Raw genomic sequence first — 45,638 nt, forward strand, 5'->3', positions numbered from 1 at the left:
GGCCGGCCGGGGCCGCGGCGCGGGGCGGGCGTGTCGGCGGGCGGGGCGGGCGTCTGTCCGGCGTCGAAGTCCATGACCGCAACCTAAAGGTAAATGCGAACAGCGGTCAAAAAAAGCGGCGCATCCTGGGGAGGATGCGCCGCGAAAACGCGCGATCCTGGGAAGGCTGTCCGCGCGAGGTCCGGGTCGCCGTCAGAACTTGCCTCGCGGCCCGGTGAGGGAGTCAGCGAGGTAAGGTCTCTGCGTCGATGTGGTCATACCTTAATTTGGCAATGAGGTAAGGCCAATAGTTGGCGTGGTCGACCAGGTGGCGAGCAGCGGCTTGCGCGATATTGTTGATATCGATATCAGTTTGCCGGTCCCGGTTTGGTCGCGGTGCGGCCGGCCGGGCTGTGAACGATAATCGACCGCCCGCGCGCCGATGCGCCGCCAGGGCGGAAGGGGAGGAGGCGACGCGATGAAGCCCACACGCCGCGACCTGGTCGCGCTGGCCGCGATGTCCGCCGCCGCCACGACCGCCCACGCGGGCGAGACCGCCCGGCGCCACCAGATCGCCTCGCCCGACGGCCGGCTGAAGGCGGTGGTCGATGTCTCGGGCGCCGTTCCCCGCTGGAGCGCCACCTATGACGGCAAGCCGCTGCTGCTGCCGTCGGATCTCGGGCTATGGCTCGCCGAGGGGCGGCTGCTGGGCGAGGGCGCGAAGCCGGCCGGCGTCACGCCCCAGACCTTCGAAGGCGACTGGTCGCCGCCGTTCGGGCAGTCGGCCCGCTACGACCAGTCGGGCCGCCAGGTCACCCTGCACATGGTCGATCCCAAGGCGGGGATCCGGTTCGACATCGTCCTGCGGGTGCTGAACGGGGCCGTGGCGGTGCGCTACGTGCTGACGGGCCTGGCCAAGGGCGAGAGCCTGGCGCTGATGGGCGAGCGGACGGGCTTCCGTTTTCCCGAGACGGCGCGGCTCTACGCCAGCCGCGACGAGGGCGACATCCACGTCTCCACCCAGGCCGGCCTCGCGCCGCTGGAGCATCCGGACCTGACCGGCTCGTCCGACAAGGGGCCCTATGCCGACCTGCCGATCACGGTGGACGTCGGCAACGGCGTCTACGGCTTCATCGCCGAGTCCGACCGGCTGCACTATCCGCGCTGCATGGCCCGGGCGCACGACAAGGGCGGGCTGGTCACCTACCTGATGCGCTATCCTGGCCGGGCGACCGGCTGGGGCGGTCAGGACGACACGCCGGAAGAGGCGACCTTCGAGATCGCCGTCGGCCAGAAGACGCCGTGGCGCGTGCTGCTGGCGGCCGACAGCGCCAAGGGGCTGATCGAGCGCCACCACGTGGTCCCGACCCTGGCGACGCCGAACCAGCTGGGCGACGTCTCGTGGGTGCGGCCTGGCCACGCCTTCCGGATCATGAAGCCCTATTCCACCGAGGCCTCGCTGAAGGCGGTCGACTTCGCCCAGAAGCGCAACATCGCCTACGTGCTGTTCGACGCTCACTGGTACGGCGACGGGACGGACGCCTCTGACCCCACCGCCCCGATCGCGGCCTTGGACCTGCAAAGGGTGATCGACTACGCCAAGGCTCGGAACATCGGCGTGCTCGTCTATATCGACCGGGTGGCGGTGACCAAGGCGCTGACCGACATGTGCCGGCTCTACCAGCGCTGGGGCCTGGCGGGGGTGAAGCTGGGCTTCATGTGGGAGGGCCGGCAGTCCGACGTCGACTTCATCACCAAGGTGGTGCGGGCGTTCGGCGAGCACGGCATGGTCGTGAACCTGCACGACAACCTGCGGCCGGCGGGCCTCGAGCGCACCCTGCCCAACTACCTGACCCTGGAGGGCGTAAAGGGCAACGAGCAGTTCCCGGCCCCGCGCCACCACGTGAACCTGGCCTTCACCCGGCCGATCGCCGGGCCGATCGACTATACGATCTGCTACGCCCAGGAGCGCAACCAGACCACCAACGCCCACCAGCTGGCCCTGGCGGTCACCTGCTACAGCCCGCTGACCCTGCTCTACTGGTACGACAAGCCCGAGAAGTACGAGGGCCAGCCCTGGCCGGAGCTGGAGTGGTTCGACGCCTGCCCGACCACCTGGGACGAGACCCGGGCCATCGCCGGCGAGCTTGGGGAATACGTCGTCATCGCCCGCCGCAAGGGCCGGACTTGGTTCCTCGGCGCCCTGACCAACGAGATGGAGCGGCGGCTGGACCTGGATCTGGCCTTCCTGGGCGCGGGGCGATGGACGGCCGTGCGCTACCAGGACGGCGATCTGGCCCGGCCGGCCAACCGCACCAAGGTCGTGATCGAGCGGCAGGCCGTGGAGGCAGGGACGCGTCTGCGCCTGCAACTGAACGCGGCGGGCGGGCAGGCGATACGGTTCGAGCCGCTGGGGTAGGGCGAGCGGCTTTTCAGAGCCCTTGGCCATCTTCACCGAGCATCCCCGCCTTCGCGGGGAACTGACGGACTGGAGGGCAGTCGGGGGCTGAGGGCAAAAAAACGGGGCGCCGGGCAGACGGCGCCCCTTGGTCTTGGAAGTCGGGAGGAACTTGCGTCCAAGAAGTGAGCGCCGCAGGGTGGCGCTGCAAGATTTGATATCGATACCAATTTATGAGGCCGCTGTCAATCGGCGTTCGATGAGGAGGCTCCTTCTCTCCCGTCATCCCGGCCGGAGCGCGCAGCGCGCAGAGCCGGGACCCAGGGGCCGCCGCACCGCGCCGGCCGTCGCCGGGGCGCTTGATCGATCCGCGGAGCCTGGTCCCCTGGGTCCCGGATAACGGCTTCGCCGTTTCCGGGATGACGAGAAGGATAGGGCTACCGCGTCACCCAGAACCCGTCGAAATCCGTCCAGCCGATCCGCGTCGCGGTGTTGGCCGGGGTCCCTGCCGGGGCCTGGGCGAAGACGCCGACCTGGCTGCCGACCCAGCGTCCTGGGCGGCTGACGAAGGGCGCGCCGACGGGGGTGAAGGCCTGGCCGTCGAGGCTGTAGCTGAGGGTCACCCTGGCGTGCAGCGAGCGCAGCATCGAGGGCCAGTAGGGCGAGAACTCCGGCGGCGGGTCGGCGACGACCACAGGCTCGGCGGTCATCCGCAGCCAGACGGCGGTCGGGGCCTTGGCCTGGATCACCTCGACCCGCTCGGGCTGGAACTTGTCGGCCCTCAGGCGGTCGACGCGGACCAGGGCGGGGCCGGCGGCGGTGTTCTGCAGGCCGATCCAGGCGTAGTCGGACCCGAACATCACGAGGCCCGCCCGCTCGCCGACCGCCTTGGGCGCGAAGTCGAGTTTCGTGGTCACGGTGAAGCGCTCGGCCGGCAGCTTCTGGGTCAGCAGGGCGCCGGTCTCCCAGAGGTTCTCAGGGGACGAGATCGCCTTCAGCCGCAGGCGGCCGGGCGCGGCCTTGAGGTCGGCCCAGTCGTCGTTCGGATTGGCGTTCCATTGCCAGGCCAGGGACAGGGCGCCGTCGAAATCGTCGCTGTCCTGCGGGGCGAGCCGCGGGGAGAGGGTCTTGGTCGCCGGCTTGCGGTGGTTCAGCACCGGCTGGCCGATGCCGTCGCCGCCGGGATCCTCGCCGATGACCGGCCAGCCGTCCTTCCAGGCCATGGGTTGCAGCCACACCCGGCGGCCGTAGGAGTCTGCGTCCTGGAAGTGCAGGAACCAGTCCTCGCCGGTCGGGGTGGTCACCCAGGCGCCCTGGTGGGGGCCGTTGATCTGGGTCGGGCCCTGGTCGAGCACGTCGCGGCCCTCGTAGGGGCCGGCCAGCTTGCGCGAGCGGAATACGCCCTGCCAGCCGCCCTTCACGCTGCCGCTGGGGACGAACAGGTAGTACCAGCCATCCCGCTTGTAGAGCTTGGGGCCTTCGGTGGTCATCCACGGGAACGGGCCGCGCGATGTCATGACCTTGGGCTGCTTGTCGCCCTCGACCAGGGTGATCGCCTCGCCGACCGCGCGGTCGCCGGCCTTGTTGAGGCGGCGGGCGGTGACGACGTTGGCGAAGCCGGCGCGGCTGCGGGCGAAGGCGGTGACCAGCCAGCCCTGGCCGTCGTCGTCCCAGAAGGGGGCCGGATCGATGACGCCGCGGCGGTCGTCGACCAGCACGGGCTTGGACCACGGTCCGGCCGGATCCTTGGCCTTGACCAGGAACACGCCGAAGTCGGGGTCCGGATAGTAGATCAGGAACTCGCCGTTGCGGTGGCGGATGGCCGGGGCCCAGACCCCGCCGCCGCGACGCGGCGTGGCGTGGTGGGCCGCAGGCGTGATCTGGGGCAGGGCGTGGCCGATGATCGTCCAGTTGACCAGATCGGTCGACTTCAGGATCGGCAGGCCGGGCGCGTTGGTGAACGACGACGAGACCAGGTAATAGGCGTCGCCCACCCGGACGGCGTCGGGGTCGGAATAGTCGCCGGCCAGGACCGGGTTCCTGTAGGTCCCGTCGCCCAGGTCGGGCAGCCAGGCGCGCTCGGTCTTGACGGGTTCGCCCGCCGAGGCGGGAAGCGCGGCCAGCGCCGCCGCGAGCACAATCCACCCGCCGAATGCTCGACCCAAGCCCGCCATCACGCCTCCCAACGCTCTTGTTATGATATCGTTACCAATATCAGGGCGCGGGGCTTTGGCAAGACCGCCTTCAGCGCGGCGGGGCGGCGGTCGAGGCGCGTTCGATCAGCTGCAGTTCGCCCTGCACATGGACGCCGGGCTCGCCGCCCGGACGGGCCAGGTCCATGGCCAGCTTGACGGCCGAGGCGGCCATGTCGGCGATCGGCTGGCGGATGGTGGTCAGCTCGGGCCAGACGGTGGTGGCCACCGAAGTGTCGTCGAAGCCGGCGATGCTGAGATCGGCCGGGATCGACAGGCCAAGGCCGTGGGCGACGGCGCTGACGGCGGCGGCCATGTCGTCGTTGGCGGCGAAGATCGCCGAGGGACGGCGGCGCAGGTTGAGCAGATGCCGGGCCGCCTCCAGGCCGCCGCGATAGCTGAAGCCGCCGTCGGCGACATAGGCGTCGTTCACCGTCAGGCCCGCCTGCGCCATCGTCTCGCGGAAGCCCTGCTCGCGGCGCTGGGCCGTGGAGTGGGCCGGGTCGCCGCGCACGAAGGCGATGTCGACATGGCCAAGGTCGATCAGGTGGCGGGTCATCATCCGCGCGCCTGCGAAATCGTCGATGAACACGGCCGGCGCGCCCTCGCGCGGGAAGGCGGTGGCGAAGCTGACGGCGCCGACGCCGGCCTTCTCCAGCGACTCCAGGATCGCGGCGTCGTCGCACAGCGGCGGGGGCAGGATCACCGAGCCGACGCCGGCGTCGACCAGCTTCTGGACGGCCTGGGCCGGTGTCGGATGGGCCTGGCTGGGCTCGATCAGCAGCTGGCAGCCGCTCTGGCTGGCCTGGCGAAAGGCGCCCATCAGGTAGTTCGACAGGTTCGACGAGCTGGCGTTCGAATACAGCATGCCGATCAGCGAGACGCCGGTGCGGGTGGCGCGGGCCAGGGAGTTGGGCCGGTAGCCCAGGGTCTTGATGGCTTCCTCGACCTTGTCGCGCACGGCCTGGCGCACGTGCGGATAGCCGTTGACGACGCGAGAGGCGGTCATGGAGGAGACGCCCGCGGCCTGCGCCACGTCGTGGATGGTCGGCGCCTGTCGCCTCTGCGTGCTCAAGGAGTCCTCGCCCAAACTGCGACTCTCTACGGGTCGCGGCGCAGTCTAGCGAACACCGCACCGATAAGTCCAAGCGAGAGAAGGAGAAGCGCCCGGCAGGCGAACGCGCGTTTTTGCGCTGGCGTGCGCGACTGGCGCCGCTAGGATGAATTGTTATCGTGAACAATCGCGATGCGTTCCGAGGATGGTGCGTTGGTGAAGAGTCCCCGCAAGGCCAGGCCGGCGTCCGGCGCGGAAGCGACGACCGTGACCGCGCGCCCGGCCCCGCCCCGGACCTCCACCATCCACGACGTCGCCCGCCACGCCGGGGTCGGCTCGATGACCGTCTCGCGGGTGATCCGGGGCACGGCCAATGTCAGCCCGGCCATGCGCGAGCGGGTCGAGGCCTCGGTGCGGGCCCTGAACTACCAGGTCAATGTCGCCGCCCGGGCCACGCGCTCGCGCGCCTCGGCCGCCCGGGTCGGCATCCTCTACAGCAACCCCAGCGCCTCCTATCTCAGCGACATCATGATGGGCGGGCTGGAGCAGAGCTCGAAGCTGGCCAGCCACCTGATCCTCGAGCGCTGCGAGGGCCTGGCCGGCCAGAAGCAGGCGGTGAAGCGACTGCTGGCGGCGGGGGTGGACGGGGTGATCCTGCCGCCGCCGCTGTGCGACTCGCGCCAGACCATCGCCATGCTGCGGGCCGAGGGGGTGACGGTGCTGGCCCTGGCGACCGCGCGGCCGATGGTCGACGTCTCCAGCGTGCGCATCGACGACTTCGAGGGCGCGCTGGCCATGACCCGTCACCTGATCGCGCTTGGCCATCGCGACATCGCCTTCATCAAGGGCGACCCGCAGCACACCCCGACGCAGCTGCGCTACGAAGGCTTTCTGGCGGGGATGGCCGAGGCGGGGCTGGACGTGCGGCCCGAATGGGTGGCCCAGGGGCTCTTCACCTACCGCTCGGGCCTGGCGGCGGCCGAAAAGCTGTTCGAGGCTCGCCTGCGGCCCAGCGCCATCTTCGCCAGCAACGACGACATGGCCGCCGCCGCCCTGGCCGTGGCGCACGGCCGCCAGATCGCCGTGCCGCGCGACCTGACCGTCTGCGGCTTCGACGACACCGCTGTGGCCACCACCGTCTGGCCCGAGCTGACCACGATCCACCAGCCGATCGCCGAGATGGGTCGGGCGGCGGTCAGCCTGATCGTCGAGGAGATCCGCGCCCGCAAGCTGGGCGGCGATCCGGCGCCGGTGCATCACCTGCTGCCCTTCACCCTGATGGACCGCGCCTCGTCCGACGCCGCGCCGCCCTAAATCTCGCTGGTGATGTCGGCGCCGACAGGCTTCGATCGTCGTTCCGGGCGAGAGGTCGGCGTGGCCGGTCTCACGGCGTTTGGCCCAGGCGAGGAGACGAGCGATGCGAGTGATGGTGCTGGTCAAGGCCACCGAGGACAGCGAGCAGGGTTTCGTCCGCTCGCCCGAGACCATGGCGATGATGGAGGCCATGGGCCGCTTCAACGACGAACTGGCGGCGGCCGGGATCCTGGTGACGGCCGACGGCCTCAAGCCCTCGTCGGCGGGCAAGCGGGTGGCGTTCGACGGCGCGGCCCGCACGGTGATCGACGGCCCCTTCGCCCAGCCTCGCGAATTGGTCGCCGGCTTCTGGCTGTGGGAGGTCAAGGACCTGGATGAGGCGGTCGCCTGGGTGAAGCGCTGCCCCAACCCGATGCCCGGCCCCAGCGAGATCGAGATCCGGCCGGTCTATGAGCTGGCGGATCTGATGGGGGAGGGCTGAGGACGCGCGGAGATATTTCCGCTCGTCATCCCGGAAAGCCCGCAGGGCTTATCCGGGACCCAGGGGACTGGGCTCTGCGGATCGATCAAACACCCAAGCAGCAGCCGGCGCAGTGCGGCGACCCCTGGGTCCCGGGTCTGCGGTCCGCTGCGCGGCCCTCCGCCCGGGATGACGACGAAGGGGGAGGGCCTATCTGGCCTAAGCCACCTGCTCGCTCAGCAGCTGGCGGGCTTCCTCCAGGCTCCACAGCCGCGCGGCGCCGCGCACGCCGGAGGCGTCGCCCCAGACGGCGGGCTTGATGCGGGTGCTCCAGCGGTCGGCGAACACGCGGCCGGCGACCAGGCCCGGCAGGCGCTGGCAGACCTCGGGCACGTTCGACAGGCCGCCGCCGACGACGATGGCGTCGGGGTCGAGGATGTTGCACAGCACCGCCACCGATCGACCCAGGCGGTCCATCAGCCGGTCGAAGGCGGCGGTGGCGGCGGCGTCGCCGGCTCGCCAGGCGGCGATGATCTCCTCGCCGCTCCAGGCCTTGGTCGTGGCCTCCTGGAAGTCGCGACGCAGGCCCGTGCCCGACACCCACATCTCCAGGCAGCCGTTCTGGCCGCACCAGCAGCGGGGGCCTTCGCGCTCTTCCGCCGTCGGCCAGGGCAGGGGCATGTGGCCCCATTCGCCGGCGATGCCGTTCTCGCCCTCGATCAGCTTGCCGTCGACGACCATGCCGCCGCCGCAGCCGGTGCCCAGGATGATGGCGAACACCACCCGCGCGCCCGCGCCGGCGCCGTCGACGGCTTCCGATAGGGCCAGGCAGTTGGCGTCGTTGGCCAGCCGCACCGGTCGGTTCAGCGCCTGGGACAGGTCCTCGCGGAAGCGGCGGCCGTTCAGGTACAGCGAGTTGGCGTTGCGCATCACGCCTGTGGCCGGCGAGATCGAGCCGGGCGCGCCGATCCCCAGGGTGCCGCGCGCGCCGAGCTTCTGCTCCAGCTCGCCGACCAGGTCGCGGACGACGCCCAGGGCCTTGTCGTAGTCGCCCGGATTGGGAACGCGGGCCTTGGCCAGCACCTTGCCGCTGGCGTCCAGGGCGGCGGCCTCCACCTTGGTGCCGCCGAAATCCACGCCGATCTGAATCACCAGTAGGGCTCCCAAACCCGGGTGAGGCGGACCAGCGCCTCGAGGAAGAAGTAGTCGCCCCACAGGCAGGCCTCGTCGACGCCGACGCGGTTGGGCATGTGGTAGACGCCGTGGGCCAGGATGCCGGTCCCCGGCTCGCCCAGCGGCAGCAGGTAGCGCTCGCCCAGGGTCTCGACCATGGCCAGGGCCGCGGCCTCGTAGGTCTCGCGGTCGGGATCGGCCAGCGGCAGGGCGCGGGCCAGCTCCAGCAGGCCGCAGGCGGCGATGGCGGCGGCCGAACTGTCGCGCTCGGCGTCGGTGAACACCAGGTCCCAGCAGCAGATCAGGTCGCCTGGCAGGCGGTTGAGGAAGTAGTTGGCCAGCCGCGCCGCCAGGGCGATCAGGGCCGGATCGGCCTTGTAGCGATGCACCAGCGGGAAGCCCGACACGCCCCAGGCCTGGCCCCGCGCCCAGCAGGAGTCGTCGCTGAAGCCCTGGTGGGTGCTGCCGCGCAGCGGCGCGCCCGATTTGGCGTCCATGTAGAAGGTGTGGAAGGTCGAGGCGTCGGGCCGCACGATGTGGCGGGCGGCCTCCTCGATGTGACGGTCGGCGGCGATGCGGAAGGTCGTATCGCCCGTCTCCTCGCTGGCCCAGTAGAGCAGGGGGAGGTTGAGGTTGCAGTCGATGATCATCCGGCCGGCCTGCTCGGGATCGGAAAGATCGCCCCAGGCCTGGATGATGCCGGCGGCCGGCAGGTAGCGGGTCATCAGCCGGCGGGCCGCCGCCAGGGCCGCCTGGCGGGCGCCGATGTTGCCGGTCAGCTTCCAGCCCGCCACGCAGGACAGCGAATAGAGGAAGCCCAGGTCGTGGTGGTCGACGTTGATCTCGCGGTCGATGCGGTCGCGGAAGCTCTCGACCTGGCGCTCGGCCGCCTGGCGGTAGCGGGGCTGGCCGCCGGCCTCGAAGGCCAGCCACAGCATCCCGGTCCAGAAGCCGTTGGTCCACTCGGTGTTGTCCATCGGCGCATAGACCCCGCCCTCGCTGGAGGGCCTGGGGAAGGCGTCGGTGAAGCGGTCGAGGCTGACGTCGATGCGGGCCAGGACGGCGGCGATGATGGCGTCGAGCCTGGCGCGGTCGGGGCGCGGACGCGCCAGGATCTCGTCGGCGCGGGCGATGGGCTCGCGGGCGGTGGTGGTGTCGGGCATGTTCAGTTGACCTTGGCCACGTCGGCGCCGCCGAGGTCGGCCTGAAGCTTGGATTGGGCCAGCGCCGGATCGGGCTCGGCGTCCTTGGCGGGCCGGTCTTGCGGCGGGGTGGGGGAGAGGGCGAACACCGAGGCGACCCAGAAGGCGGCTGCGAACAGGGCGATCAGCAGGTAGGTGCTGGGGAAGCCGATCAGGTCGTAGCTCTTGCCGACGATCGGCGACAGGATCGCCAGGCCCAGCGAGTGGCCGAAGCTGACGCCGACCAGGTAGAGCGTCGAGGCCAGGCGGCTTTCGAAGTGGAAGGCGATGTAGCGGAAGATCGACACCACCAGGATCGGCAGCTCCAGCGAGTGCAGCATCTTCATCGCCGAGATCGGCACGGGGCCGTGCACCAGGCCCGAGCCGGCGATGCGCACGATCATGATCGCCGCGGCCAGAAGCAGGCCGTTCTTGGCCCCGATCCTGTTCACGACGAAGGGCGCGACGAACAGCATGCCGGCCTCGAGGAAGATCTGGGCCGAGTTCAGGTAGCCGAACATGGCCGCGCCCTGCTTCGGGTCGGCGAAGTGCGAGGCGTAGAAGGCCGGGAACTGCTGGTCGTAGACGAGATAGAGGTTCGTCACGCCGAGGATCAGCACCATGAAGCCCCAGAACTTCGGCAGCCGGAAGATGGCCATGGCGTCGGCGGGCTTGAGGGCGTCAGAGCGCTCGCGCTCGTCGGCGCTGGGCTCGATCTTCGCGAAGGCCAGCAGCGGCAGCAGGACGAGGCCCGCGCACGAGGCCAGGGCGAAGTTGTAGAGCGGGTCCATGTTGAACAGCCGGCCCGAGAAGAAGGCGGCGGCCGCGAAGCCCAGCGACCCCCACAGGCGCGCGCGGCTGTATTCGAAGCCGTACTTGCGGCCCACCCGATCGACGAACGACTCCAGGGCGTAGCTGCCGGCGATGAAGGTGATGCCCAGATAGGCCCCGCCGGCGATCGCGCCCAGCAGCAGGTTGGTCTTCAACAGCGGGCCGTAGACGAAGGCGAAGAAGGCGCCCGACAGCACCACCAGGCCGCTGATCAGCCACAGGACATGCTTGCGCAGCCCGACCTTGTCGGAAACGAAGCCGTAGAGCGGCTGGGAGAGCATCGCGAAGATGAAGTTGGCCGCGAAGACCACGCCGGTCTGCGCGCCGGAAAGGCCCAGGGTCCGCTTCAGCCACAGGGGCAGCAGCGAGATGCTCATGGCCTGGGCGAAGAAGTAGAAGAAGAGGAAGGCGCTCAGCAGCGCGTAGTTCTTCCTGAAACCCATGCGACTCCCTCCCATCGCCGCGCCGTCCGCGCTTCATGGCGCGGTCGGTCCAGCCGTTCGGTCATAGACCAAACTGATAACGATACCAAGCGCTTTTGCGCTCTTCGCCGCCTACGAAGCCGGGGCTTGCATGGCGTGCCTGATATCGATATCAATTAGCAGCCTTCGGGCGTCCCGCAAGCGATTTCGACGCGCCGTCTCTTTCGGGGCGCTGGTCGTCCGGGCCAATCAAGACGCCGCGCCAGAGCGTCGACCAGGGGAGAGACAAGGATGCGTTCGCCTGCTCGTGGAATTCCGGCCCTGCTCGCCGCCGTCGCCCTGGGCGCGTTGGCCGCGGGCGCGGCATTGGCCGACGAAACCCCCGGCCTGACGATCCATCCGCTGCCGCCGGGCGGGCTGTTCTACACCATGCACAACGATGCGTTCACGGTGCGGGTGCGCAAGCCGGGCGGCCCTTGGCGCGACCTCTACGAATACACCGCCAAGGTCGATTCCGACGGCCCCAGCGACGTGTCGGTGGTGCAGTTCGACTTCACGGGCCCGGTCGAGATCGGCGTGCGCAAGAACAACGGCGACTTCAAGCGCGTCGAGGTGCGGCCCGCCAGCAACGCCATCAGGTCCAAGGTCGAGAAGGGGATCGTCACCTTCACCATCGACAAGCCGCAGAACCTGTCGGTCGAGTTCGACGGCGACCGGCTGCACAACCTGCTGATCTTCGCCGGCGCGCCGATCGCGCGGCCGGCGCCCGGCCCCGACGTGGTGTTCTACGAGCCTGGCCTGCACACCCCGCCCGGCGGCGGCCAGTATTTCCCGGTGAAGTCGGGCCAGACGATCTATGTCGCGGGCGGCGCCGTGCTGCAGGGGACCTTCAAGCCCGAGGGCGTCGAGAACGTGCGGATCCTCGGCCGCGGGATCATCGACCGGCCGGCCGAGCAGCTGGTGGTGCAGAACTCCAGGAACGTCACGGTCGAGGGCCTGACCTTCCTGACGCCCAAGCACGGCACGATCGCCTGCGCGTCGTCGAGCAACGTGACCTTCCGCGACTTCCGCACCCTGTCCAACGGCTCGTGGTCGGACGGCGTCAACGTCTTCGCCTGCAGCGACGTGACCGTCGAGCGGGCCTTCATCCGCACCTCGGACGACAGCGTCGCCGTCTACGCCACCCGCAAGGACGGCAAGGGCGACACCCGCCGGGTGCGGGTGCGCGACTCCATCTTCTGGCCCGACGTCGCCCACGCGGTGTTCATCGGCCTGCACGGCGACAGCGAAAAGCCCAACGTGCTGGAGGACCTGCGCTTCGAGAACATCGACATCCTGGGCCTCGATGAGGACGACCCCGAATACCAGGGCGCGCTGGCGATCAGCGCCGGCGACACCAACACGGTGCGCGACGTGGTGTTCGACGGGATCCGGGTCGATCAGATCGAGGAGGGCAAGCTCTTCAACGTGCGCACGGTGTTCAACGCCAAGTACGGCACGAGCCCGGGCCTGCTGGTCGACGGGGTGGTCTTCCGCAACATCGACTTCACCGGCGACGGCTGGCCCAGTCCCTCGACGCTCTCGGGCTACGGGCCCGACCGGCCGGTGAAGAACATCAGCTTCGAGAACGTGACCATCGGCGGCAAGCGGCTGAAGGCGGCCGATCCCTCGGTGATCGAGATCGGCCCCAATGTCGAAGGGGTGAGCTTCAAGTGACCCCCTCGCCTGGCCTCTTCTGGGCGCCGCTGAAGCGCACCGGCCGGGTGGCGCTGTATCGGCAGCTGGCCGACCGGCTGCGGGCGGCGATCCTCGACGGCGAGCGCCGCCTGCCGACCGAGCGGGAGCTGGCCAGCGGCTTCACGGTTGCCAGGATCACTGTCCGCGCCGCCCTCGACCTGCTGGCGGCCGACGACCTGATCTCGCGCCGCCCCAGGCATGGAACAGTGGTGAAGGCGTTCGACCGCGCAGGTGAAACCTCGCTTCATGCATGAAATCGGCCGGCGCGATCGAGAGTGAAGTCATCGCGTCGCATACATCCTGAAGTTTTCATCCGGCGCTGTGCTGATCGCACGTAGCGGTCGATATCGCATTGCTGATCGAAAGCTGTGGGAATTGCTGAGATGCCGCCGTCCACTGCGTGATAGCGGTGTTTGAATGTTTCCGACATGTCGGAGCCGAAACCCCGTTGACAGCGTTCAAAATGCGCTGATAACGATAACAACAAGCCGATCGGGGCGCCTGGGGCGCTCTCGAAAACGACAAGGCGGTCGGCGCGCCGGCCCCGCCGCGAGGCGAGGCCGGGCTGAAAGTCCGAAGGGGAGGATAGGATGGCTGGTTACGGCCCTAAGCGCGGATGCAACCGCGCCCTGCAGGTTTCTCACATGGTTCTGGCCCTGGCCGCCGGCGCGAGCGCGATGTCGGTCGCCGCCGCCGCGCAGGCCCAGGCGCCCGCCCAAACGCCCGCCAAGACCACGGCGGCCGAAGCGGCCAAGCCGGCGCCGGTCACGGTCGAGACCACGGCGGTCGACGAGGTGATCGTCACCGGCGTCATGGTCGGCACCGCCGCCAAGAAGGCCAATGTCTCGTTCTCGGTGCTGAACGAGGACGACATGAGCAAGTTCACGCCGATCAGCGCCGACGACATGCTGCGCGACATGCCCGGCGTGGTGGTCGAGTCCAACGACGGCGTGGCCCGCAACGAGGTCTTCACCCGCGGCATGACCATCGGCACCGGGGCCAACACCTCGGGCTACTTCTGGACGACGATCCTGGAGGACGGCCTGCCGGTCGTGCCGTTCAAGTTCAGCGGCTTCCAGGACGGCTATTTCTACCGCGCCGACATCTCGACCAGCCGGGTCGAGTCGGTGCGCGGCGGCTCGTCGGCCACGGGCGTCACCACCTCGGTGGGCGCGACCTTCAACTACATCACCGGCAAGGTGAAGCCGGGGGCGGTGATCCAGACCCGCATCGGCTTCGAGGGCGAGGACCTGCACCTGTCGTGGAAGCAGGTCGACGGCGCCTACGGCTGGGTCAATGACAAGGGCGACTTCGGCGTCGGCCTCAGCGGCTTCTACCGCAAGTCCAGCGGCCAGGTGGATCCGGGCTTCGACCTGAACCACGGCGGCCAGTTCAAGGTGAACCTCTACAAGGACTACGACACCGCCAACGGCAGCGGTTCGTTCAACCTGATCTACAAGCACCTGGACGACACCAACGCCGAGCTGACCACCTTCCAGCAGCCGACCTACGGCTACCAGGATCCGGAAGAAATCCCGGGCTTTGGCCGCGACGTGAACCTGTTCATGAACGGCGGCCAGCAGACGGTGCCGAACTACTTCAAGAGCGGCACGCACAGCCTCGATCCGTCGGACGGCTATCGCTACAAGCAGGACGCCCTGTCGCTGCGCTGGAACCACGACATCGGCGAGCGCCTGACCTTCACCGGGGCTGCGCGGATCCAGAAGTCGACCTATCGCGGCCAGTCGTACAAGCCCCAGGGCCTGGCCTCGCTGGGTTCGGCGGCGGCGACGCGCGAGCGCTTCGGCCTCAACATCAACAACCTGGACCGCACGCCGGGCTACTACGTGTTCACCAACGCGGCCGGCCAGGAAGTGGCCCGCGTGGCCAACAACGTCGCCGGCTCGCAGCTGGGGACCAACTACCGCACGGGCGTGGCCTGTCCGCGGGTGACGGCCACCACCTTCCAGACCGCCAGCCTGTGCATCGTCGGCAACACCCTGCCCAACCGCGATATCGACATGCGCGGCGGCCTGGTCACGGCCACCATCCCCAGCGCCGACGGCAGCTACAATTCCGGCACGGTGCCCACCGGCACGAGCTCTCAGGACCTGGTGCTGCTGACCCGGGCCGAGGACAACTACCGTGAATCCGTCGACTACATGGGCAACTTCACGGCCACCTATCGCGGCGACACCTGGAGCGTGAACGGCGGCCTCTACGTCTCGCGCTCGGAACAGGTGAACGACAACTGGGCCAACGGCCTGGGGGTGTCGGCCTGGGCCGACGGCCAGGTGCAGAACCTGAACGTCAAGTACGTGACCAACGGCGGCGCGAGCTACCAGCTGACCGACGCCGGCGGCTGGGGCTCATACGGCAGCGGCCTGTTCACCACCGTCTCGCAGCGCGCCCGGATCATGGAGCTGTCGCCCTATGCCGGCTTTGCCTGGTCGCCGAACAAGCACTGGGATTTTAACGCCAGCATCAAGTACCAGTACTTCCACGCCCGGACCTATTCGGAGACCTGGGACACCCGCAATTCCGGCGCCGCCTCGCTGACCAACGGCGGCCTGGATGGCGATCCGCTGACCGTCTACGACAACGTCTACATGACCAGGACGGCCTCGAAGATGATCGGCGCCGACAAGGACCTGAGCCTCGTCGATTACAGCGTCGCCATCGGCTACAACTTCACCGACAAGCACAAGATCTATTACCGCTACACCGACGCCAAGCAGCCCTCGTCGGGCGTGGTCAACCGCTACTCGACGGCGGCGACCCTGGTGCGGCCGCTGGGCCCGACGGCCTACATCAAGGGGCACGAGGCCGCCTACACCTTCGGCGACCGGCGCTTCAACGGCCAGATCACCTATTTCTACCAGAACTTCGCGGTGAACGATTATCCGACCGCGGTCGATACCGACAACGTCTCGACCTACCTGCTGCCGGAGAACTTCAACCGCTACTTCACGCGCGGGGTCGAGGCCTGGGCCAAGTGGAAGGTGACGCGGAACCTGGAATGGAACCCGTCCGTCACCTTCCTGAACGGCAAGACCACCGAGGCCTATGTCTGGCTCAACACCGGGGCCAACGGCCTGGGCGCTTCGGACGACGTGCTGCGCGTCGACGCCGGCATCCTGGCGCGTTCGCCCAAGTGGACGCTCAGCAACACGGTCTCGTACCGCTACGGCGACTTCCGCTTCAACGTCCGCCATCGCTGGATGGACGTGCGCAAGCTGAACACCAACTCGCTGGATCACCGCTACCTGCCCGAACAGGACAACCTGGACATCTCGGTCCAGTACAGCGGCCTGAAGAAGACCCAGGTCACGCTCGACGTCCGCAACGTGCTCGATAAGGACTACATCTCGGCCTACGACCCGATGATCAGCACCAACCTGCCGACCAATGTGCAGGTCTATGACGTCGTCGCGCAGCTGCCGGAGTCCGGCTACCTGATCAAGCGCAACGCCCCGCGCTCGGTGTGGCTGACCGTCCGCAAGGAGTTCTAGGCCCTCGGGTTGGAATTCCCGGTGATGCGAGGGCGCTCCTCGCCTCACCGGCCTGTCTCAACACTTCTCGGCGAGCGGCGCGCATGACCCGACATCACCTGATCCTCGGCGTCAGCGCGCTGCTCGGCCTGATCGCTTCGTCGGCCCAGGCGGCGACTCCGCTGATCGACAAGGTCACGTTCGGCGACGCGGCCTCCGAGACCGCCCACGCGGTGGACGCCAAGGCTTCGGAGCTGGTGACCGGCGGGCTCGGGATCGCGGCCCGACGCCTGCCGCCCGCGGCGCCGGGCGAGCGCTTCAGCGGCGAGCTGAAGTTCAGCCTGGCGGTCGATCCGGCGATCCAGAACTACGCGTCGATCCGGCTATGGGGCGGCGATGTCAACGACGGCAAGCTGGTGCTGTTCTGCGACGGCAGGCAGGTCGGCTACCGCCACCTCGGCGACGTCGAGATCCTCGACATCGGAACCCAGGCCCCGCCGTTCGCCGGGCGTTTCACCTACCGCACCTTTCCCCTGCCGATCACCCTGACCAAGGGCCGCCAGCGGCTGGACTGCGCCATCCGCGCCAGCGGACCGTTCGCGGTCTACACCCAGAAGTTCGAGAGCTTCCAGAAGCCGATGGCCCAGGCCTCGCGGCCGATCTACGCGCTATACGTCCACGCCGATCCGTTCCTCGACAGCGGCGATGCGGCGGGCCAGGCGCCGCCGCTCGCGGCCGCGCCGACGGTGGGGGCGGAGGTGCTGGACGAGCTGAAGGCCCGCGTGAACCGCGAGATCGAGCGCAAGCTGGCCCAGCCGGGGCCGGTGGAACTGCTCGAGGCCCAGTTCCTGGCCCGCGCCTATCGCCTGGACTGGACCAGGGCCTACAGGAACCCGGCCGTGCTGAAGAAGCTGGTGCAGGCCGGCGACGTCTATGCCGTTCGGTTCCAGGCCGATCCGACCAGCGTCTTCGTCGACGGCTCGCGCACCAATCCCGACTGGGAGGTGCTGGGGCCCTACGGCAAGGTGCTGCGCCTGCTGGGCGCCGACGTCGCGCCCTATCTGGATGCGCCGGTCGAGGGCGGGCAGGGCAGCCGCCGCGAGGCCTACGCCCGGATGCTGGACGCCGGGCTGCGCTACGCCCTGACCCATCGGCGGCTCTACACCAACCAGTCGATGATCGTGGATCTGCAGGGGATCTACTGGAGCAACGAGGGTCTGCGGGCGCTGGCCAGTCCGCTGGCGCGGCCGGAACCGCAGGTGCGCAGGTTCCTCTACGAGTCGATGGGCCTGGCGCCCTGGACCGGCAGCCTCGATGCAGCGGGCAAGCCGACCTTCTCCAGTTCCGCCGCCGACACCGGAAGCTTCCGCTCGGCCGACGGCTACAGGCTGTTCACCGACGCCGGGCTCTCCAAGGAGCTGGGCTATGTGGGCAGTTACGGCGAGATCCTCGACTGGGCGGCGGGCGTCTATTTGGCCACTGCGGCCGGGGGCGGGCAGGGCGATCCGGTGCTGCGCGAGCAACTGCTGAAGATGGTCCGGGCGCGGATGGCCTTCCGCTATCCGGGCATCGACGCCGAGGGCGCGGCGACCATGCTGCTGGAGGCGCCGATCGGCTGGCGCGATCCCGTCTATCCCGGCGCGACCACCTATGTGCAGAAGTCGGGCTGGGACAACACGCCGTTCCAGGTCGCCGTCGCCACCCGCGATCCGCAGCTGATGGCGATCGCCCGCCAGGCCCTGGACGCCGGCCAGTACTACGCCGTGCTGCGCGACCGCCTGAAGGACAGGAACCAGCGCACCACCATCGGCCTGCTCGACGCCTATGACGAATGGCTGGCGGTGAAGGCCTGGCCGAAGTCCGGCGTGAAGCTGCCGATGACGCCGGGCCAGCCCGACTTCGTGTTCGCCGATCCCGAGGACGGGGTGGTGGCGATCAAGAACGGCGACGCGGTGCTCTACGCCTCGCTCTACTGGCGGGCCAATTGCGGGGTGAACCGGCTGGCGCGCTTCCACTATCAGACCCCGACCATCGACCGCATCGCCACCATCGCCTCGCGGGTGGATTTCGAGCCCAGCGGCAAGACCTGCGTGCGCCGCGCGACGCCGCACATCTCGGCCGGCTCGATCCCGATCGTCGCCTATCCGGGCGAGGCGCCGGCGGCGCTGGAGGGCGAGGTGCTGCCGGTGGCCAATGGGCCGCCCGAGGCCCGCTACAAGGACCAGGACAACCCCTATGCCGGGCGCGGCCAGTACTACGAGGCCGCCTATGGTCCCTACCGGATCGCCATGAACGCCGGGACCAAGGCGGTGGTCGTCGACCTGCCCAAGGCCGCGGGCGAGCGGGTCGACCTGGTGAGCAAGCGCAAGCTGGCGGCGGACGCGACCAGCCTGACCCTGGCGCCGGGCGCGACGGCGGTGATCTGGTCGCCGGGGCGGTAGGACTTGGTTGTGATGAAGACCAAGAGCGCGCTCTCCTCTCCATCGTCATCCCGGCCGCAGCGAAGCGGAGAGCCGGGACCCAGGGGCGGCCGCACTGCCCGCGGCCCCTGGGTCCCGGGTCTGCGGACCGCTGCGCGGTCCTTCGCCCGGGATGACGAGAAAAGGGGGCGGGTCAGGTGTCTGGGAGCACGGCCATGACCCACGATCACGACCTGCGGCTGGTGGCGCCGTTCAGCCCGACGATCATCAAGGCGACGATCCCGCCGGCCCTGGTCGAGCGCCTGAACGCCCGCATCGACGAGATCGTCGCCAGCCGCGAAGAGGTCGCCGCCCGCGACTGGTCGGCGCATCTGGCCGGGGCGGTCAGCACCGAGATCCGCTTCACCGACGTGATCCGCGAGACGGGCGAGCTGGCCGACTTCCTCTACGACGTGGCCCGCACCTTCACCTACCGGTGCGAGAACGCCCTGATGCACTTTTCCGACTACGAGCGCACCGAGGAGCTGGAAGCGAAAAAGCTGCGCATCGAGATCAAGGAAGGCTGGATCAACGACATGGTCGCCGGCGACTACAACCCGGCCCATTTCCACCAGGGCTGCCTCTATTCCAGCGTCGGCTTTCTGCGGGTGCCGCCCGGCTACGAGGCCGAGTTCGCGGCCGACAAGGCCCGGCAGAACACCGCCGGCTGCCTGCAGTTCATCGACAGCCGCAGCGCCGTGGGGGTCAAGAACCTGTTCACGGTCAAGCCGGTGGTCGGCGACTTCTACCTGTGGCCTTCGTGGATGCTGCACTGCGTCTATCCGTTCCGCAGCCCGGGCGTGCGGCGGTCGATGGCGGTCAATCTGGCCCTGGCCTGAGGCCGCTTGCACCTTATTCTGATATCGATATCATAATCGCAAGCCGGAAGAGCTTGCGGGGAGTGTTGCGCGTGAAGAGCCTGATGAAGCCGACGGTGTCCGGTCTCGCCCTGGCGGCCTGTCTCCTGGCGGGAGCGGCCCAGGCCCAGACCCTGAAGTCGGGCCATCCCTACCTGACCTTCAGCGACGCCCACGTCGCCCAGTTCAAGGCCCGCGTCGCCGAGGATCCGAACGCCAAGGCCGCCTGGACCAAGGCGAAGGCCGACGCCGACGCGGCCCTGGCGCGCAAGCCGGCCAACGACCGCGAGCTGAACGCGGCGCTGATGGGCCTGTCTTTGACCTACCGCATGACCGGCGAGCGCAAGTACGCCGACCGCGCCAAGGCCCTGCTCGACATCTATGCCGGCCGCGCCAACTGGGTGACCGACAAGCCGCTGCTGGCCCGCGACCCGGTATGGAATTCCGACCTTGGCATGGGGACCAGCGCCTACACCTATGGACTGACGTTCGACGCCATCCACGACGCCCTGACCCCGGCCGAGCGCGACCGCCTGGCCAAGGCCCTGGTCAAGGGCGCGATCGCCCCGACCCTGAACGACTGGGTCGACGGCAAGGAACGGATCCACAGCCTCGACACCATGGGCCACAACTGGTTCAGCCACATCGTCTTCGGCGCCGGCGTGGCGGCGATCGCCATCAAGACCGACGAGCCGCAGGCCGACGCCTGGATCCGCCGCATCGACGAGGCGGCCGAAGAGTGGGCCAACTACGACGGCAGCGCCATCGAGACCAAGCCGCAGCACTTCGCCTCGAACGGGGCCTTCGTCGAGAGCGTCAACTACGCCGACTTCGCCGCCGAGGGCTATCTGCGCTTCAAGCGCGCCTGGCTGGACGCCTTCAAGGAAAAGCCGGCGGCGACGCCGCGCCTGGCGGGGCTGGGCGACTACTTCATCCAGAACCTCTACCCGACCGCCGGCGGCTTCCTGTCGACCAATTTCGGCGACGGCAATCCGACCTCCAGCGGGGCCAGCGCCATCGCCAACCTGTGGGCCACGGGCGACCAGCAGGCCCGCTATCTGTGGTACCTGAACACCGTCCGCCCCGATCCCAAGCAGGACGTCTTCGCCGAGCCCGAGAACCTGGTGCAGTGGCCTTCGCTCAAGACTTGGGCCTCGGTCGGCAAGGGGCCGGGCCTGCCGACCAGCTGGATCGACGATGACCTGGGGGCGGCGACCCTGCGCTCGTCCTGGGCGCCGGACGCCACCTTCCTGGCGCTGCGCTCGGGCTTCACCTGGAACCACAACCACGCCGACGCCGGCAGCTTCATCCTCTGGCACAAGGGCAGGCAGTTGCTGATCGACTCCGGCAACAGCAGCTACGCCCGGCCCGAATACGACGGCTATTACCGCCAGAGCCTCGCCCACAACGTCGTGACGCTGGAAGGCCAGGCCGAGCCGGAGAGCAACACCTACAACGGCTCGCACTTCGTGGGGCGGGTGGACCACCTGGTCGACGCCGGCGATCTGCGCTTCGTCTGGGCCGACGCCACGGGGCCGAACGCGGCGACCTTCGAGCGCAAGTACCGCAGCTTCCTGTGGGTGGGCGGCACGATCCTGGTCATCGACGACCTCAAGGGCTGGAAGCCCGGCCGGTTCGAATGGCTGCTGCACTATGAGGGCGAGGCCAGGCGCCAGGGCCAGGTGATCACCGTCAAGAACGGCGAGGCCGAGGTCGCCGTGCGGCCGCTGTTCCCGCAGACCCTGCCGGACGGCGGGCTGTTCAGCGACTATCCCGAACTGCTGCGGATGGCCGAGGGCAAGGGCCTGAAGGACCACGCGCCGGATGAGGTCCAGCCGTATCTGCGCCTGCAGGCGCCCGGCGTCACCGACCGGACGAAGTTCGTCGTCGCCCTGACGCCTAATGGTCCGGATCCCGCGCCGAAGATCGAGCGGGTCGAGGGCAAGGATTGGCTGATGACGCGGATCACCCAGAAGGGCGAGGTGACCGAGGTCTATCTCAACCTGCTGGCCGACGGCCGCATCCGCCACCGCAACGCCAACGCCGAGCTCGGCGGCTGGCAGACCGACGCCTATATTCTGGCCCTGACCTATCCGGAGGGCGGCTCGCCGCAGAGGCCCAGGCGGTGGTTCGTCGCCGATGGCAGCTACCTGCGCCGCGACGGCAAGGTGGAGCTGGACAGCCTGTCGAAGGCCTTCGTGGTCAAGACCCGGACGGGGCAAGGCGTCGAGGCCAGCATCCAGGGCCAGCCGACCTATGCGGTCCGCCTGGCCTGTGACGGGGTGAAAGCAATCAGGATCGACGGCGCCGCAAAGGCCTGCGAGGGCGACGTCGCCCTGGCCCGGCGCTCGCCTCCGCCGCGCTGACCAACCTCTGAGACCTATTGTCGCATTTGTCAGACAAAAGAGTTGCCAGCTAACGATGATATCGATAACAATCGCAGTGTAGCCGGTAAGGCGCGCCGTTCGAGCGCGCCGCCTGCTCGGGAGTGAAACAGGGCGCGCCAAGCGCTCGACGCCAACAGGAGAGCCCGCGCAAGCGGGACCAGACGGACCGCGCTAGCTTATCGGGCGCAGGTCTCGCAGGAGGGGAAACCATGCGAACCGAATTCCGCGCGCGGCTGCTGCTGACCGCATCGACCGCCGCCGTCGTCCTGGGCGCGGCCGGCCTGGCCCATGCCCAGACGACCACGACCACGGCCGCGCCGGCCGCCGAGGACACCGTCGAGGCGGTGGTCGTCACCGGCATCCGCCAGAGCCTGCAGTCGGCCGTGCAGGTGAAGAAGAACACGATGGAGGTCGTCGACTCCATCCGCGCCGAGGACATCGGCAAGCTGCCCGATCCCAACGTCGCCGAGACCCTGACCCGGATCCCGGGCGTGCAGGGCTATCGCTACGGCGGCGAGGGCGCCTCGCCCGTGGGCGTCGGTTCGGGCCTGACGATCCGCGGCCTGTCGGGCCAGACCGCCTCGCAGGTGGACGGCCGCTCCTACTTCACCGCCGGCGGCAGCGAGTTCAACATCGAGGGCGCCATTCCCGGCATGATCGCGGGCCTGGACGTCTACAAGAACCCCTCGGCCGAGCACATCGAGGGCGGCATCGGCGGCCTGATCGACATCAAGACCCGCCGGCCGCTCGACCTGCCCAAGATGTCGGGCAGCGTCGCGATCTCGGGCCGCTACAACGACATGGTCCAGCAGATGCAGCCGGAATATTTCGGCCTGGTCTCGCACAAGTGGGACGTGGGCGACGGCGAGATGGGCCTGCTGCTCGGCGCCAACTACCAGAAGAGCTGGAACCGCTCGGACAACGCGCCGGGCCCCGGCGGGACCAACCTGCGCCGCGTGGCGCGGGCCGACAGCGGCGACTGCAACGCGACCAATCTGGGCTCGGCCTACAACGCCAGCTACACCGGTCGCTCCGACGTCTCGTGCCTGATCGGGGTGACCGACGCCCAGGCCCTGGCCATGTCGGCGACCGACCGCGCCAACCTGGTCAACATGGCCGGGGTGCAGATCAACATCAACGAAGAGGACATCCAGCGCACCCGCAAGGGCTTCGCCGGCGCCTTCCAGTGGAAGGTGCGTCCGGGCCTCGAGTTCTATGTCGACGGCAACTACAACTCCTACCTCTACCACCAGAGCTATCGGTTCCTGAACGGCTCGGACAGCCGCTACGTCCAGGGGCTGACGACGACGGGCTTCAGCACCACCGAGGGCCTGGCCAACCGTAACAGCAACGGCGGAACCGACGAGGTGCTGGCCGGCCAGCGCTTTTCCAGCGGCACGTTCCTGGGCTCGACCTTCAGCGCGATCGGCGGCGACGAGCACCGCCTGTACGAGACCTGGATCCTGGCCGGCGGCGCCAAGTGGTCGCCGACCGACGACCTCGACCTGAAGGCCGACCTCTCCTACGTGAAGGCCGACCAGAGCCAGGACAACCGCTCGGTGACCATGACCCCGAAGGCGGGCCTGACCTGGGACGTGAAGCGCTCGATCGGCACGCCGCAGACCGTGTCGATCAGCGGTCCGGACCTGGCCAATCCGGCCAACTGGGTGCTGGTCAACTACGCCAACGGCACCAACAACGTCTATGACGACGCCGGCCTGGCCGCCCAGTTCGACGGCAAGCTGCGCATCCACGACAGCTTCATCAAGGACGTGAAGTTCGGCGCGCGCTACTACCGGAAGAAGTCGAAGTTCTACAACTACTCCTTCAGCGGCAAGAACCTGACGACCGACGGCCTGGCCCTGACCGCCACCCAGTCGAACGGCATACTGGCCTCGACCGTGCAGGACCTGGTCGAAGGCTCGCATACCAACTGGTTCGACGGCGAGGCCGGCTATTCCGGCGGCTTCCTGACCTTCTCGCCCGACGCCCTGCTGGGCGACAACGTCCGCAACCGCTTCGCCCTGGCCGGGATTCCTTCGGAGGACTCGCTGCCCGAGGTGCTGCTGTCGCGCCGCAAGGCGGTGGAAGAGACCCTGGCCGCCTACGGCGTGGTCGATTTCGCCTTCCTCGACGACCGCATCCGCGGCAACGCCGGCGTGCGGGTGGTGCGCACCAACCTCGAAGCCGAGGCCCGGGTCACCGACACCAGCGGGACGACTTCGGTCATCGTCCCCAACACCAAGAGCAACGAATATACCGACGTCCTGCCGACCCTGAACGTCACCGGCTACATCCAGGACGACCTCTTGCTGCGCTTCGGCTTCGGCAAGGGCCTGACCCGGCCCAGCGTCGGCGACATCAACCCGACGGTGTCGGTCAACCTGACAAGCGGCACGGGCAGCCAGGGCAACGCCAATCTCCAGCCGCTGCGCGCCTACAGCTACGACCTGTCGCTGGAGAAGTATTTCGGCTCGACCAGCTACGTCTCGGCCGCCGCCTTCTACAAGAAGGTCAATGGCTTCCCGATCGGGGTGGAGAGCTGCCAGACGGTGGCGACCGCTCAGCCCTATACCGGCGTGACGCCCAACAACTGCCCGACCGGCCAGTTCCGCATCACCCAGACCCAGAACGCCGATCCCGGCTTCGCCAAGGGCGTGGAGTTCGCGGCCCAGACCTTCTTCGACTACGACTTCGTGCCGGAGTTCCTGCACGACTTCGGGGTCCAGGGCTCATACACCTGGGTCAAGACCGAGCTGCCGCTCGGGGCGATGAAGGTGCGCCAGCCGTTCCAGTCTGACCAGAACTGGAGCCTGGCGGGCCTCTACGAGAACAAGAAGGTCTCCGCGCGGCTCGTCTACACCTACCGCTCGGACTACGTGCTGTTCGGGGTGTCGGCCAACCCGATCGACGGCCGCTACCTGAAGGGCTACGGCCTGCTCGACGCCTCGGTGAACCTCAATCTGCGCGAGGATCTCACTCTGTCGCTGACAGCGTCGAACCTGACCAACAAGGCCCCGATCCGCTATGTCGGCGAGCCGGACAACGGCTACGACACCGACGTCCTGCGCCAGTACTTCATGAACGGCCGGGTCTACGGGATCAGCCTGCGCTACAAGTTCGGCGGCTAGCCGCCGGACGCATCCTTTCCTCTCCCGAGGGCTGGGGCGCCGTCCGCGAGGCGGCGCCCTTTCTTTTGTCCGGAGGGCGGGGGCAGGCTCGATCGAAACGCTCCCGATACGTCCGATAGGAACCGACACGTTCCCGCTGTTCGCCGTAATCGGGCGCACATCTGGCGGACTCAAAACCAGACTGAACTGACCCCGAGGGCCGCGGTCGGCGGCCGGCGGAAGCGGTCAGCATGTCGATCTACGAAACCGTCTACAAACTGATGGTGTCCCTGCCCTCGGCCGACGGCGAGATCCATGAACCGGTCAAGGCCGCGATCCGCAGCGCCGGCGCCCGCAACCGCCAGATCCTGCTGTCCTATCCGCCCAAGGTCGGCGGCACCTTCATGCGCACGGCGCTGATCCACCTGCTGGGCAAGCACTACAAGGCGGGGCTGTCGCGCGGCTCCTACGCCAATTGCGACCACTCCCGCGACCCGTACTTTCCGCTGCTGCTGAACCAGCACCTGGTCAAGGGCGAGCGCCCGCAGGCGACGGTGATGCACCTGCACATGTACCCCAACCGCCATGCGACCGACATCCTGGAGGTCTTCGGGGTGTCGGTGGTGCTGGCCTCGCGCAACATCTTCGACGCCCTGGTCAGCCTGCGCGACATGCACGAGAAGGCGCAGGCCGACGGCCGGCGGATGGACGCCGCCCTGCTGCACTCGGGCCGCAGCTATTACGAGATGAGCGCCGACGAACGCCGCCACAGCCTCGTGCACATCGCGCCGCTCTGGTACGCGCGGTTCTATGGCCAATGGCTCGACTACCAGCGCCGCTGCCTGGCCGAGGGCCGGCCCGCGCCGCTCTGGCTGAAGTACGAACAGTTGCGCACCGACCCGCGTGGAGCCCTGGCCCTGATCGCCGCCCATGTCGATCCGGGCAACGCCTACAGCCAGGCCGAGCTCGACGCGGCCCTGGCGACCAGCCTCACCGACAAGGAGAGCGTGCGCCTCAACAAGGGCGTGGCGGGGCGTGGCGAGGCCTTCTTCTCGGACGAGGAGAAGCAGGCGATCCGCGCCATCCTGGCGCCCGCGGGCGAGGAGGCGCTGGTCGAGCTGGGGGTGCTGTAGGAGGCCTACCGGAACGTCAGTCCCACCACCTCGCCGGTGACCGCGATGTCGCCGTCCTGGGGCGCCTTGATCGGCTTGCCGCCGATGGTCAGGTTCTCGATCGTGACGTTCCTCACGGCGGTGGTCGCCGACAGACCCCGGATGATCGACGGGCTGGGCAGGCCCTCGCCGGTGAAGGCGACGTTGCGGATGGTGACGCCGTCGATCCCTCGCCCGGCCGCCTTGTTGTAGCGCGGGTTGTTCCCGGCCACGAGGTTGATCAGCTTGCCCTCCTCGATCCGGTCGACGCGGATGTCGCTGAAGGTGATGTCCTTGATCAGGGTGCTGTCGCCGGAATAGGCGGCGATCACGCCTTCCCAGTCCGGATCGTCCTCGTCGAGATTGGCCACGTCGATATTGTCGAAGGTCACGTCGCGGATCGTGCGCGGGTCGGCGTTGTCGCCGAAGTGGCCGACATAGAGGGCGTGGGCGACGTCGACCCACAGCCGCATGTTCGAGACCTTGATGTCGAAGGTGTCGCCGGGCGGGTTGGGATCGGGAACGCCGGTCTGGGCGGCCTTGGCGCGGCACAGCGGGCAGTCGGCGACCGCGTAGACCACCACGGCGTCGTCCGACACCCGCAGATAGCCGTCGGCCACCGTCACGTGGCGCGAGGTCGAGATGTTGATCCCGTCCGACCACTTGCCCGAGGTGAAGCCGGTCAGCTGGCTGACGCTGACGTTCGCCGAATTGCGGATGTTCATCACCCGGGCGGCGTCCTTGCGGTCGCTGTTGACGATGATCAGGTCGGAGACCTCGACGTTGCTGGCCTTCTCCAGGTCGATCGCCCGGCCCGGATCCCACAGCAGGCCGCGGCCGGAGATCTTCACGTCGCTGACGCCGGAAAGCTCGAAGGCGCCTTTCAGCACCGCCCCGCCGTCGAGATAGACGCGCTGGCCCGACTTGACCGGGAAGTAGTCCAGGCCCGCCGGCGGGGTGTGGAAGCCGGGGCCGAAATAGACGAGGTCGCCGCCGGTCGGGCGCGGCGGGGGCAGGGCGCCGGCGACGATGTGCAGGTTGCGCAGGCGGTCGTCGTCGAACTGCAGCGAAAAGCGCTCGGGCCTGGTCAGGGTCATGCGCAGGACCGGGCCCTGGCGCTGGGGCTTCACCGCGCTCGACAGCGGCGCGACCGAGACCTCGGAAAAGCGGCCGTTGTTCTTCATCACCTCCAGCTCGACCGTCCCGTCGAAGTCGAAATAGACCATCGAGGCGTTCGTCTTGGTGTCGGTGTCGACCTGCACCCGGTATTCGTAGAGGTCGCGCCACTGCCCGCCCGGCGCGCGCACCCGAACGGTGAAGTCGTCGTTGTGGCCCGCATACAGCAGCTGCGGCGGAACCGGATAGGTGCGCAGCTCGCCGGCCAGGGCCGTCCCGCCCAGCATCAGCAGCGCGGCCAGCGCCGTCGCGGCGCGTGTCTTCCCGTGGCTCATCCGTCTCCGCCCATGTTCGTTATCGATCTTGTGATATCGATATCAATGGTGGGTGTGGGAGGCAAGCCGTCGGGTGCGGGAAGGGGGAGCCTGAACCCTAAGCCGCCTCCGCCTGCCGCACGCGGTCGGCCACGAAGGTCATGTGGTCGGGCATGGTGTCGGCCGAGCGGGCGATGACCGCGCGGATCTCGTTCATGCGGGCGCGCAGCAGGTCCTCGCTCATGACGTCGGCCATCGGGTCCCAGCCCCTGGGCTTGAGGCCCTGGCCGACCATGACGGCGAACCAGGAGGTGTCGTTGAACAGCTCCTCGTTCTCGCGGAAGATCCGGCCGTGGCTCTCGAAGACGGCGATCTTGTCGGCCAGGTAGTCGGGGATCGGCATCTCCCGCAGATAGTCCCAGTAGGGCGTGTCCGAGCGCTCGGTGGCCTTGTAGTGCAGGATGAGGAAGTCGCGGATCTTCTCGTACTCGAAGGTCATCACCCGGTTGTAGCGGTCGATGTCGGGCTGCTGGAACCGGCGGTCGGGGAACATGGCCAGCAGGCGCGAGATGCCCACCTGGATCAGGTGGATGCTCTGGCTTTCCAGCGGCTCCATGAAGCCGGCCGACAGGCCGATGGCGACGACGTTCCTGTTCCAGCTCTTCTTGCGGCGGCCGGCCTTGAAGCGCAGCAGGTTGGGATCGGCCAGGGGCTCGCCGTCGAGATTGGCGAGCAGATAGGCCGTGGCCTCGTCCTCGCTGATGTGCTGGCTGGAGAAGGCGTAGCCGTTGCCGATGCGGTGCTGCAGCGGTATCCGCCACTGCCAGCCGGCGGGGCGGGCCGTGGCGCGGGTGACCGGGTCGGTCGAGCCGCCGGAGGCGCAGGGGAGCGCCACGGCGCGGTCGTTGAGCAGCCAGTGCGACCAGTCCTCGAAGCCGCTTTTCAGCGCGCCCTCGATCAAGAGGCCCCGGAAGCCCGAGCAGTCGATGAAGAGGTCGCCCTCAATGAGCGTCCCGTTCTCCAGCGTCACCGACTCCACGAAACCGTCGGTTCCGCGCAGGGCGACGTTCGTGATCCTGCCCTCGATGCGGCGCACGTGGCGGGCCTCGGCGTAGTCGCGCAGGAAGCGGGCGTAGAGGCCGGCGTCGAAGTGGAAGGCGTAGGCGATGTCGCCCAGCGGCGAGTTCTTCTGGCCGGTGGGGCGCTGGAACTTGGCCTGCGAGGCGGCCAGCGATTGCAGGGAGTATTCGGAAAGGTCGGCGGCCTCGCCCATGGCCTGGTAGCGCAGCCAGTAGGCGTGGAACGACACCCCCTCCATGTCGACGCCGTAAGGGCCGAACGGGTGGTGGTAGGTGTGGCCGATCTCTTTCCAGTCGCGGAACTCGATGGCCAGTTTGTAGGTGGCCTTGGTGCGGCGCAGGAAGTCGTCCTCGTCCAGCCCCAGCATGCGGTTGAACATGTTGATCTGGGGGATGGTCGACTCGCCGACCCCGACCGTGCCGATGGCCTCGCTCTCGATGACGGTGACCTTGGTGACCCCGTCCTTGAGGAAGCGCCCCAGGGCGGCGGCGGTCATCCAGCCGGCCGTGCCGCCGCCGACGATGACGACGTGGCGGATGCGGTCGTTCGTCATGCGGGAACTCCTGAGGGGGCCGGCTCGCCGCAGTAGCGGGCGACGAAATCGGCGTGGCTGGGCATGGCCTCGGCCGTGCGGGTGATCAGGGCCGAAAGGTGGGCGAGGCGCTGCATCACCTGGTCGCCCGGCAGGCTGTCGACCAGCGGGTCCCACTCCTCCGGCGTGATCCCCTGGCCCAGCAGCACGGCCAGCCAGTTGGGCTCGTGGAACAGGTCGTAGTCGGAGGGGAACCAGCGGCCGCGATGGGCGAACAGCTCCATGCGCCGCGCCAGGCTGTCGGGCACGGTCATCGACGACAGGTAGCGCCAGTAGTCGGTATCGTCGCGGCGGGTGGCGTGGAAGTGCAGGACCACGAAGTCGCGGATGCGGTCGACCTGTTCGGCGGTCAGGCGGTTGTACTCGTCGATCTCCAGCGGATCGACGCCATGGCCGGGGAACAGGGCCAGCAGCTTGGTGATGCCGGCCTGGATCATGTGGATGCTGGTGCTTTCCAGCGGCTCGATGAAGCCGGCCGACAGGCCGATCGAGCAGACGTTCTTCTCCCAGGCCCGCTCGCGGCGGCCCGGCGTGAAGCGCAGGAAGTTGGGCTCGTCGGTCGGCCGGCCGTCGAGATTGGTCAGCAGGGTGTCGAGCGCCCGCTCGTCGTCGACGTGGTGGCTGGAATAGACGTAGCCGTTGCCGATGCGGTGCTGGAGCGGGATGCGCCATTGCCAGCCGCCCTCGCGGGCGGTGGCGCGGGTGAAGGGTGTGAGGCCGTCGCCGCCGAGTTCGCACGGGATCGCCACGGCGCGGTTGTTGGGCAGCCAACGGCTCCAGTCCTGATAGGGGACCTTCAGGGCCTGGCCGATCAGCAGGCCGCGGAAGCCCGAGCAGTCGACGAAGAACTCGCCCTCCACCCGGCGGCCGTCCTCCAGGACCACGGCCTCGACGAAACCGGTTTCGGCGTGCTGGTCGACCTGCGCGATCCGGCCCTCGACTCGCATGACGCCCCGCGCCTCGGCGAAGCCGCGCAGGAAGCGGGCGTAGAGGCCGGCGTCGAAGTGATAGGCGTACTTCAGGCTCGACATCACCTTGGCCGGATCGGGATCGGGCAGGGCGAAGCGCCAGCGCCGGGCGGCGGCCTCGGTCAGGTTGAAGTCGCCGATCGGGCCGGCCTGTTTCGCGAACTTGCGCCAGACCTGATGGAACTTCACGCCCTCCAGGTCGAGGCCGAAGGTCCCGAACGGGTGGTGGTAGGTCTCGCCGATCGCGCCCCAGTCGACGAACTCGATGCCCAGCTTGAAGCTGGCCTTGGTGGCCCGCATGAAGGCGCGCTCGTCCAGGCCCAGCATGGCGTTGAAGGTCAGGATCGGCGGGATGGTGGCCTCGCCGACGCCCACCGTGCCGATGGCCTCGGACTCGACGAGGGTGATCTTCAGGCCCTGGGCGCTGAGGGTCTTGGCCAGGGCGGCGGCGGTCATCCAGCCGGCCGTGCCGCCGCCGACGATGACCACGGACTTCAGCCGTTGGTCTGACATGGTAAGCCCCTTCCACCCCGAAGATCTTATGTCTGGACGGCCTTTTTGACCGTTTCAAGCGGGTCGTAAATTGACGGCGCTGTCGGCCTTTGTCACCTCGCCTTCGCCAGAAAAGCGCGCCACGGCCTCCAGGTTGATGAATTAATTCAGTAAAAACAGCAACTTGATATCCGCATTGCATCAGATTGCAGAGTTCTTTCAACGCCCTTGACGTGGTCGACCTTTGCCATATCATCAGACCAATAATGGTCTCGACATATGACCAATGGTAGCGCTACCGAGCTACCGGGACTGGGGAGGAAGACAAGAATGAGCTCCGCAAAAGGAGCGTCCGCGACCCGTGGGCGCCACACTCTCGGCGACAATCTGAAGTTCGGCCTGCGCTGCGGGGCCTCGGCGCTGGCGCTGAGCCTGGTGTTCGGCGCGACGGCCCTGGCCCAGACGGCGGCCAAGAAAGACTCCACCGAGGACACGGTCGACGAGGTGATCGTCACCAGCATCAAGCAGAGCCTCAAGAGCAGCCAGCAGCTGAAGCAGTCGTCCGAGATCATCGGCGACTCGATCACCGCCGAGGACATCGGCGCCCTGCCGGACCGCTCGGTGACCGAGGCCCTGCAGCGCGTGCCCGGCGTGTCGATCAACCGCTTCGCCGCCGGCGTGGACCCCGACCACTTCTCGGTCGAAGGCTCGGGCGTCGTGGTTCGCGGCCTCAACTTCGTGCGCTCCGAGCTGAACGGCCGCGACACCTTCACCGCCAACAACGGCCGGATCCTCAGCTTCGCGGACGTGCCGTCCGAGCTGATGGGCGGCGTCGACGTGTTCAAGAGCCCCTCGGCCGACCTGATCGAGGGCGGCATCTCGGGCACGGTGAACCTGCGCACGCGCCTGCCGTTCGACAGCAACAAGCGCATTCTGTCGCTGTCGGCCGAGGCCAGCTACGGCGACATGGTCAAGAAGTGGAAGCCGACCTACTCGTTCCTCTACAGCGACCGCTTCGACACCAACATCGGCGAGATCGGCGTCCTCGCCAGCTTCGTGAACTCCGAACTGGCCAGCCGCAGCGACGCCATCCAGGTGTCGAACTTCGGCTGCCGCACCAACCTGGGCGTCACCACGGGCGATTGCGGCAACGGCACGAGCGGGGTGTGGTTCCCGCGCGGCGCGGCGTTCCGCTCGACCACCAACGAGCGCGAGCGCCAGGGCCAGGCCGGTGCCATCCAGTGGCGGAGCAACGACGGCACGATGCAGGCCGCGTTCCAGTACCTGCGGTCGAAGTCGACGACCAAGTGGACCGAGCACGCCGTCGAGATCGCCACCGACAACGTGACCAGCAACGGCGACTCGCGCCCGGCCGCCGGCACCACCTTCACCTTCGACGAGGACGGCGTCTTCACGAACGGTATCATCACCGGCACCACCGGCTGGCGCGCCGACCAGAACGGCTCGGATCCGCGCACGCCGATCAACGGCCTGCAGTCGAACAACATCCGCCGCGACGAGCAGACGACCAACCTCACCACCGACTATGGCTTCAACTTCAAATGGACGCCGAACGAGCACTGGGGGATCCAGTTCGACGCCCAGCACGTGGATTCCAAGGTCGATGCGATCAGCATGGGCCTGTGGGGTTCGACGTTCCAGAACGCGTCGATCACCCTGAACGGCTCGGACGCGCCGACCGTGACCTTCCTGCCGCCGGCCAACGGCACCTCGGTGGTCACCTGCACCACCTACAGCGCCAGCTGCCCGTCCTACGCGCAAGGCACGCACACCAGCCTGAGCGACCCGTACAACAGCTTCTGGCGCTCGGCGATGGACCACATCGAGCAGTCGGAAGGCACCGAGGACGCGGTCAAGATCGACGTCGAATACAAGTTCGACAACGACAGCTGGCTCGACTCGATCAAGGGCGGCGTCCGCTGGTCCGAGCGTGACCAGACCACCCGCTTCTCGGCCTACAACTGGGGCGTCATCAGCGAGATCTGGGGCAGCGGCGGCCCGGTGTGGATGACCGACGCCATCAACGGCAACCCGTCCACGGCCGGCGGTTCCGACAGCACAGCCCTGGTCGAGAAGTACGTCTTCGACAACTTCATGCGCGGCAAGGTCGCCGTCCCGACCGGCTCCGACGGGCGGCTGTTCTATTCGCAGAACCTGATCGAAAACTACGCGGCGGTCTCGCAGTTCGCCCTGTCGGTGGGCGACGAATGGCGCACGCGCCTGGTGAACGGCTGTCCGCAGAACTGGGTGCCGCTGGCGCAGCGATGCAATGTCGTTTCCGGCACGCCGTTCCGCCCGCAGGAGATCAACCCGGTCAACGAAGGGACCGAGTCGGCCTATCTGATGGCGCGCTTCAAGGGCGTGACCGGCGACTACAAGGTCAGCGGCAATGTCGGCCTGCGCTACACCAAGACCGAGCGCGTCGCCGACGGCTACCTGGCCTTCCCGCTGGCCTCCAGCCTGCCGACCGAACTGGACTGCGCGTCGGTTCCTGTCGGGCAGACCCCTTCGCCGTTCTGCCAGCTGACGCCGGCGGTCCGGGCGGCCTCTCGCCTGTGGGCCAACGGCGCCCTGATCCCGAACCGGGCCAGGGCCAAGTTCGAGTACCTGCTGCCGAGCTTCAATCTGAAGGTGATGGCCCCGCACGGCCTGCAGTATCGCTTCGGTCTGTCGAAGACGATCACGCCGCCCGACATCGGCCTGACCCGCAACTTCTACAACCTGACCCTCAACACCAACGCCGACGGCATCACCAACGGCGTGCCCAGCGGCAACGTCCCCGTGGGCAATCCCTATCTGAAGCCCACCCAATCCAAGAACATCGACGCCTCGGTGGAATGGTACTTCGCGCCGGTCGGCTCGCTGACCTTCGCGGCCTTCTACAAGGAGCTGACGGACGTCGCCTACAACAGGACCAGCCGCCTGCCGTTCACCAACAACGGCGTGACGTTCGACGTCGTGATCACCCAGCCCGGCAACTCGGACGTCAAGGCCACGGTCAAGGGCTTCGAGGTCGGCTACCAGCAGTTCTACGACTTCCTGCCCAAGCCGCTGGACGGGTTCGGCATCAACGCCAACTACAGCTACATCGAAAGCAGCGGGGTGCCGCAAAGCACGCTGTCGGCGACCGACCCCGACGTGGCCGCCGGCCGCATCACCACGGTCGACACCAGCAAGCTGCCGCTGCAGGGCCTCTCGAAGCACAACGTCAACTTCGCGGCGATCTACGAGAAGGGGCCGGTCTCGGCGCGCCTGGCCTACAACTGGCGCTCGGACTTCCTGCTCACCGTCCGTGACGTGATCGTGCCCTACGCCCCGATCATGAACGAGGCGACCGGGCAGCTGGACGGATCGTTCTTCTACACGATCAATCCGAAGATGAAGGTCGGCGTCCAGGGCGTGAACCTGCTGAACGAGACCACCCGTACGACCCAGGTGCTCAACAGCAGCCTGCTGAAGACGGGCCGCTCGTGGTTCGTCAACGACCGGCGCTACACCTTCGTGCTTCGCGCCAGCTTCTAGATCTTCGACAGGGCGCGCGGCAGCTTACCGCCGCGCGTCCACCTTCCTGCCGACTTCCCCCGCGCATCGTCTGCCCTGGCGGTGCGCGGTTTCTTTTGAGTGCGAGGTTTCCATGATCAATCGCCGCCGCGTGTTGCTGGCTGCTGGAGCTGCGGCTTTCGCGTCGCCGGCCCTGGCCGCCGGAAAGGCGCTGAAGGACCTCGCCGCCGCCAAGGGGCTGGTCTTCGGCAGCGCCGTCGGCGCGGGTCCGCCCGGCTCGCTGACCGGCTCGTTCGAGGACGCCCGCTACCGCGCGCTGCTGGCGGCCGAGTGCGGGGCGCTGGTGCCCGAGAACGAGCTGAAGTGGTACGTGCTGCGCCCGGCCGAGCAGGCCTTCGCCTTCGAGCGCGCCGACCGCATCGCCGCCTTCGCGGCCGAGCACGGCCAGGCCCTGCGCGGCCATACCCTGCTGTGGCATCATCCGCAGTGGTTTCCCGGCTGGCTGAAGGGCTACGACTTCGGGGCCAAGCCGGCCGCCAAGGCGCAGGCGCTGATCACCGGGCACATCGATCGGGTCTGCGCCCGCTACCGCCAAGTCTATTCCTGGGACGTGGTCAACGAGACCGTCGATCCGGCCGACGGCGCCCTGCGCCGCACCGTCTTCTCCGACGCCATGGGCGGGGTCGAGCCGGTGCTGGATCTCGCCTTCCACGCCGCCCGCAAGGCAGCCCCCAAGGCCCGGCTGGTCTACAACGACTACATGAGCTGGGAGGCCGGCAACGAAAAGCATCGCTACGGCGTGCTCAAGCTGCTCGAAGGCTTCAGGAAGCGTGACGTGCCGGTCGACGCCCTGGGGATCCAGAGCCACATCGGGGCCGAGAACGCCGACAGTTTCACCGGCTTTGGCCGGCCGCAGGAGAAGGACTGGCGGACCTTCGTCGATGCGGTGACGGGCCTGGGCTACGACCTGGCGCTGACCGAGTTCGACGTCCACGACAAGGGCCTGCCCATCGACTTCGCCGCGCGTGACGCGGCCGTGGCGGCCTATGGCAAGGCGTATCTGGATCTGATGCTCGACTACCGCCAGACCAAGGAGCTGCTGGCCTGGGGCCTGGTCGACAAATATTCCTGGCTGCAGAACCAGTGGCTGCGCCAGGACAAGGCCCCCAAGCGCCCGACGCTCTATGACGACGACTATCGGCCCAAGCCGCTGCGCGAGGCGGTGGCGACCGCCCTGGCCGCCGCGCCGGCGCGGTAGGGGAGGAGCGGGCGTTGCGGCGGCGGGACCTGCTGGCCGGTGCGGGTGTGATCCTGGCGAGCGGCGGGGCGGTCGCCGCCGGGGTCGCGGTGCTGACCGGCGAGCAGGCCCATCGGCGGATGCTGGACCAGTTGGGGATCAAGGGCCTGCGGCCCGGCGTCGACGGCCTGAACCCGAACGCCGCCAACCCCGTGAACTACGACGAGGCCAGGGCGGGGCCGTTCAGTCTGCTGCCCGATCCGCTGGCCCTGCCGGACGGGACGCCTGTGCGCGATCCGAAGACCTGGTGGACGGTCCGTCGGCCGCAGATCGTCGAGACCTTCGCCCGCGAGATCCACGGCCGCGTCCCGCGCGGCCTGCCGGCGCCGGTCTGGCGGACGGTGAAGACCGAGCATGTAACGCGCGGCGGCGTGGCGGTGGTCGAGCGCCGGCTGGCCGGCGACGTCGTCGCCCACGGCCGGACGGTGACCATCGACCTGTTGGTCGGCGCGCCCGAGGGGACGGCGAAAGTCCCGTGCGTGGTCGAACTGGGCTTTCCCGACGGGCCGCCGTGGCTGCGCGGGCGTCCGCCGCCGCCCCCGGGGGGCATTGCACCGGACTGGCGCGACGCGGCGATCGCACGCGGCTGGGCCTATGGGATCTACGCCCCGACCAGCGTGCAGCCCGACGATCCCGGCAAGCTTCAGGAAGGGATCATCGGCCTGGCCAATCGCGGCCGTCCCCGCTCGCCCGACGATTGGGGCGCCTTGCGGGCCTGGGCCTGGGGCGTGTCGCGGGTGGTCGACCTGTTCGAGGCCGATCCGGCGATCGACGCGGGCCGCGTCGCGGCGGCCGGCATGTCGCGCTATGGCAAGGCGGCGCTGCTGGCCATGGCCTACGAGCCGCGCCTGGCGGCCGGCTACATCGCCTCGTCCGGCGAGGGCGGGGCCAAGCTGCATCGGCGCCGGCGCGGCGAGCAGGTCGAGAACCTGGCGGCGGTGGGCGAGCACCACTGGATGGCCGGAAACTTCCTGCGCTACGCCGGGCCGCTGACCGCCGACGACCTGCCGGTGGACGCCCACAGTCTGATGGCCCTGGCCGCGCCCCGGCCGCTGTTCATCGGCGCGGGCGCGGATGCGACCGACGGCTGGGTGGATGCGCGGGGCATGTTCATGGCCGCGGCGGCGGCCTCGCCGGTCTGGCGGCTGCTGGGCGGACAGGGCCTGGACCGCCAGGTCTTTCCGCCGCCCCTGACCTTGACGCAGGGCGATGATCTGGTCTTCCGCCAGCACGCGGAGGGGCATACGCCCGGGCCCAACTGGCCCTATTTCATGGATGTCGCCGAGCGCGCCTTCAGGCGGGCGGCGTGAGGTGCGGGCCCCATTGCAGGTAGGCGGCGAAGGCCAGCGAGCCGATCACCACCCAGCCGACGAAGAGCGCGAACATCGGATGGCGTTGCCACCAATGCGCTCCGTTCAGCGCGCCGCCAGAAGACCTGGCCATGACGTTTCCTTCCCGACGAGCGAAGAACGGTCTAAGTAGAAAACAGCCGTTCTTCTTCTCAGACCAACGAGAGCCCTCGGTTTTTAGTGTGCTCTCGTTCGGTCGGATGTCTATTCTGACATTTCGTCGCACAAATAACACGAGTCGCCGAATATGCGCACCGCTCTCATCGCCCTGGGGTTGATTCTCGCCGCCGGTCCGGCCCTGGCCCAGGCGCCGTCGCCGGCCCCGGACGTCACCGTCAACGCCGCCGGCGACAACCTGGCCAAGTCCACGGCCTGGCTGGCCGCCAACGCCAAGCAGCCGGGCGTGATCAGCCTGCCGTCGGGCCTGCAGTACAAGGTCACGACCTCGGGCGCGAAGACCGCGCCGTCGCCCAAGGAAGGCGACATCATCAAGGTTCACTACGAGGGCAAGCTGGTCGACGGCACGGTGTTCGACAGCTCGTTCGAGCGCGGCCATCCGATGATCGCGCCGCTGGGCGGCCTGGTGCCGGCCTGGATGGAAGCCATCCCGAAGATGAAGGTCGGCGACGAATGGACGCTGTTCGTGCCGCCGAGCCTGGGCTACGGCGACCGCGACGCCGGCCCGATCCCGGCCAACAGCGTGATGATCTTCCGCGTGAAGCTCATCGACATGATGACGGCGGACTAAAAACTACCCTCTCCCTGAAGGGGGAGGTGGCGCGAAGCGCCGGAGGGGGAAGTCACGCAGGCCTCGCCCGTCTCTTCCCCCTCCGTCGCCCCTGCGGGTCGACACCTCCCCCTTCAGGGAGAGGGTCTTGGCTTCCGGCCTTCCGCGCCTACTTCCTCGACTTCATCAGCGGCTGAATCTTCGTGCCGAAGTCGTCCATGCCCTGGACGAAGTCGTCGAAGGTCAGCAGTACGCCGCCGGTGCCCGGGACCTCGGCGATCTCGTCCAGCATGCGGGCGATGCTTTCGTAGCTGCCCACCAGCGTGCCCATGTTGAGGTTCACCGCCGATTCCGGGGCGGCCAGCTGGGCGGTGTTGGTGGTCGAGCCCGCCGCCGCGTTGGGGGCGGCCTGGTTGGTCAGCCAGGCCAGGGCGTCCTGGTCGGCGCCGTCACGGTACTTCTGCCACTTGGCCAGGGCCTTCTCGTCGGTCTCGTCGGCGATGATCATGAACAGGATGAACGAGGCCACGTCGCGGCCGGTCTTGGCGGCGGCCGCTTCCAGCCGCTTGTTGACCGAGGCGAAGGCTGTGGGCGTGTTGGTCCCCTTGCCCAGGGCGAAGCTGTAGTCGGCGTACTGCGCCGTGAAGGCCAGGCCCTCGTCCGACGAGCCGGCGCAGATCAGCTTGGTGTCCTGCGGGTGCGGGCTGACCCGGCAGTCGTCCATGGTGAAGTACTTGCCCTTGAAGTCCGAAACGCCGGTCTCCAGCAGGTCCTTCAGCACGGTCGCGTACTCGGCCAGGTAGTTGTAGCGGTCGGTGTAGTGGCCTTCGCCGGGCCAGAGGCCCATCTGCGAGTACTCGGCCTTCTGCCAGCCGGTCACCAGGTTGATGCCGAAGCGGCCCGGAGCGATCGAGTCGATGGTCGAGGCCATGCGCGCCACGATGGCCGGCGGGATGGTCAGGGTGGCGACGGTGGCGAAGATCTTGATCTTCTGGGTCACGGCCGCCAGGCCCGCCATCAGGGTGAAGCTCTCGAGATTGTGCTCCCAGAACTGCGTCTTGCCGCCGAAGCCGCGCAGCTTGATCATCGAGAGCGCGAAATCGAGCCCGTACGCCTCGGCCTTCTGGACGATGGTCTTGTTGAGCTCGAAGCTCGGCATGTACTGCGGCGAGGTCTCGGAGATGAGCCAGCCGTTGTTGCCGATGGGGATGAAGACGCCGACCTGCATGGGATTACTGCCCCCTTCTGTGATGTGAGTGGCGCGACGAGAAAGATGCTCCCCCTCTGGGGGAGCTGTCGCGAAGCGACTGAGGGGGATTAGCGCCGGCGCTGGCCCCCTCCGGCCCTCTGGGCCACCTCCCCCAGAGGGGGAGGATTTGAGCGGAGGGCTTCGTCACGCCCCCTCCAGGAACCGCACGAGCGAAGCGTTGAACCCCTCTGCATCCGTCACGCTCGAGGCGTGGCCGCCCCAGGGCAGCACGTCGAGCGTCGCGTTGGGCAGGCGCTGCGCCAGGCGGTGGGCGCAGGTGACGGGCACCAGCATGTCGTCGGCGGTGGCGCTGACCAGCACCGGGTGGGGGATGCGCGGCAGGTCGGCGTCGACGTCGAAGGCCAGCAGGGCGCCGATGCGGGCCAGCATCACCGCCCTGGGCGGGAAGCCGGCCACGTGGTGCGGCTCCTCGGCGGCCAGGCGCTCGCTGTTTTCCGAGATCCAGGTCGCCGGATAGAGGAACAGGGCCTGGGCGTGCACATAGGCCGCCGGGCCGGTGTCGTTCAGCAGATGCAGGCGGGTGTCGAAGCAGCGCTTGATGTGCGGATCGGGCCGCGACCAGCCGTTGACGACCACCAGCTTGCCGAGGCGATGGGGGTGGGCGAGCGCCAGGGCCAGGCCGGCGTTGCCGCCGGCCGCGTGGCCCACGACGTGAGCCTTGGCGATCCCCAGGGCGTCCAGGACCTTGACGATGTCGTCGGTCATGTCTGCGACCGTGTAGGGCCTGTCGGTCGGCAGTTCGCGGACGCTGCGGCCCGTGCCGCGGTGGTCGTACAGCACGACCGGCCAGCGCGCGGTGAGGGCCGCCATCTGCGGTGCCCAGAAGGATCCCGAACCGCCCAGGCCCGACGATAGCAGCACAACCTCGCGGCCGGCGAGAGCCTCCCCCACCCAAGCGTTATCGCTTGGGTGGGACGAGGAGGCTCGTTCTGCAAGGGACTGTCGAGCGGAGCTCGACAGGGGACCGCCGTGCAGTTCGTAATGGAGGCCGTCGACGGTCCCGGTGTGCACGGCGTCGATCACTTCTTACCGATGTGGGCGACGGTGGCGATCTCGACCAGGAAATCGGGGCGCACCAGGCCGCACTGGATGCAGTAGCGGGCCGGCTTGTCGCCGGGGAAGTACTCGGCATAGACCTTGTTGATGGTCTGGTAGTTGGCCCAGTCGGTCAGGAAGATGTGGTTCATGGTCACGTCCTCCATCGTGCCGCCGGCTGTCTCGATGACCGACTTGATGGTCTCCAGCACCTGCCGCGTCTGTCCCTCGGCGTCGCCGACATGGGCGACGTTGTTGTCCTTGTCGAAGGCCAGGGTGCCCGAGACGTAGACGATCCCGTCGGCCAGCGTGCCCGGCGAGAACGGCGCGATCGGCGTGCCGGTGCCGGGCGGGGTGATGACGGTCTTGGGCATCGTCTTTTCCTTCTTTGAAAGCGTCGGGGGAAAGCCCCCTCAGTCGCTCCGCGACAGCTCCCCCAGAGGGGGAGCATCTTGGCGCCTAGATCCTCACCCTCTGGGGGAGGTGGCCCGGAGGGCCGGAGGGGGTCAGCGCGGCGCGATCTGGCCGAACGCGCCCTTGAAGTCGGCCACGGTCGAGACCCAGCCGAAGAAGGTCTCGATGTTGTAGAGGGTCGCCTTCTGCACGAACTCCGGACCGGCCTGGTGGGTGGCGTCCTCCAGCACCGTGCCGAAATATTCGAGGAAGAAGCCGTCGCGCAGCGTCGACTCCACGCAGACGTTGGTGGCGATGCCGACGAAGACCAGGTTCTTGATGTTGCGGCTGCGCAGCACGCTGTCGAGCTGGCTGTTGAAGAAGCCGGAATAGCGGGTCTTGTGCAGCTGGATGTCGCCGGGCTGGGGCGCGAGCTCGTCGACCAGCTCGTAGTCCCACTGGCCGCGGGCCAGCAGCTTGCCCTGCAGCTCGGGCTTGGCGCGCATGGTCTTCAGCGCGTTGGACTTCCACCAGTTGGGCGAGCCGGGGCCGCCGGCCTCGACGTAATTGTCGTCCCAGCCGTTCTGGAAATAGATCACCTGCATGCCGGCCGCGCGGGCCGTCTCGAGCACGCCCTTGATCTGCTGGATGCAGGCGGCCGCGCCGCTGATGTCGAAGCCGGCGAGATCCAGATAGCCGCCCGGCGAGGCGTAGGCGTTCTGCATGTCGATGACGATGACGGCCGTGCGCTCGGGCGTCAGCGGGATCGGCTCGGGCCGGGCCGGCAGCATCACGGAGTCATCGGTCGCGATCATATGGACGCTCACTTCCCCCGGAGCCTGTCCTGGACAGGCTCCTCTTCCTAACGTTTGGAGCGTGGCGGACGCCGAAACCGTAAACACTTTCGGCTGCCACGCTCCAGGTGCGGCTCTGCGGCCGCATCCTGAGCGTCATGGAAGATCAATCTACGCGGCGAAGCAATACGATCGATCCGACGGCGCCCCAGGATGGGTGCAGAGCGGATCGACCATCACCATGAGCCGGAGAACGCCGGTCAAGCGTCGGGCCGGCGCTTCGCGCCCGCGCCCGCGGCTGCCCGTTCAGGCGTCGAACACGGAGGGCTCGTCGCCCAAAGCTTGGGCGCCGGCCGGATCGGGCAGGCGCACCGACAGGGCGCAGACCAGGCCGGTGGGCAGGTATTCGAACACGGCCTCGCCCTTAAGTTCGCTGCGCAGGCTGGCGGCGATCAGGCGCGAGCCGAAGCCCTTGCGCTGCGGCGGGCCGTCCAGCTTGGGGCCGCCGCTCTCGACCCAGCGCAGGGCCAGATGCCGCGGATCCAGCGGGTCGCGACGCCAGGTCACCTCCACCCGGCCGTTGGGGGTGGAGAGGCCGCCGTACTTGCTGGCGTTGGTGGCCAGCTCGTGGAAGACCATCGACAGGGCCAGGGCCGCGCTGGGCGGCAGGGCGGCCGGCGGGCCCTCGCAGCGGGCGCGGTCGCCGTAGGGCTCCAGGGTCTGGCGCACGACCTCGGCCAGGTCGGCGCTCTCCCACACGGTGCGGGTCAGCAGATCGTGGGCCCGGGCCAGGGCGTAGAGGCGCTCGTTGAAGGCGTCGAAGCCGGGGGCGGCCTCGCCGCGGCCCAGGCTCTGCAGGGCCAGGGACTGAACCGTCGCCAGGGTGTTCTTCACCCGGTGGTTCAGCTCGTTGATCATCAGCTGCTGGCGGGCGGCGGCGCGTTTCTCGCCGGCCTCGCGGGCCCGCAGCTGGTTGGAGGCCGCGTGCAGGGCCTCGCGCACCTCGCCGATCTCGCGCAGGCCGCCGCTGGTCTGGGCCGGCATCTCGCCGCCGGCGGCCATGATCCGGGCGTCGGCCACCAGGGCGCGCACCTCGCGCGAGATGCCGCGCGAGAACAGCAGGGCCGCCGTGGCGCCGATGGCCAGCAGGACCAGGCCCGCGGTGACCAGCAGGGCCAGGGACGACAGGTTGGCGCGCTCCAGCTCGGCGCGCGGCACGCCGACGATGAAGGTCCAGCCATAGGCCGCCGAGCGGCTGAAGGCCGACAGGGTGGGGGTGCCGTCGAGGGTGTAGGTCTCGAGCACGCCGTCGTTGTCGCGCGCCATGGCGTCCAGCATCGGCCGGCTGGCCGAGCGGCCCAGCATCTTCTCCTGGTCGCGCGAGCGGGCCACCAGCTTGGCGTTGCGGTCGACGATGCTGGCCGTCCAGCTGTGCGGCACGCCCTGGGCGGCGAACAGCGGGGCGAAGGCCGAGGGCGTCTGGATATAGGCCAGGTCGTAGAGCTCGCCGGCGACGATCACCGGCATGTCGATGGCCACGATCGGCTGCTTGACCACCTTGCCGAAGGTCAGGTTCGAGACGGTGGTGCGGCCCGAGCGCACGGCGGCCCAGCGTTCGGGGGGCAGGCCGGCGCTGCGGGGCGGGGCCTGGCCGGGCGGCAGGCGGGTGTTGACCACCTGGCCGCGAGGCGAGATCAGCACGATCCAGGCCGCGTCGGCGCCGACGGCGGCGCGGGCCTGGCGCTCGAAGCTCTCCAGGTCGCCGGCGGCGAGAGCAGGAGACACCGACAGGGCCTGCAGCGTGCTCTGGCCCTGGGCCAGCTGGCGGTCGACGGCCAGGCCCAGCGCCCGGGTGGTGGCCACCAGCTGCTGCTCGTAGCGGCCCCGGCTCTGGCCGTATTCGGCGCGGGCCAGCAGGGCCATGAACACGATGGCGGGCGCGACGAGACACAGCGCCATGATCAGCAGGCGCCGCCTTACGGTGGGCGGCCCGGCTGCGGCGGTTGCGGCGTCGACCTGGGTCATGTCTCTGGCCAAACGCGAGCGGCTCCAACTTGAAGTCGCAAGACAAGAGGGTGAGCGGCCCTGTCGGTCAAGCTCCCCGCGACATCCCGTCGCGGGGCTTGGTCAGCCCGCAGGCGGCGGCGCCGTCGAGGCGCGCAGGGCCAGTTCGAACGGCAGCAGGCGGTCGCCGCGCGGCGGCTTGCCGTCCTTGGCGGCGGCGCAGGCGACCAGGATGTCGACGGCCTCGGCCGCCATCTCGGCCACCGGCTGGCGCACCGTGGTCAGGGGCGGCAGCGACAGGCGCACGCTGGGGGTGTCGTCGAAGGTGGCCAGCGACAGCGCGTCCGGGATCGCGACCGACAGCCGCCGGGCGACGTGCAGCACCGCCAGGGCGGTTTCGTCGTTGCCGGCCAGTATGGCGGTGGGGCGGTCGGCGCGGGCCAGCAGGGCCTCGGCGGCGGCGACCCCGCCCTCGAAGGTGAAGTCGCCCGGAACCAGCAGGCTCTCGTCGACGGCCAGGCCGGCCTTGGCGAGGGCGCCCCGATAGCCGTCCTCGCGGGCGCGGCTGGCCAGGAAGCGCGGGCTGCCGGTGACGAAGCCGACGCGGCGGTGGCCGAGCGTGAGCAGATGCTCCGTCAGTTGGCGGGCGGCCGCCTGGTCGTCCATCCGCACCCGCGCGCCGGGACCGGCCTGGGCAGAGCCCAGCCGCACGAAGGGGATCTGCGCCTTCTTCAGCGCGGCCAGCACCGTCGGGTCCTCGCAGTTGGGCGGCGTCAGGATCACGCCGTCGGGCCGGAGGGTGGACAGCACGTGCTGTACGCGCCGGGCCAGTTGGTCGGACTCCAGGTCGATCAGCTCGCACAGCAGGTGGTAGCCGTGGACGTCGCAGCGGAGCATGGCCCCGTACTGCATGCGGTCGATCCAGTTGTTGCCGCGGTCGCTGCGCCAGTTCTCCAGGGTCAGGGTGCGGTCGTTGAAGGCGACGATCAGGAACGAGCGGCCGCCGCCCATCCGCCGGGCGGCGATGTTGGGGCTGTAGCCCAGCTGCTCGATAGCCGCCTCGACGCGGGCGCGCAGGTCGGGGGTGACGGTCGGCTCGTTGTTGACCACGCGCGAGACGGTCTTGACCGAGACCCGGGCCTTTTCGGCCACATGGACGATGGTGACGTTGCGCATCGGGCCCCCGGCGCCGGCTGTCGGCGCGCTGACCTAGCGATAGCCCGGCCCCGGCGGCCGAGTCGAGCCGGTTCGCGGTCTTCGGCCTTCAATAGAGTGTGCGAAAGTCTCAATAAGACATCGTTGTCAGAAAAATTCTCTGCTGCATCTTCGCCTTTCGCGCAAAGGATATCGGCCGATTTGTCCTCAAGTGGACAAATTGAATCGTGTTGACATAAAGTAAGACAACGTTGTCTCGTGTCGATGTGAGGCGGTCGCGAGCAGACGACCCCGCGACGGGAGGCCAAGGCCATGCGCGATCGCGCGTGCGGACTTCCGCGCGCGGCGTCCGCCCTCGACGTCTCATCCCATGACGCTGCTCCCGCGGCGTGCTTTGGGCGCGGCGGCTCCTTCCCCTTTGCCGCCGCGCCTCTTTTTCGATCGAGGTCGCCGTGACGCCGTTCCGTGTTTCCGCCCTGGCCCTGCTGGCCGCCACCAGCCTGACCGGTCTCGCCGCGGCGCAGACGCTCGCACCGGCCGGCAAGGCTACGGCCCACGTCGCCGCTTGGCCCGCCACCAGGAGCCCGGCCGCCCTGACCGACGCGGCGACGGAAGCGAAGATCACGGCGCTGATGGCCAGGATGTCGGTGCGCGAGAAGGTCGGCCAGACGATCCAGGCCGACATCGGCTCGATCCGCCCCGAACAGCTGCGCGACTATCCGCTGGGCTCGATCCTGGCCGGCGGCAGCTCGGGCCCTAACGGCAATGACAAGGCGATGGCGAAAGAGTGGGCCGATTTCGTCGACCTGTTCCGCGCCGTCTCCCTCGAACAGCGCGACGGCCACGTGGCCATCCCGATCATGTTCGGCATCGACGCCGTGCACGGCCACAACAACCTGGTCGGCGCGACCCTCTTTCCGCACAACATCGGCCTGGGCGCGGCCCGCGACCCTGACCTGATCGAGCGCATCGGCAAGGCCACGGCCGAAGAGGTGGCGGTCAGCGGCGGCGACTGGACCTTTGGCCCGACGGTGGCCGTGCCGCGCGACGACCGCTGGGGCCGCAGTTACGAGGGCTATGGCGAGGATCCGGAGATCGTCAAAAGCTATGCCGGCCGCATGACTTTGGGCCTGCAAGGCCGGCTCGTGGCGGGCAAGGCGCTGGAGGCCGGCCACATCGCCGGCAGCGCCAAGCACTTTCTGGCCGACGGCGGCACCACGGGCGGCAAGGACCAGGGCGATGCGGCGCTGTCGGAAGCCGACCTCGTCCGCCTGCACGCCCAGGGCTATCCGCCCAGCATCGACGCCGGCATCCTGACGGTGATGGCCTCGTTC

The 45,638-nt window shown here is 68.7% G+C and carries 32 protein-coding genes and 1 pseudogene; 18 read left to right on the forward strand and 15 right to left on the reverse strand.

The window, feature by feature from the left end:
- On the forward strand, positions 1 to 218 hold a 218-nt coding region (locus tag DMC18_RS26790; RefSeq protein WP_233248056.1), incomplete at its 5' end, for a hypothetical protein.
- 239 nt (positions 219 to 457) lie between these two features.
- Positions 458 to 2,398: a glycoside hydrolase family 97 protein gene (locus DMC18_RS03640; protein ID WP_158285854.1), complete on the forward strand. Its 1,941-nt coding sequence runs from the start codon at positions 458 to 460 to the stop codon at positions 2,396 to 2,398.
- Between the two features lie 416 nt (positions 2,399 to 2,814).
- Here DMC18_RS03640 and DMC18_RS03645 read toward each other — a convergent pair whose 3' ends face one another.
- Entirely contained in the window at positions 2,815 to 4,551 is a 1,737-nt protein-coding gene (locus DMC18_RS03645) for a glycoside hydrolase 43 family protein (RefSeq protein ID WP_110118753.1), read from the reverse strand.
- Positions 4,552 to 4,621: 70 nt separating this feature from the next.
- Entirely contained in the window at positions 4,622 to 5,605 is a 984-nt protein-coding gene (locus DMC18_RS03650) for a LacI family DNA-binding transcriptional regulator (RefSeq protein WP_255580253.1), read from the reverse strand.
- A 285-nt stretch (positions 5,606 to 5,890) separates the two neighbouring features.
- Here DMC18_RS03650 and DMC18_RS03655 point away from each other — a divergent pair, with 285 nt between their 5' ends.
- Positions 5,891 to 6,937, forward strand: a complete 1,047-nt coding sequence (locus tag DMC18_RS03655; protein WP_370444001.1) for a LacI family DNA-binding transcriptional regulator — start codon at positions 5,891 to 5,893, stop codon at positions 6,935 to 6,937.
- A gap of 103 nt (positions 6,938 to 7,040) precedes the next feature.
- A complete protein-coding gene (locus tag DMC18_RS03660; protein ID WP_110118754.1) occupies positions 7,041 to 7,418 on the forward strand; it encodes a YciI family protein in 378 nt (125 codons plus the stop codon).
- Between the two features lie 198 nt (positions 7,419 to 7,616).
- On the opposite strand, the gene DMC18_RS03665 is transcribed toward DMC18_RS03660, so the two are convergent.
- From DMC18_RS03665 to DMC18_RS03675, 3 genes are read right to left on the reverse strand one after another with little or no spacing between them, the layout of a single operon-like run.
- Positions 7,617 to 8,549 (reverse strand): ROK family protein, encoded by a 933-nt coding sequence (locus tag DMC18_RS03665; RefSeq protein WP_110132701.1) that lies wholly within the window; start codon positions 8,547 to 8,549, stop codon positions 7,617 to 7,619.
- Positions 8,546 to 9,733, reverse strand: coding sequence for a glycoside hydrolase family 88 protein (locus DMC18_RS03670; RefSeq protein WP_110118758.1), 1,188 nt, complete (start codon positions 9,731 to 9,733; stop codon positions 8,546 to 8,548). The genes DMC18_RS03665 and DMC18_RS03670 overlap by 4 nt, the downstream gene beginning before the upstream one ends.
- Positions 9,734 to 9,735: 2 nt before the next feature.
- Positions 9,736 to 11,025 (reverse strand): oligosaccharide MFS transporter, encoded by a 1,290-nt coding sequence (locus DMC18_RS03675; RefSeq protein WP_110118759.1) that lies wholly within the window; start codon positions 11,023 to 11,025, stop codon positions 9,736 to 9,738.
- A gap of 270 nt (positions 11,026 to 11,295) precedes the next feature.
- Here DMC18_RS03675 and DMC18_RS03680 point away from each other — a divergent pair, with 270 nt between their 5' ends.
- The 9 genes and pseudogenes from DMC18_RS03680 (at position 11,296) to DMC18_RS03715 (ending at position 26,178) form a co-directional block, all read left to right on the forward strand.
- A complete protein-coding gene (locus tag DMC18_RS03680; protein ID WP_110118760.1) occupies positions 11,296 to 12,720 on the forward strand; it encodes a glycosyl hydrolase family 28 protein in 1,425 nt (474 codons plus the stop codon).
- A complete protein-coding gene (locus DMC18_RS03685) occupies positions 12,717 to 12,995 on the forward strand; it encodes a GntR family transcriptional regulator (protein WP_199228364.1) in 279 nt (92 codons plus the stop codon). The genes DMC18_RS03680 and DMC18_RS03685 overlap by 4 nt, the downstream gene beginning before the upstream one ends.
- Positions 12,996 to 13,385: 390 nt before the next feature.
- Positions 13,386 to 16,253, forward strand: a complete 2,868-nt coding sequence (locus DMC18_RS03690) for a TonB-dependent receptor plug domain-containing protein (RefSeq protein ID WP_110118761.1) — start codon at positions 13,386 to 13,388, stop codon at positions 16,251 to 16,253.
- An 83-nt stretch (positions 16,254 to 16,336) separates the two neighbouring features.
- A complete protein-coding gene (locus DMC18_RS25885) occupies positions 16,337 to 18,673 on the forward strand; it encodes a hypothetical protein (protein ID WP_158285855.1) in 2,337 nt (778 codons plus the stop codon).
- Positions 18,674 to 18,719: 46 nt separating this feature from the next.
- Positions 18,720 to 18,828, forward strand: a pseudogene (locus DMC18_RS26795) (hypothetical protein); the annotation flags it as partial.
- Between the two features lie 39 nt (positions 18,829 to 18,867).
- Complete coding sequence (locus DMC18_RS03700; protein WP_110118763.1) at positions 18,868 to 19,530, forward strand: putative 2OG-Fe(II) oxygenase; 663 nt, start codon at positions 18,868 to 18,870, stop codon at positions 19,528 to 19,530.
- A 71-nt stretch (positions 19,531 to 19,601) separates the two neighbouring features.
- On the forward strand, positions 19,602 to 21,914 hold the full coding sequence (locus DMC18_RS03705; RefSeq protein ID WP_146217965.1) for a heparinase II/III family protein: 2,313 nt from the start codon (positions 19,602 to 19,604) through the stop codon (positions 21,912 to 21,914).
- Between the two features lie 230 nt (positions 21,915 to 22,144).
- A complete protein-coding gene (locus DMC18_RS03710) occupies positions 22,145 to 25,066 on the forward strand; it encodes a TonB-dependent receptor (RefSeq protein ID WP_110118765.1) in 2,922 nt (973 codons plus the stop codon).
- Positions 25,067 to 25,296: 230 nt separating this feature from the next.
- The gene (locus DMC18_RS03715; RefSeq protein ID WP_110132703.1) at positions 25,297 to 26,178 is read left to right on the forward strand and encodes a hypothetical protein; all 882 of its coding nucleotides are present in this window, start codon (positions 25,297 to 25,299) and stop codon (positions 26,176 to 26,178) included.
- A 5-nt stretch (positions 26,179 to 26,183) separates the two neighbouring features.
- Here DMC18_RS03715 and DMC18_RS03720 read toward each other — a convergent pair whose 3' ends face one another.
- The 3 genes from DMC18_RS03720 to DMC18_RS03730 all read right to left on the reverse strand — a co-directional run bounded on the left by DMC18_RS03720 (position 26,184) and on the right by DMC18_RS03730 (position 30,779).
- A complete protein-coding gene (locus DMC18_RS03720) occupies positions 26,184 to 27,647 on the reverse strand; it encodes a glycosyl hydrolase family 28 protein (protein WP_110118767.1) in 1,464 nt (487 codons plus the stop codon).
- 97 nt (positions 27,648 to 27,744) lie between these two features.
- The gene (locus tag DMC18_RS03725; protein WP_110118768.1) at positions 27,745 to 29,259 is read right to left on the reverse strand and encodes a tryptophan halogenase family protein; all 1,515 of its coding nucleotides are present in this window, start codon (positions 29,257 to 29,259) and stop codon (positions 27,745 to 27,747) included.
- Positions 29,256 to 30,779 (reverse strand): tryptophan halogenase family protein, encoded by a 1,524-nt coding sequence (locus tag DMC18_RS03730; protein WP_110118769.1) that lies wholly within the window; start codon positions 30,777 to 30,779, stop codon positions 29,256 to 29,258. Before DMC18_RS03730 ends, DMC18_RS03725 begins: the two co-directional genes overlap by 4 nt.
- Positions 30,780 to 31,088: 309 nt before the next feature.
- On the opposite strand from DMC18_RS03730, the gene DMC18_RS03735 reads away from it, so the two are divergent.
- From DMC18_RS03735 to DMC18_RS03745, 3 genes are all read left to right on the forward strand, one after another.
- Entirely contained in the window at positions 31,089 to 34,301 is a 3,213-nt protein-coding gene (locus DMC18_RS03735) for a TonB-dependent receptor (protein WP_110118770.1), read from the forward strand.
- Between the two features lie 112 nt (positions 34,302 to 34,413).
- A complete protein-coding gene (locus DMC18_RS03740; protein ID WP_110118771.1) occupies positions 34,414 to 35,538 on the forward strand; it encodes an endo-1,4-beta-xylanase in 1,125 nt (374 codons plus the stop codon).
- Positions 35,539 to 35,552: 14 nt separating this feature from the next.
- Positions 35,553 to 36,887 (forward strand): S9 family peptidase, encoded by a 1,335-nt coding sequence (locus DMC18_RS03745; RefSeq protein ID WP_199232538.1) that lies wholly within the window; start codon positions 35,553 to 35,555, stop codon positions 36,885 to 36,887.
- Here DMC18_RS03745 and DMC18_RS25890 read toward each other — a convergent pair.
- Entirely contained in the window at positions 36,871 to 37,020 is a 150-nt protein-coding gene (locus DMC18_RS25890) for a hypothetical protein (RefSeq protein WP_158285856.1), read from the reverse strand. The genes DMC18_RS03745 and DMC18_RS25890 overlap by 17 nt on opposite strands.
- A gap of 153 nt (positions 37,021 to 37,173) precedes the next feature.
- Here DMC18_RS25890 and DMC18_RS03750 point away from each other — a divergent pair, with 153 nt between their 5' ends.
- The gene (locus DMC18_RS03750; protein WP_110118772.1) at positions 37,174 to 37,674 is read left to right on the forward strand and encodes an FKBP-type peptidyl-prolyl cis-trans isomerase; all 501 of its coding nucleotides are present in this window, start codon (positions 37,174 to 37,176) and stop codon (positions 37,672 to 37,674) included.
- A 148-nt stretch (positions 37,675 to 37,822) separates the two neighbouring features.
- Here DMC18_RS03750 and rutA read toward each other — a convergent pair whose 3' ends face one another.
- The 6 genes from rutA to DMC18_RS03780 form a co-directional block, all read right to left on the reverse strand.
- A complete protein-coding gene (gene rutA, locus DMC18_RS03755) occupies positions 37,823 to 38,881 on the reverse strand; it encodes a pyrimidine utilization protein A (protein ID WP_110118773.1) in 1,059 nt (352 codons plus the stop codon).
- Positions 38,882 to 39,046: 165 nt separating this feature from the next.
- The gene (gene rutD, locus DMC18_RS03760) at positions 39,047 to 39,943 is read right to left on the reverse strand and encodes a pyrimidine utilization protein D (RefSeq protein ID WP_370444008.1); all 897 of its coding nucleotides are present in this window, start codon (positions 39,941 to 39,943) and stop codon (positions 39,047 to 39,049) included.
- Complete coding sequence (gene rutC, locus DMC18_RS03765) at positions 39,943 to 40,332, reverse strand: pyrimidine utilization protein C (RefSeq protein ID WP_110119273.1); 390 nt, start codon at positions 40,330 to 40,332, stop codon at positions 39,943 to 39,945. Before rutC ends, rutD begins: the two co-directional genes overlap by 1 nt.
- A gap of 132 nt (positions 40,333 to 40,464) precedes the next feature.
- Entirely contained in the window at positions 40,465 to 41,166 is a 702-nt protein-coding gene (rutB, locus tag DMC18_RS03770; protein WP_199228396.1) for a pyrimidine utilization protein B, read from the reverse strand.
- A 285-nt stretch (positions 41,167 to 41,451) separates the two neighbouring features.
- Positions 41,452 to 43,170 carry a sensor histidine kinase gene (locus DMC18_RS03775; RefSeq protein ID WP_233248058.1) on the reverse strand — a complete coding sequence of 573 codons (1,719 nt, stop codon included), beginning with the start codon at positions 43,168 to 43,170 and terminating at the stop codon, positions 41,452 to 41,454.
- A 102-nt stretch (positions 43,171 to 43,272) separates the two neighbouring features.
- Positions 43,273 to 44,325: a LacI family DNA-binding transcriptional regulator gene (locus DMC18_RS03780; protein WP_110132704.1), complete on the reverse strand. Its 1,053-nt coding sequence runs from the start codon at positions 44,323 to 44,325 to the stop codon at positions 43,273 to 43,275.
- Positions 44,326 to 44,756: 431 nt separating this feature from the next.
- Here DMC18_RS03780 and DMC18_RS03785 point away from each other — a divergent pair.
- Positions 44,757 to 45,638 (forward strand): glycoside hydrolase family 3 N-terminal domain-containing protein (locus DMC18_RS03785; RefSeq protein ID WP_370444614.1); only part of this gene is annotated, 882 nt, incomplete at its 3' end.

Source organism: Caulobacter sp. D5, assembly GCF_003185805.1.
Taxonomy (GTDB): Bacteria; Pseudomonadota; Alphaproteobacteria; order Caulobacterales; family Caulobacteraceae; genus Caulobacter.

What these genes read in the sequence shown, in the direction of transcription:
- DMC18_RS03640 (WP_158285854.1), top strand. Translation starts at nt 458, where the DNA reads ATGAAGCCCACACGCCGCGACCTGGTCGCGCTGGCCGCGATGTCCGCC.
- DMC18_RS03675 (WP_110118759.1), bottom strand. Translation starts at nt 11,025, where the DNA reads ATGGGTTTCAGGAAGAACTACGCGCTGCTGAGCGCCTTCCTCTTCTTC.
- DMC18_RS03700 (WP_110118763.1), top strand. Translation starts at nt 18,868, where the DNA reads ATGACCCACGATCACGACCTGCGGCTGGTGGCGCCGTTCAGCCCGACG.
- DMC18_RS03670 (WP_110118758.1), bottom strand. Translation starts at nt 9,733, where the DNA reads ATGCCCGACACCACCACCGCCCGCGAGCCCATCGCCCGCGCCGACGAG.
- DMC18_RS25890 (WP_158285856.1), bottom strand. Translation starts at nt 37,020, where the DNA reads ATGGCCAGGTCTTCTGGCGGCGCGCTGAACGGAGCGCATTGGTGGCAA.
- DMC18_RS03775 (WP_233248058.1), bottom strand. Translation starts at nt 43,170, where the DNA reads ATGACCCAGGTCGACGCCGCAACCGCCGCAGCCGGGCCGCCCACCGTA.
- rutB (WP_199228396.1), bottom strand. Translation starts at nt 41,166, where the DNA reads ATGATCGCGACCGATGACTCCGTGATGCTGCCGGCCCGGCCCGAGCCG.
- DMC18_RS03740 (WP_110118771.1), top strand. Translation starts at nt 34,414, where the DNA reads ATGATCAATCGCCGCCGCGTGTTGCTGGCTGCTGGAGCTGCGGCTTTC.
- DMC18_RS25885 (WP_158285855.1), top strand. Translation starts at nt 16,337, where the DNA reads ATGACCCGACATCACCTGATCCTCGGCGTCAGCGCGCTGCTCGGCCTG.
- DMC18_RS03780 (WP_110132704.1), bottom strand. Translation starts at nt 44,325, where the DNA reads ATGCGCAACGTCACCATCGTCCATGTGGCCGAAAAGGCCCGGGTCTCG.
- rutA (WP_110118773.1), bottom strand. Translation starts at nt 38,881, where the DNA reads ATGCAGGTCGGCGTCTTCATCCCCATCGGCAACAACGGCTGGCTCATC.
- rutC (WP_110119273.1), bottom strand. Translation starts at nt 40,332, where the DNA reads ATGCCCAAGACCGTCATCACCCCGCCCGGCACCGGCACGCCGATCGCG.
- DMC18_RS03725 (WP_110118768.1), bottom strand. Translation starts at nt 29,259, where the DNA reads ATGACGAACGACCGCATCCGCCACGTCGTCATCGTCGGCGGCGGCACG.
- DMC18_RS03730 (WP_110118769.1), bottom strand. Translation starts at nt 30,779, where the DNA reads ATGTCAGACCAACGGCTGAAGTCCGTGGTCATCGTCGGCGGCGGCACG.
- DMC18_RS03660 (WP_110118754.1), top strand. Translation starts at nt 7,041, where the DNA reads ATGCGAGTGATGGTGCTGGTCAAGGCCACCGAGGACAGCGAGCAGGGT.
- DMC18_RS03710 (WP_110118765.1), top strand. Translation starts at nt 22,145, where the DNA reads ATGCGAACCGAATTCCGCGCGCGGCTGCTGCTGACCGCATCGACCGCC.
- DMC18_RS03680 (WP_110118760.1), top strand. Translation starts at nt 11,296, where the DNA reads ATGCGTTCGCCTGCTCGTGGAATTCCGGCCCTGCTCGCCGCCGTCGCC.
- DMC18_RS03750 (WP_110118772.1), top strand. Translation starts at nt 37,174, where the DNA reads ATGCGCACCGCTCTCATCGCCCTGGGGTTGATTCTCGCCGCCGGTCCG.
- DMC18_RS03715 (WP_110132703.1), top strand. Translation starts at nt 25,297, where the DNA reads ATGTCGATCTACGAAACCGTCTACAAACTGATGGTGTCCCTGCCCTCG.
- DMC18_RS03645 (WP_110118753.1), bottom strand. Translation starts at nt 4,551, where the DNA reads ATGGCGGGCTTGGGTCGAGCATTCGGCGGGTGGATTGTGCTCGCGGCG.
- DMC18_RS03720 (WP_110118767.1), bottom strand. Translation starts at nt 27,647, where the DNA reads ATGAGCCACGGGAAGACACGCGCCGCGACGGCGCTGGCCGCGCTGCTG.
- DMC18_RS03690 (WP_110118761.1), top strand. Translation starts at nt 13,386, where the DNA reads ATGGTTCTGGCCCTGGCCGCCGGCGCGAGCGCGATGTCGGTCGCCGCC.
- DMC18_RS03735 (WP_110118770.1), top strand. Translation starts at nt 31,089, where the DNA reads ATGAGCTCCGCAAAAGGAGCGTCCGCGACCCGTGGGCGCCACACTCTC.